Source organism: Leifsonia sp. KNZ12-8B, assembly GCF_056755495.1.
The window spans coordinates 1-41912 of sequence record NZ_JBPGXM010000021.1; the positions used below are offsets into that span (position 1 = coordinate 1).

Annotated in this window: 37 protein-coding genes; 16 read left to right on the forward strand and 21 right to left on the reverse strand. The window is 73.1% G+C overall.

Annotation, left to right across the window (positions count from 1 at the left end):
- The 3 genes from ACR9ZG_RS05360 to ACR9ZG_RS05370 form a co-directional block, all read right to left on the reverse strand.
- Positions 1-1238: acyl-CoA dehydrogenase family protein (locus ACR9ZG_RS05360; RefSeq protein ID WP_481283790.1), on the reverse strand; the 1238-nt coding region annotated here is incomplete at its 3' end.
- 10 nt (positions 1239-1248) lie between these two features.
- Positions 1249-2457, reverse strand: a complete 1209-nt coding sequence (locus tag ACR9ZG_RS05365) for an acyl-CoA dehydrogenase family protein (RefSeq protein ID WP_481283791.1) — start codon at positions 2455-2457, stop codon at positions 1249-1251.
- Complete coding sequence (locus ACR9ZG_RS05370; RefSeq protein ID WP_481283792.1) at positions 2454-3875, reverse strand: LLM class flavin-dependent oxidoreductase; 1422 nt, start codon at positions 3873-3875, stop codon at positions 2454-2456. The genes ACR9ZG_RS05365 and ACR9ZG_RS05370 overlap by 4 nt, the downstream gene beginning before the upstream one ends.
- A gap of 174 nt (positions 3876-4049) precedes the next feature.
- Here ACR9ZG_RS05370 and ACR9ZG_RS05375 point away from each other — a divergent pair, with 174 nt between their 5' ends.
- The 5 genes from ACR9ZG_RS05375 (at position 4050) to ACR9ZG_RS05395 (ending at position 11085) form a co-directional block, all read left to right on the forward strand.
- Positions 4050-5381, forward strand: a complete 1332-nt coding sequence (locus ACR9ZG_RS05375; RefSeq protein ID WP_481283793.1) for an ABC transporter substrate-binding protein — start codon at positions 4050-4052, stop codon at positions 5379-5381.
- 225 nt (positions 5382-5606) lie between these two features.
- Positions 5607-6449: a carbohydrate ABC transporter permease gene (locus tag ACR9ZG_RS05380; RefSeq protein ID WP_481283794.1), complete on the forward strand. Its 843-nt coding sequence runs from the start codon at positions 5607-5609 to the stop codon at positions 6447-6449.
- Positions 6442-7335 (forward strand): carbohydrate ABC transporter permease, encoded by an 894-nt coding sequence (locus tag ACR9ZG_RS05385; RefSeq protein ID WP_481283795.1) that lies wholly within the window; start codon positions 6442-6444, stop codon positions 7333-7335. The genes ACR9ZG_RS05380 and ACR9ZG_RS05385 overlap by 8 nt, the downstream gene beginning before the upstream one ends.
- A 227-nt stretch (positions 7336-7562) precedes the next feature.
- Positions 7563-10487, forward strand: coding sequence for an Ig-like domain repeat protein (locus ACR9ZG_RS05390; RefSeq protein WP_481283796.1), 2925 nt, complete (start codon positions 7563-7565; stop codon positions 10485-10487).
- Positions 10488-10611: 124 nt separating this feature from the next.
- Positions 10612-11085 (forward strand): nucleoside/nucleotide kinase family protein, encoded by a 474-nt coding sequence (locus ACR9ZG_RS05395; RefSeq protein WP_481283797.1) that lies wholly within the window; start codon positions 10612-10614, stop codon positions 11083-11085.
- 56 nt (positions 11086-11141) lie between these two features.
- Here the strand turns inward: ACR9ZG_RS05395 and ACR9ZG_RS05400 are convergent, their stop codons facing one another.
- From ACR9ZG_RS05400 to ACR9ZG_RS05410, 3 genes are all read right to left on the reverse strand, one after another.
- Entirely contained in the window at positions 11142-11654 is a 513-nt protein-coding gene (locus tag ACR9ZG_RS05400) for a DUF805 domain-containing protein (RefSeq protein ID WP_481283798.1), read from the reverse strand.
- A gap of 126 nt (positions 11655-11780) precedes the next feature.
- A complete protein-coding gene (locus ACR9ZG_RS05405) occupies positions 11781-12083 on the reverse strand; it encodes a hypothetical protein (protein ID WP_481283799.1) in 303 nt (100 codons plus the stop codon).
- A 119-nt stretch (positions 12084-12202) separates the two neighbouring features.
- Positions 12203-13081, reverse strand: coding sequence for a LysR family transcriptional regulator (locus ACR9ZG_RS05410; protein WP_481283800.1), 879 nt, complete (start codon positions 13079-13081; stop codon positions 12203-12205).
- A 179-nt stretch (positions 13082-13260) separates the two neighbouring features.
- On the opposite strand from ACR9ZG_RS05410, the gene ACR9ZG_RS05415 reads away from it, so the two are divergent.
- The 6 genes from ACR9ZG_RS05415 (at position 13261) to ACR9ZG_RS05440 (ending at position 21559) form a co-directional block, all read left to right on the forward strand.
- Complete coding sequence (locus tag ACR9ZG_RS05415) at positions 13261-18078, forward strand: ExeM/NucH family extracellular endonuclease (RefSeq protein ID WP_481283801.1); 4818 nt, start codon at positions 13261-13263, stop codon at positions 18076-18078.
- 401 nt (positions 18079-18479) lie between these two features.
- Positions 18480-18890 (forward strand): hypothetical protein, encoded by a 411-nt coding sequence (locus ACR9ZG_RS05420; RefSeq protein ID WP_481283802.1) that lies wholly within the window; start codon positions 18480-18482, stop codon positions 18888-18890.
- A complete protein-coding gene (locus ACR9ZG_RS05425) occupies positions 18884-19102 on the forward strand; it encodes a helix-turn-helix transcriptional regulator (RefSeq protein ID WP_481283803.1) in 219 nt (72 codons plus the stop codon). Before ACR9ZG_RS05420 ends, ACR9ZG_RS05425 begins: the two co-directional genes overlap by 7 nt.
- A 43-nt stretch (positions 19103-19145) precedes the next feature.
- Entirely contained in the window at positions 19146-20102 is a 957-nt protein-coding gene (locus tag ACR9ZG_RS05430) for an NAD(P)-dependent alcohol dehydrogenase (RefSeq protein WP_481283804.1), read from the forward strand.
- 33 nt (positions 20103-20135) lie between these two features.
- Positions 20136-20576, forward strand: coding sequence for a MerR family transcriptional regulator (locus ACR9ZG_RS05435; protein ID WP_481283805.1), 441 nt, complete (start codon positions 20136-20138; stop codon positions 20574-20576).
- Positions 20573-21559: an NAD-dependent epimerase/dehydratase family protein gene (locus tag ACR9ZG_RS05440; RefSeq protein ID WP_481283806.1), complete on the forward strand. Its 987-nt coding sequence runs from the start codon at positions 20573-20575 to the stop codon at positions 21557-21559. The genes ACR9ZG_RS05435 and ACR9ZG_RS05440 overlap by 4 nt, the downstream gene beginning before the upstream one ends.
- A 29-nt stretch (positions 21560-21588) precedes the next feature.
- Here ACR9ZG_RS05440 and ACR9ZG_RS05445 read toward each other — a convergent pair whose 3' ends face one another.
- The 4 genes from ACR9ZG_RS05445 to ACR9ZG_RS05460 are packed head-to-tail and all read right to left on the reverse strand — an operon-like array spanning position 21589 to position 23928.
- Positions 21589-21993, reverse strand: a complete 405-nt coding sequence (locus ACR9ZG_RS05445) for a CHY zinc finger protein (protein WP_481283807.1) — start codon at positions 21991-21993, stop codon at positions 21589-21591.
- Positions 21990-22586 (reverse strand): energy-coupling factor transporter transmembrane component T family protein, encoded by a 597-nt coding sequence (locus ACR9ZG_RS05450; protein ID WP_481283808.1) that lies wholly within the window; start codon positions 22584-22586, stop codon positions 21990-21992. Before ACR9ZG_RS05450 ends, ACR9ZG_RS05445 begins: the two co-directional genes overlap by 4 nt.
- A complete protein-coding gene (locus ACR9ZG_RS05455) occupies positions 22580-23296 on the reverse strand; it encodes an energy-coupling factor ABC transporter ATP-binding protein (RefSeq protein ID WP_481283809.1) in 717 nt (238 codons plus the stop codon). The genes ACR9ZG_RS05450 and ACR9ZG_RS05455 overlap by 7 nt, the downstream gene beginning before the upstream one ends.
- Positions 23293-23928 carry a biotin transporter BioY gene (locus ACR9ZG_RS05460; RefSeq protein ID WP_481283810.1) on the reverse strand — a complete coding sequence of 212 codons (636 nt, stop codon included), beginning with the start codon at positions 23926-23928 and terminating at the stop codon, positions 23293-23295. Before ACR9ZG_RS05460 ends, ACR9ZG_RS05455 begins: the two co-directional genes overlap by 4 nt.
- A gap of 54 nt (positions 23929-23982) precedes the next feature.
- On the opposite strand from ACR9ZG_RS05460, the gene ACR9ZG_RS05465 reads away from it, so the two are divergent.
- The gene (locus ACR9ZG_RS05465; protein WP_481283811.1) at positions 23983-24627 is read left to right on the forward strand and encodes a TetR/AcrR family transcriptional regulator C-terminal domain-containing protein; all 645 of its coding nucleotides are present in this window, start codon (positions 23983-23985) and stop codon (positions 24625-24627) included.
- Here ACR9ZG_RS05465 and ACR9ZG_RS05470 read toward each other — a convergent pair.
- On the reverse strand, positions 24608-24988 hold the full coding sequence (locus ACR9ZG_RS05470) for a DUF3566 domain-containing protein (RefSeq protein WP_481283812.1): 381 nt from the start codon (positions 24986-24988) through the stop codon (positions 24608-24610). The two genes, ACR9ZG_RS05465 and ACR9ZG_RS05470, sit on opposite strands and share 20 nt — an antisense overlap.
- A 57-nt stretch (positions 24989-25045) precedes the next feature.
- The gene (locus ACR9ZG_RS05475; protein ID WP_481283813.1) at positions 25046-25684 is read right to left on the reverse strand and encodes a ScbR family autoregulator-binding transcription factor; all 639 of its coding nucleotides are present in this window, start codon (positions 25682-25684) and stop codon (positions 25046-25048) included.
- 168 nt (positions 25685-25852) lie between these two features.
- Between ACR9ZG_RS05475 and poxB the strand changes: the two genes are divergently transcribed.
- Positions 25853-27586 carry a ubiquinone-dependent pyruvate dehydrogenase gene (gene poxB / locus ACR9ZG_RS05480; protein ID WP_481283814.1) on the forward strand — a complete coding sequence of 578 codons (1734 nt, stop codon included), beginning with the start codon at positions 25853-25855 and terminating at the stop codon, positions 27584-27586.
- A gap of 86 nt (positions 27587-27672) precedes the next feature.
- On the opposite strand, the gene ACR9ZG_RS05485 is transcribed toward poxB, so the two are convergent.
- The 3 genes from ACR9ZG_RS05485 to ACR9ZG_RS05495 form a co-directional block, all read right to left on the reverse strand.
- Positions 27673-29403, reverse strand: coding sequence for an LCP family protein (locus ACR9ZG_RS05485; RefSeq protein WP_481283815.1), 1731 nt, complete (start codon positions 29401-29403; stop codon positions 27673-27675).
- Between the two features lie 86 nt (positions 29404-29489).
- Positions 29490-30002 carry a MarR family winged helix-turn-helix transcriptional regulator gene (locus ACR9ZG_RS05490; protein WP_481283816.1) on the reverse strand — a complete coding sequence of 171 codons (513 nt, stop codon included), beginning with the start codon at positions 30000-30002 and terminating at the stop codon, positions 29490-29492.
- A gap of 128 nt (positions 30003-30130) precedes the next feature.
- Positions 30131-30685 carry a hypothetical protein gene (locus ACR9ZG_RS05495; RefSeq protein ID WP_481283817.1) on the reverse strand — a complete coding sequence of 185 codons (555 nt, stop codon included), beginning with the start codon at positions 30683-30685 and terminating at the stop codon, positions 30131-30133.
- A gap of 91 nt (positions 30686-30776) precedes the next feature.
- Between ACR9ZG_RS05495 and ACR9ZG_RS05500 the strand changes: the two genes are divergently transcribed.
- Positions 30777-31358 carry an NADPH-dependent FMN reductase gene (locus tag ACR9ZG_RS05500; RefSeq protein WP_481283818.1) on the forward strand — a complete coding sequence of 194 codons (582 nt, stop codon included), beginning with the start codon at positions 30777-30779 and terminating at the stop codon, positions 31356-31358.
- A gap of 112 nt (positions 31359-31470) precedes the next feature.
- On the opposite strand, the gene ACR9ZG_RS05505 is transcribed toward ACR9ZG_RS05500, so the two are convergent.
- The 3 genes from ACR9ZG_RS05505 to ACR9ZG_RS05515 form a co-directional block, all read right to left on the reverse strand.
- A complete protein-coding gene (locus ACR9ZG_RS05505) occupies positions 31471-32247 on the reverse strand; it encodes a DNA-formamidopyrimidine glycosylase family protein (protein ID WP_481283819.1) in 777 nt (258 codons plus the stop codon).
- Between the two features lie 3 nt (positions 32248-32250).
- On the reverse strand, positions 32251-37017 hold the full coding sequence (locus tag ACR9ZG_RS05510; protein ID WP_481283820.1) for an Lhr family ATP-dependent helicase: 4767 nt from the start codon (positions 37015-37017) through the stop codon (positions 32251-32253).
- A 102-nt stretch (positions 37018-37119) separates the two neighbouring features.
- Positions 37120-37770, reverse strand: coding sequence for an alpha/beta hydrolase (locus tag ACR9ZG_RS05515; RefSeq protein ID WP_481283821.1), 651 nt, complete (start codon positions 37768-37770; stop codon positions 37120-37122).
- A gap of 113 nt (positions 37771-37883) precedes the next feature.
- On the opposite strand from ACR9ZG_RS05515, the gene ACR9ZG_RS05520 reads away from it, so the two are divergent.
- The gene (locus ACR9ZG_RS05520; protein ID WP_301212951.1) at positions 37884-38468 is read left to right on the forward strand and encodes an NUDIX hydrolase family protein; all 585 of its coding nucleotides are present in this window, start codon (positions 37884-37886) and stop codon (positions 38466-38468) included.
- A gap of 116 nt (positions 38469-38584) precedes the next feature.
- Here ACR9ZG_RS05520 and ACR9ZG_RS05525 read toward each other — a convergent pair whose 3' ends face one another.
- The 3 genes from ACR9ZG_RS05525 to ACR9ZG_RS05535 are packed head-to-tail and all read right to left on the reverse strand — an operon-like array spanning position 38585 to position 40968.
- Complete coding sequence (locus ACR9ZG_RS05525; protein WP_481283822.1) at positions 38585-39172, reverse strand: TetR-like C-terminal domain-containing protein; 588 nt, start codon at positions 39170-39172, stop codon at positions 38585-38587.
- A complete protein-coding gene (locus tag ACR9ZG_RS05530) occupies positions 39165-40040 on the reverse strand; it encodes an alpha/beta fold hydrolase (RefSeq protein ID WP_481283823.1) in 876 nt (291 codons plus the stop codon). The genes ACR9ZG_RS05525 and ACR9ZG_RS05530 overlap by 8 nt, the downstream gene beginning before the upstream one ends.
- Positions 40041-40059: 19 nt before the next feature.
- Complete coding sequence (locus tag ACR9ZG_RS05535; protein ID WP_481283824.1) at positions 40060-40968, reverse strand: SDR family NAD(P)-dependent oxidoreductase; 909 nt, start codon at positions 40966-40968, stop codon at positions 40060-40062.
- 59 nt (positions 40969-41027) lie between these two features.
- On the opposite strand from ACR9ZG_RS05535, the gene ACR9ZG_RS05540 reads away from it, so the two are divergent.
- Entirely contained in the window at positions 41028-41687 is a 660-nt protein-coding gene (locus tag ACR9ZG_RS05540) for a TetR/AcrR family transcriptional regulator (protein WP_481283825.1), read from the forward strand.
- Positions 41688-41912 lie beyond the last annotated feature (225 nt).

Here is a 41912-nt window from a genome sequence, read left to right on the forward strand (position 1 = left end):
TGCCAGATGGGGGTGGGCGGGGTGCCGTTGACGGACCAGTCGCCGACGATGCGGGCCTTGTAGACCCAGGGGTTGTGGGAGGCGACGGTGCGGGCGTTCCGCCAGTGCCGGTCGAGTCCCGCCGCGCGGCTGACGGCGGAGGCGCCCAGCGTGTCGAAGAGGCGGGTCGCCGCGACCGGGACCGCCTGGCTCAGCGCGATCTGCGCCTGCGCCGACGCGATCTCGGCGCGCACGTTCGCCGCCACGTCCTCCGCCGAGTCGCGGTCCGCGGCGGTCGCGGCGGCCGCGTCCAGCGCCTCCGCCACCGACCGCACCAGCGCGCGGGCGGTGAACGCGGTCGCGGAGATCTCCCCGATGACCGCCTGCAGCTGCCCGTCGTCCTTCGCCAGCGGCGCGAGGCCGTGGCTGTACACGCGGGTGCGGGCGCGCAGGGCGGCCCCGGCCTCCCGCTCCACAGCCTGCGCGATGCCCGCCAGCACCGACACCAGCGTCCACTGGTACAGCGCGGTCTGGTACCGGAAGCGGTCCTCGAACCGGTACACGTGCGACGGCTCGACGACCGCGTCGTCGAAGACCGCCGTCCCGGTGCCGGTCAGCTGCTGCCCGAACCCGTCCCAGTCGTCCGACACCGTCACGCCCGGCTGGTCGACGCGCACCAGCACGGTGACGGCGTTGCCGTCCTCGTCGGTCGCGGTCGCGTCCATCCAGTCGGCGTAGAGGCTGCCCGTCGTGTAGAACTTGCGCCCGGTCACGCGCACCCCGTCGGGAGTGCTCCGCACGCGGGTCCCCGAGTCGCCGAGCGCGACCGGCCCGGTCTCGCTCCAGGCGTTGCCGACCACCTCACCGGCGGCGAACCGGGCGAGCCAGGCGTCGCGGTCGGCCGACGAGGGTGCGGCGAGCCGGTCCTCCACGAACGCCAGGTGCCCCCGGAAGATCTGCGGCAGGTTGGAGTCGGCCGCCGCCAGCTCGACGAGCACCTCGCCGAGTTCGGCGAACGTCAGGCCCGAGCCGCCCGCCGCGACGGGGAGGCGCAGGGCCGCGAACCCGGCAGCGGCCAGCTCGCGCACGATCCCGTCCGGCCGCTCGTGCTCGCGCTCCCGACGGGGCGCGTCGGCGGCGATCCGCTCGAGGATCGGGGCGAGCCGCGCGCGGACCTCCGCGAGCCCGCGGGGAGGCGCGACGGCATCGGTCACAGCGGCATCGGTCGCAGCGGTATCGGTCACAGCGGTTCCGGTCACGGCGCCCTCCTCAGGTGTAGAGCGAGATCGGCTGCAGGTCGCCGTTGACGTAGTACGCGCCGACCTCCAGCTTCTTGTAGTCGACGGGGTCGTGGAGGGTGTGCGTGCGCACGTTCCGCCACCACAGGTCGAGTCCGACGGAGGCCTTCGCCGAGCTGGAGCCGGTGACCTCGAACACGCGCGTGGTCACCTCCACCGACACCTCGGTCGAGACGACCTTGAGCCGGGCGATCCGCTGGGCCAGCACGCCGCGGTCCTCCGCCGTGACCTCGGCGCCCTTCGCCACGACGGCGTCGAACTCACGGCCGACCGCGTCGGCGAGTGCCTCCACGGCCTCCACCTTCGACAGCAGCTCGCCGAACACGCGCAGGACGAACGGGTCCTCCGCGTAGCGGTCGACGCCCGAGAGGAACCACGAGTTGTTGCGCGCCAGCGTCAGCTCGCGCGCCTTGGCGAGCGCGCCCTGCGCGATGCCGAGGTAGAGGTTGCCGAACGCGAGCTGGATGCCCGGCGTGATGAGCGTCGAGAACGGCTCGTCGCTCAGCTCGCCCAGGATGTCGTCGGCCGCCACCGCGACGCCCTCGAACGTGACGGAGCCGCTGGCCGAGAGCCGCTGGCCCAGCGCGTCCCAGTCGCCGTGGTAGCGGATGCCCGCGCGGTCGTGGTCGAGCAGCACGAAGACCGGGCGCCCGTCGAGCGGGCCCCCGGAGACGGTCGCGGAGGCGAGCACGACATCGCCGACCGAGGCGCCGGTCGAGAACCGCTTGGTGCCGTCGAGCCGGTAGGAGCCGTCGTCGAGCGCGGTGAGCGTCAGGTCGGGGTCGACCGGGTTGACCGAGTCGCCCCACACCCAGCGCCCGGCGACCGTCCGCCGGTACAGCTCCGGCTGCCGCGCCGGGTCGACGGCGAAGCCGATGTTGCCCGAGTTGATGTAGTGGTACGCCAGCACCTGGGCGACGGAGGCGTCGGCGCGCGACAGCGCGCGGATCACGCGGAACGCGGTCTCCCAGTGCGCTCCTCCACCGCCGAACTCCGCCGGGTCGAGCAGGTTCACGAGCCCGGCCTCGCGCAGCAGCACCAGCTCGCGGTGCGGGTCGAGGTTGGCGCGGTCGCGCTCGAGCGCGTCGACGGCCAGGGTCTCGGCGGCCTCGGCGGCCACTCCCTCCCACCGGCTCAGCTCCTCCGGCGTGGCCTGGCCGGTCCAGAAACTGCGGGTCATGCTGCTCCTTCGGTGACGCGCGCGCGGGCGTCCGCGGCGCTCGGTTGGTCGGTGTACGCGCCGCGGTAGGCGTGCGCGGGATGCCAGCTCGGCACGACAGCGTCGCCCGTGCCGGTGAGGCGGCCGCGGAGGGTGTCGCCCGGCTGCTCGTCGAGGCGGCCGCGGGCGGTCAGCTCGGGCACGACCAGCTCCACGAACTCCTCGAAGCTGCCCGGCGTCACCACGTAGGCGAGGTTGAAGCCGTCCACGCCGCCGACCTCGACCCAGCGCTCGAGCTCGTCCGCGACGGTCGCCGGGCTGCCGACGATCACGGGGCCGATGCCGCCGATGCCGACGTACTCGGCGATGTCGCGGGCGGTCCACTGCCGGGTGGGGTCGGCGATGGTGAAGATGGAGAGCGCCGAGCGGGCGGCGTCCGTGTCGATGTACTCCAGCGGCTCGTCGAGCGGCAGCTGCGAGAGGTCGAGGCCGGACCAGCCGCCGTAGAGCGCCAGAGCGCCCTCGGTCGAGACGTAGGTGCGGTACTCGTCGAGCTTCGCCTGCGCCTCCTCGTCGGTCGGTGCGACGATCACCGTCACCAAGGTGAGGATCTTGACGCTGTCGCGCGGCCGGCCGAGGCGCTCGGCGCGGTCGCGGATGTCGTCGGTGACCTTCCTGGTCAGCTCGGGCTGCAGCCCGTTGATGAAGATCGCCTCGCCGTGCCTGGCGGCGAACTCCCGGCCGCGCGGCGACGCGCCCGCCTGGAAGATCACCGGCGTGCGCTGCGGGCTCGGCTCGCTGAGGTGGATGCCGGGGACGCGGAAGAACGCACCGTCGTGCTCGATCGGGTGCACCTTCGCCGGGTCGGTGAAGACGCCGGTCTCGCGGTCGCGGACCACCGCGCCGTCCTCCCACGACCCCTCCCACAGCTTGTAGGTCACGTCGAGGAACTCCTCGGCGATCCCGTACCGGTCGTCGTGGCCGATCTGCCGGTCGAGGCCGAGGTTGCGCGCGGCGGAGTCGAGGTACGACGTGACGACGTTCCAGCCGATCCGGCCCTTCGTCAGGTGGTCGAGCGTCGAGAACCGGCGGGCGAGGAGGTACGGCTGCTCGTACGTCGTCGCGACCGTCACACCGAACCCGAGCCGCTCGGTGACGGCGGCCATCGCGCTGATCTGCCCGATCGGGTCGTTCAGCGGCACCTGGTCCGCGTCGATGAGCGGGGGAGCGGCGGAGTCGCGGTACACGTCGTAGATGCCGAGCACGTCGGCGAGGAAGAGCGCGTCGAACCCGCCGCGCTCCAGCGTCTGCGCCAGCGACGTCCAGTAGTCCAGGTCGGTGTAGCGGTGCGCCTGGTTGTCGGGGTGGCGCCACAGTCCGGGCGCCTGGTGGGTCACGCAGCTCATGTCGAACGCGTTGAGGATGATCCGGTCGGCCATAGTCGGGCGACTCTAGCGGCGAAGCGGGGAGGGGGGCCAGCGCGTGTGACGCTCCGTTGCGCCAGCGTCGCACAGCGTCACATTCGCTTGCCCACCCGCCCCGGTCGCCCGTACAGTCCCGACCCACACCGCAGCACACCCGAACCCCCGATACCCAGAGAGAGCAGCACCCTCATGACCTCACGACGACGCCTCACCGCGACGGTCGCCGCGCTGGCCGCGACCGCCCTCGCGCTGACCGGCTGCGCGACCGGCTCGGACGCCTCCACCGCCTCCGGCTCCGGCGACAAGAAGTTCGCCGGCCAGACCCTCACGGTCGAGATGATCTCGTCGCACGAGGGCGCGGCGAAGTGGCTGGCCGCCGAGTTCAAGAAGGAGACCGGCGCGACGATCAAGACCGTCATCGTGCCCTACGACGAGATCGGCTCCAAGATCGCGCTCGACCAGCAGTCGGGCGCCAACACGATCGACGCCGCCGCGCCCTGGTACGTCTCGCTCGGCGATCTCGCCGCGGACGGCGCGATCCAGGACCTCTCCTCCTGGATCGAGGACGACAAGGCGCTCGACACCTCCGACTTCATCCCGTCGATCTACGACGCGTACAGCAAGGTCGGCGACAAGCGCTACGGCCTCCCGTTCGACGGCGACACCCACGTGCTCTTCTACAACAAGGAGATCCTGGCGCGGAACGGCATCGCGAACCCCCCGAAGACCTGGGACGAGTACCTCGCCGACGTGAAGACGATCACGGCCAACGAGTCGGCGAACGGCGTCTACGGCGCCGCCGTCTTCGGCCAGAAGTCGCCGCTCATCCTCGGCGCCAGCTACGCCAACCGGCTCGCGGGCTTCGGCGGCGAGTTCCTCGACAAGAGCGGCAAGCCGGCCCTCGACTCCGAGGCCGCCGTGGAGGCGGCGCAGGCCCTCGTCGACGTGAACAAGTACGCGCTCCCCACCCCGGCCGAGACCGACTTCGGCGCGGGCAACAGCGCCTGGTTCGCAGGCAAGGTCGGCTTCATCGAGAACTGGACCGACCTCGGCGTCCGCTCGCAGGACCCGTCGAGCGACTCCACCGTCGCCGACAAGTGGGGCGTCGTCACCCTCCCGGTCGGCGGCTCGAACACCACCCCGCGCGCGTCGCTCGTCGCCGGCTTCACCTGGGTGATCACCGCGAACACCAAGAAGGCCGACCTCGCGAAGGCGTTCATCCAGTTCGCCACCTCGTCCGAGACGAACGCCAAGCTGCTCGTCGCCTCCCCGCCCACCGGCATCGACCCGAACCGCAAGAGCTCGCTCGAGGACGCCACCTACGGCAAGGACTTCCCCGAGATCCAGAAGGTCAACGAGACCACCCTGCAGGGCACCCTCGCCTGGCCGACCGGCGAGCACGCCACGGAGCTGGCGCAGGTGCTGACCGACGGGCTCGCCAAGCTGCTCGCCGGCGAAGGCGGCACCGCGAAGCAGACGATGGACGCCATCCAGAAGAAGTGGGAGAGCATCCTGAAGTGACCGAGGTCTCCCTCGCCGCCGCCGCCCCCCCCCCCGCCCCGCCCACCCCGGCCCGCGCCCGGCGGCCCGGCGGCGCCAGGCAGCGCCCGAGCCATGTAACCCCCCCCCGGCGCCCCCCCCCCCGCCCCGCCCCCCCCCCCCCCCCCCCCCCCCCCCCCCCCCGCCCCCCCCCCCCCCCGGGGCCGCGGCCGGGGGCCCCGGGGCGGCGCCTGGCTGCGCCGGAGCATGGTCACGCCGACCGTGCTCGCCACGGTGGTGCTCGGCGCCTACCCGCTCGTCTTCATCCTGCTGACCGCGTTCTCGGAGTCGTCGCTCGGGCGGCCGTTCCAGGGCTGGGTCGGCGGGGCCAACGTCGCGGAGGTGCTGACCGACGCGGACGTGACGGCCTCCCTCGTGCGCAACACGGTCTACGCGCTCGTCGTGACCGTCGCGAGCGTCACGCTCGGCGTCGTGACCGCGCTCGCCCTGCGCGCGGCGACCAGCAGGGGCTCGCTCGTGCGCACCCTCCTGCTGCTGCCGCTCATCACCCCGCCCGTGATCGTCGGCGTGCTGTGGAAGCTGATCTTCAATCCCTCCGGCGGGCTGCTCAACACCCTGCTGGGGCTGGTGGGATACGCGGGGGAGCCCGTGGCCGTGCTCTCGAACCCCGCGTGGGCGCTCGTCGGCATCGGCGTCGCCGACGTGTGGGAGTGGACGCCCCTGGTCGCCCTGCTGGTGTTCGCCGCCCTGCTCGGCCAGGACCGCGAGGTGGCCGAGGCGGCCGCGCTCGACGGCGCGCACGGCTTCCGCTTCTTCCGCAGCATCACGCTGCCCGCCATCGCCGGGACGGTCGCGGCGGCGTTCCTCATCCGGCTGGTGCTCGCCTTCAAGGTGTTCGACCTCGTGTTCGTGCTGACCTCGGGAGGTCCCGGCACGTCCACGAGCGTGCCCGCCTACCTGATCTATCAGGCCGCGCTGCAGCAGTTCGACCTGGGACGCGCCTCCGCCATCACCCTGCTCCTCGCCGTCGTCGTCACCGTCGTGACGCTGCCGGTCATCCTCATCGCCCGGAGGCTTCACCGTGACTGACCGTCTGCTCGCCGGAGCCGGCGCCGGCACCCGCACCGGTTCCGCCGCCGGCACCCGAGCCGGCTCGCGCGCCGGCTCGCGCCCCCGCCGGCCGGCCGCCGCGATCGTCGTGCTCGCCCTCGTGCTCGCCGGCACGCTCGTCCCGATCGCGTACCTGCTGTCGGTGTCGCTCATGTCGCGGGCCGACGTCGGCGCCGGGCTGCTCGTGCCCGCGCATCCGCAGCCGCAGAACTGGGCGAACGCCGCGTCGGGCGGGCTGCTGCAGGGCATCCTCAACTCGCTGATCGCGGCGCTCGCCGGGGCGGCGATCACGCTGCTCTTCGCCGTTCCGGCCGCCTGGGCGATCACGCGCTACCGGACGGGAGGCCGCACCCTCGCCGCGACCGTGCTGAGCCCGTGGCTGCTGCCGCCGATCGTCGCGGTCATCCCGCTGTTCACGCTGCTGCGGTCCTTCTCGCTCAACAACACGCTGCTCGGCCTGACGCTCGTCTACGGGCTCGCGAACGTCGCGGTCGCGGTGTGGCTGCTCGAAGGCTTCACCCGCCGCATCCCGGTCGAGCTCGACGAGGCGGCGCAGCTGGACGGCGCGGGAGGCTACCGCGTGCTGTTCTCGATCGTCACGCCGCTGCTCGTCCCGGCGCTCGTGGCCATCGGCATCATCGTCGCGGTGCTGAACTACAACGAGTTCCTGCTGGCCGCGTTCCTCACGCAGTCGCCGGACGCTCAGACGCTGCCGGTCGTCCTCACCCTGATGCTGGGGGAGCGGATCACCGACTACGGCAAGCTGGCCGCCGCGTCCGTCATCGGCCTCATCCCGGTCTTCGCCGCCGCCGCGTTCTTCCAGCGCCGCCTGGTCGCGGGCCTGACGGCCGGCTCCTCCCGCTGAGTCGTGACATGATGTCGCGTCTCGGCGCGGAAACCCGCATCGAGGCACGGCTCGACCGCGGTGTCCCCCGAGCGGGGAGGGGATCAGCCGTACCACGCACACGCCGGCTGTCGACGGATCACTAGCGTGATCCCGTCCCGGAGCGCGTGCCCCCGCCGCCGCACCGGGCGCTCCCGACTGCCCGACACCCGGTGCTGCCGCACCGCCCTGCCCGAACCGAGGCTTCTTTGCGCCCGAAATCCGACGTATGCTCAGCCGTCCCCGCCCGCCCGTCGCTCCCGTCGCTCACCCGCCGTGCGCTGCGCCGCACCGTCGCCACCGGCGCCGCCGTGCTCGGCGTGGCCGCCCTCGCGCTGACCGGGGCCACCGCCTCCTTCGCCGACCCGACACCGGCGCAGACGACCTTCGTCAACGAGGGCTTCACCGGCACCACCGCGGGCAGCGGCTACACGCTGCCGAGCGCGGCGCCCGGCTCGTTCGTCACGAACAGCGCGTGCCTCACCGCCCGCACCTCGACCGCCCCGACGGCCGCCGACCCCATCCCGGGCTGCGGAGGCGCGGCCGACAGCGACGGCAACGGCGCCCTCCGCCTCACCTCGGCCACCCTCAACATGACCGGCGGCGTCGGCTCGAAGCAGTCCGTGCCGATCACCAAGGGCATCGACGCCATCTTCGACAGCTACCAGTACAACGGCGTCAGCGACGGCACCGGCACCGCGGACGGCATCGTCTTCTACTTGGCGGCCACCGACCCGTACAACCCGGCCGTGCCGACCCAGATCGGCCAGCTCGGCGGGTCGCTCGGCTACAGCGGCACGAAGACGGCGAGCGGCCTCGCGCACGCCTACCTCGGCCTGGGCCTCGACCGGTACGGCAACTTCAACCACCCGAACTTCGGCGGCAACGGCTGCGCGGCCGACGCGAGCCGCCCGCGCTACGCGAACAACGTCACCGTCCGCGGCCCGGGCGACGGCACGACGGGCTACTGCGTCGTCACCTCGACCGCCGGCGCCGCGCTCAGCGGCTCGCTCAGCGCGACCGGTGTCACCAACCGCTCGCAGGCGAAGGTGCCGGTCGAGATCGTCATCAACCCGACCTCCAGCCCGCTCCAGGCGCAGCGCGCGACCGACGTCACGGTCAACGGCGGCCAGTTCGCGGTCATCTTCACCCCGATCGGTGGCACGCGCCAGACGCTGGTCGGCACCCTCCCGAAGCTGAACCCGGCGGCGAACCAGGCCAATATCCCGAGCTCGTGGATCGACCCGGCCACGCAATACCCGTACAAGCTCACGTACGGCTGGGTCGCCGGCACCGGCGGCGCGTCGGACGTGCACGAGGTCAACTATCTCGAGGCGAAGACGGCGGCCGGCCCGGTCCCCGTGCTCTCCGCGACGGCGGGAGGCGCCACCGAGGTCGCCCACGGCGGGAGCGGCCTCTACACGGTCGCCCCGACCGTGACGAGCGCGGGAGGCACGGAGTCGCAGCTCGTGCGCGCCACGACCACCTTCCCCACCGGTTTCACCCCGTCCGCGGCCACGCCGTCGACCGGCTGGAGCTGCACGGTCAGCGGGCAGGTCGCGACCTGCGATTACGCGGTCGACTCCGCCTCCCCGGTGCAGCCGGGAACGGCGCTCCCCGAGCTGGCGGTCCCGTACACCGTGTCGGGCACCGCTCGCACCGCGACGATCTCGTCGGTCGTCGCCTCGACGGATGCCGAGGCGGTCACGGCCTCCTCCTCCGTCACCGTGCTGAAGCAGCCGGTGAGCCTCACCACGAGCAGCGCGAGTGCGGACCTCGGCGCCACGGCGACCTTCACCGCCACCGTCGCATCGACCGCGACGGACGCGCCCACCGCGCCGACGGGCACCGTCACGTTCACCGACACGACCACCGGCGACGAGCTCTGCACGGCGACGGTCGACCCCTCGGGCGTCGCGACCTGCACGGCGGTGGCGCCCGGGCCGATCGGCACGCACGGCGTGCTGGCCGGGTACAGCGGAGACGCGGACCACCTCGCGATCGCCGGAGCCGACCGCGTGTCGTCGACGTTCGCGGTCACCAAGGTCTCGACGACGGTCGCGCTGGCCATCGCCCCGGCCGAGGTCGCGTACGGCACGCCAGCGACGCTGTCCGCGAGCGGACTGCCGGCCGGCGCGACGGGGACGCTCACCTTCGCCAGCGGTGGCACCACGCTGTGCACGGCCGAGCTCCCGGCCACCGACTGCTCCACGTCCACCTCTCTCGCGGCCGGCACCTACCCGGTGACGGTGGCCTACTCGGGCGACGACACCTACCAGGCGGCCACCTCGGTGGCGGCGACGCTCACGGTCCGTAAGGCGGCGACGCCGATCGGCACCCCGGCGAGCCCCGGCAACGGCGGCAACCCCGGCAACGGAGGCACCCCCGGCAACGGGGGCAACCCGGGCAACGGCGGCGACCCGGAGGTCATCACCGGCACGCACGGCCAGCCGACCGACGTTCCGGTCCCGGCGCTCCCGAAGGACGCCTCCGGAACCGTCTCGCTCGTGACCGACGATGGGAAGGTGCTCTGCACGGCGACCCTCCCGGCGACGACCTGCACCATTCCGGGGGACCTGCCCGGCGGCACGTACACGGTCCGCGCCGTCTACAGCGGCGACGACAACTACGAGGCCGCGACCGGCGACGCGTTCACCGTCGTCGTGGCCGCCCAGGCGACCACGATCGTCGCGCACCAGACGACCGCGAAGAACGGCACCGCGACCCTGCGGGTCAGCGGCCTCCCGGCGGGCGCGACCGGAACGGTCACCTTCCGCGACGCGGACGGCACCGAGCTGTGCACCGTGACGCTGCCCGACGAGTCGTGCACCACGACCGCGCTCGCTGCCGGCGAGCACGTCATCACCGCCTCCTACAGCGGGGATGCGTCGTTCGCCGCCTCCACCTCGCAGGTGACGGTGACCGTGGAGGCCGCCCCGGCTCCTCCGGTCGTCACCCCGACGCCGAGCCCGACGCCGGACGCGCCGACGCCGGCCGCGACCCCGCCGGCCACCGCCTCCGGCCTCGCGCACACCGGCTCGGACGTCGCGACCGGCGGCATCGCCCTGGTGGCCCTGGCGCTGCTCGCCGGCGGCGCCGTGCTGCTGGTGCAGCTCCGCCGCCGCCGCGCGTAGCCCCGGCTTGCGCGCCCCGCGCCCGCGCGCCCCGCGCCCCGCGCCGAGTCGTGACCTCATGTCACGTCTCGGCGCGAGGCGCGACATCATGTCACGAGTCGGCGGGGAGTGGGATACTCACGACATGACCGACACATCCACCGAGCGCGCCGCCTTCTACGACGGCATCGCAGCGGAGTTCCGCCAGCACTACACGCGCGGGCCGCGGTTCGTCGCGGTCACCGGCGTCCCTGCCGCGGACCCGGCGTCGGCGGCCGACGACCTCGCGGCGGCGCTGCGCGCGGCAGGCGACACCGTCGAGCGCGCGAGCGTGACCGCCGGCACCGACCCCGACGCGTTCCGGCAGGAGGTCGTGGTGCCGTTCCGTGCGCGCCAGGGCGTCCTGATCGTCGACGGCCCCGGCCTGCTGGAGCCCGCCTTCCGCGGCTTCTTCAACTTCTCGCTGTGGGTCGAGCACGACCCGGAGCGCAGCCCGGACTGGTCGTTCGTGGCGACCGGCCGCAAGGACCCGCTCGGCGCACCGCGCGAGGTCGCCTCCGTCCTGCTGGACGACGCCGACCCCGCGCGGCCGCGGCGGCTGTTCGCCGACTCCTGCTGAGAGCCGACTCCTGCTGAGAGCCGGCTCCTGCTGAGAGCGGCGGTGCGGCGCGGAGCCTACGCGCGCGGCCGGTCGAAGCGCGCGCCCGCGGGGTTCGACGGGAGCAGCGTGAGGATCAGCACGATGATGCCGCCGACGAGCGGGATGAAGCCGAGGAAGAAGAACGGCCCGGCGAAGTTGCCGTCGTGCAGCCGGCGCCAGACGATCGCCAGGTGCGGCACGATCGTGGCGAGGAGCCACGCCAGCAGCACCAGCCCGACGATCCAGAAGAGCGGGCCGGGCGTGGAACGGCCGTCCGCGTCGATGCTCGCTCCGATCGAGCCGATCCCCAGGGCGAGCACCTCGCCGACGAGGAGGGTGATGACGTAGAACAGCGTCCACCACCAGTACTCGGAGCGGCTCGCCCGACCCGTGAAGTCGGCGTACTTCTGGAAGAACCGCTTGATCGCGGCGCCGAACGAGGCGCCGTAGAGCGGGGCCCACAGCGGCACGGGGCCGGCGGGTGCGTAGCCTCCGGCGCCGGGCGCGGGAGGGGCGGGGTACTGGGCGGACGGGTACTGGTCGGACATGCGGTCAGTCAAGCGCATCCGCGCATCCCGTGCAGTCACTGTGACGCGGCGTGTCCGTCACGGCGCGTCACCGCTGGGCCGGCCTGTTCGCGGCTCCGAGGCGGCTCAGAGCTGCCTAGACGCGACTCAGACCCGGGAGGAGCGCCCGCGCCGCCGCATCAGCCCGCGCATCCGCGTCCACAGCCCGCGCCGCTGCGGCCGCACGTGCACGCACGCGCTCGCCATCGTGGGCGGGTCGGCGGCGAGGTCGTGGAGGTTGTTGCGGCCGGTGCCGTCCCAGTTGGCGAACAGGAAGTCGCCGCCGAGGCCCGACATGGTCGTGATGCGGATGCGGTGCCAGCTGTCGTGACCGGTCACGTACTGGACCGTCCCGCGCTCGATGTCGGCGACGGCGGCGGCCGCGTCGACGGCGCCCTCGGACGTGATCAAGGTGCTGACCGATCCGAGGTGGTCGCGGACGACGAAGTGGACGCGCAGTTCTCTGCTGATGGGAGGCTCCCGGAGGTGGAAGGACGGGAGGACGCCGGTGTCCGAAAGCGCTGACGATTCTACTCCGGCAGCGCGCCGAGCTCCTCCCGGACGAAGCGGGCGAACTGCGCGGAGGCCGCCGACTCCGACCGGGTGCGGTTGCGGGCGATGCCGACGATGCGCGACGCCTCGTCGGCGAGCGGCACCGCGACGATCCCGGGGTCGGCGGGGGTGTCCGGGATGAGCGCGACGCCGACGCCGTCGCGCACCAGCGCGCGCAGAGTGGCGAGCTCGGTCACCTCGATGACGGGGTCCATGACCACGCCGTGCGCGGCGAAGTAGGCGTCGGCGATGTGCCGCAGCCCGGAGCCGGGGCGCAGCGCGACCAGCTCCACCGCGTCGAGGTCGGCGACGGTCACGCTGTCGCGTCCGGCCAGGGGATGCCCGACGGGCGCCCCGAGTGCGAGCCGCTCGGCGGTGAGCGGGTGCCACTCGATGTCGGGATCGCGCGGGTCGGGGCTCAGGAAGGCGATGTCCGCCGACCCCTCGCGCAGCGCGTCGAGCACGGTGTCGGCGGTGCCGCCGCGCAGCACGAAGCGGATGTCCGGGAACAGCGCCCGGTACTCCCGCACCACGCGCGGGATGAGCCAGCCCCCGAACGACGACACGTACGCGATCGAGACGGTCCCCCCGGACGGGTCGCGCAGCGCGTCGATGCGCGCCCGCGCGTTCTCCAGCTCCGCCTCGGCGCGGAGCGCGTGCGCGAGCAGGATCTCCCCGTACTGGTTCAGCTCCAGCCGGCCGCGGCGCCGGTCGAACAGCTCGACGCCGACCTCCGCCTCCAGCTTCGCCAGCGTGCGCGACAGCGTCGACTGCGAGACCCCGAGCGCGTCCGCGGCCAGCGCGATCCGCCCCTCCGCGACCAGGGCGCGGAACTGGGCGATCTCGTCGATGCGCATCCCCCCATCATGGCGCACGGCCGAGCACCCCTCGTGGGGCTGGAAACGCATGTCTGCTCAAATGAGCGGTCTACCCCCGAACGAGTTTTCTGTACGTTCACAGAAGGGTCAGCGGCCCTTTCCCCGCACTTCCTAGGGTGGCGCCCGGATCACCAGCACCTCACCGACCGAGGAGAAGAATGTCAAGCAGACTGGGGAGGCTGTGGCGCGTCGCCACCGCCGCCATCGTCGGGGCCGGCCTCGCCGCCACCCCGATCGTCGCGACGCCCGCGCTCGCGAGCACCGACGGCACCGGTGTCGTCATCAACGAGGCCTACCTGTCCGGCGGCAGCGCCGGCGCGGCCTACACGAACAAGTTCGTCGAGCTCTACAACCCGGGTGCGACGGCCGTCGACCTGACCGGCTGGAGCGTCCAGTACCGCTCCGCGACCGGCACCGGCGCGTCGAACGGCGTGGTCCCGCTCTCCGGCTCCATCGCCGCCAAGGGCTACTACCTCGTGGCCGGAGGCTCCAACGGCGCGAACGGCCAGGCCCTCCCGACCCCGGACGCCGCGGCCACCGGGCTCAACCCGAGCGGCACCACGGGCACGCTGATCCTGGCGAAGAAGGCCGCCGCGCTCACCCTGCCGACCGGCTCGGTGACCGGCAACGCCGACGTGGCCGACCTCCTCGGCTACGGCACCGCCAACACGTTCGAGACGGCGAAGGCGACCGCGCCGACCGCCAACACCGACGTGAAGTCGCTGAACCGCACCTCCTTCACCGACGCCGACGACAACAGCGCCGACTTCACGCTGAGCGCCACCATCACGCCGCAGAACACGGCGTCGACGGGCACGGGCGACCCCGGCACCGACCCGGGCGACGGCACCGACCCCGGTGACGGCGGCGACCCCAGCCCGCCGGCCGGCGCGATCTCGATCGCCGAGCTGCAGGGCACGGGCGACGCCAGCCCGAAGGCGGGCCAGACGGTCACGACCACCGGCGTCGTCACCGCGCAGTACGCGACCGGAGGCTTCAACGGCTTCTACCTGCAGACCCCGGGCACCGGCGGCGCGGTCGACCTCGCGACGCACACCGCGTCCGACGCCGTCTTCGTCTACGGCTCGTCCGCCGCCGCCGCGGTGAAGCCCGGCGACTACGTGCAGGTCACGGGCGCCGTCAGCGAGTACAACGGCCTGACGGAGCTCACCGCGACGAAGGTCGACCAGCTCGACGCGAGCACGGTCACCGCTCCCGCTCCCGCGACGGTCGGCCTCCCCGCCACCGACGCCCAGCGCGAGAGCCTCGAGGGCATGCTGATCGCCCCGCAGGGCGCGTTCACCGTCACCGACACCTACTCGACCAACCAGTACGGAGAGGTCGGCCTCGCCGCGGGCGACAAGCCGCTCATCCAGCCGACCGAGGTCGCGCGTCCCGGCACCCCCGAGTACGCGGCGGCCGTGGCCGACGTGAAGGCGCGCGGCGTCATCCTCGACGACGGCGGCTCGACGAACTTCCTCGGCAGCGCGGCGAACAAGGCCAAGCCGCTGCCGTACGTGTCGCTGCAGAACCCGGTCCGCGTCGGCGCGCCGGTCACGTTCACGAAGCCGGTCGTCCTCGACTACCGCAACGACGCCTGGAAGTTCCAGCCCGTCGCCGAGCTCACCCCGGCGGACGCCGCCGACGTGCAGCCCGTCACCTTCGCGAACACCCGCACCGCGGCCCCGGAGAACGTGGGCGGCGACCTCCGCCTGGCCACCTTCAACGTGCTGAACTACTTCACCACGACCGGCGACCAGCTGAGCGGCTGCACCTACTACACCGACCGCGCTGGTGAGGAGGTCACGGTCAACTCCGGCTGCGACGCCCGCGGCGCGGCCGACGCCGACGACCTCAAGCGCCAGCAGGACAAGATCGTCGCGGCGATCAACGGCCTGAGCGCCGATGTCGTCTCGCTCGAGGAGATCGAGAACTCGGCCCGCTTCGGCAAGGACCGCGACGACGCGCTCTCGAGGCTCGTCACCGCGCTCAACGCCGCCGCAGGCGGCGAGGTCTGGGCGTACGTGAAGTCGCCGTCGAAGCTCCCCGCGACGGAGGACGTCATCCGCACCGCCTTCATCTACAAGAAGGCGAACGCCCAGCCGGTCGGCGACGCGAAGATCCTCGACGACGCCGCGTTCTCGAACGCGCGTCAGCCGCTCGCACAGGCCTTCAAGAAGGTCGGCACGAAGGACGACTCGGCCTTCATCGCGATCGTCAACCACTTCAAGTCGAAGGGCTCCGGCACCGGGGCCGACGCCGACCAGGGCGACGGGCAGGGCGCCTCCAACGCCTCCCGCGTGGCCCAGGCCAAGGCGCTGGTCGCCTTCGCCGACGAGCGGCAGAAGACGCTGGGCACCGACAAGGTGCTCCTGATCGGCGACTTCAATGCCTACCTGAAGGAGGACCCCATCACGGTCCTCACCGACGCCGGCTACGTCGACCAGGTCAGCACGCGCACGAGCAAGCAGACCTACTCGTTCGACGGCACGGTCGGCTCGCTCGACCACGTGCTCGCCTCTCCGGCGGCCGACAAGGCCATCACCGGCGCCGACGTGTGGAACATCAACTCGGGCGAGTCCATCGCGCTGGAGTACAGCCGGTACAACTACAACGTCACGAACTTCTACGCGGCCGACCCGTACCGGTCGAGCGACCACGACCCGATCGTCGTGGGCCTCGGCCTCACGGCGGCCCCGGTGACGCTGAACCTGCTGAACATCAACGACTTCCACGGTCGCATCGACAGCAACACCGTGAAGTTCGCGGGCACGATCGAGAAGCTGCGCGCCGAGGCGGGCGAGGAGAACACCCTCTTCCTCTCGGACGGCGACAACATCGGCGCCTCCCTGTTCGCCTCGGCCACGGCCGGCGACATCCCGACCATCGACGTGCTCAACGCGCTGGGCCTCAAGACGAGCGCCGTGGGCAACCACGAGTTCGACAAGGGCTTCTCCGACCTGACCGGCCGGGTGAAGGACGCGGCCGACTTCAGCTACCTCGGCGCCAACGTCTACCAGAAGGGCACGAAGGACCCGGCGCTGCCCGAGTACGCCGTGTTCACGGTCGACGGCCTGAAGGTCGGCGTCATCGGCGCCGTCACGCAGGAGACCCCGACGCTGGTCTCGCCGGGCGGCATCGCCGACCTCGACTTCGGCGACCCGGTGGAGGCGGTCAACCGCGTCGCCGGCGAGCTCACCGACGGCGACACCGCCAACGGCGAGGCCGACGTCATCGTGGCCGAGTACCACGAGGGCGCGGGGGCCGGGACGCCGGACGGCGCGACCCTCGACCAGGAGGTCGCGGCCGGTGGGGCCTTCGCCGACATCGTGACCAAGACCTCCAACAAGGTCGCGGCCATCTTCACGGGCCACACGCACAAGCAGTACGCGTGGGACGCCCCCGTGCCCGGTGTCGACGGCAAGACCCGCCCGGTGGTCCAGACCGGCAGCTACGGCGAGAACATCGGCCAGGTGCAGCTCACCGTCGACCCCGACACCGACACGGTGACCGCGTACACGGCCCGCAACGTGGCGCGCACGACCGACGCGGACGACGCGCTGGTCGCGGCGTACCCGCGGGTCGCGCAGGTGAAGACGATCGTCGACAAGGCGCTCGCCGACGCGGCGGTCATCGGCAACCAGAAGGTCGGCTCGGTCACCGCGGACATCACGACGGCCTACGCCAACGGCCTGCGCGACGACCGCGCCAGCCAGTCCACCCTCGGCGGCCTCGTCGCGGACTCGCTGCTCGACACCCTCGCGCCGGCGGAGCTCGGCGGCGCCGAGATCGGCGTCGTGAACCCGGGCGGCCTGCGCGCCGAGCTGCTGTACGGCACCGACGGATCGATCACGTACGCCCAGGCGAACGCGGTCCTGCCGTTCGTGAACAACCTGTGGACGACGACCCTCACCGGGGCGCAGTTCAAGCAGGCGCTCGAACAGCAGTGGCAGCGCAACGCCGACGGCACCGTGCCGAGCCGGCCGTTCCTCGCGCTCGGACTCTCGAAGAACGTGAACTACACGTTCGACGAGACCCGTCCGGAGGGCGACCGCATCACGAGCATCCTCGTGAACGGGCAGCCGATCGACCCGGCGAAGACGTACCGGATCGGGTCGTTCTCGTTCCTGCTGCAGGGCGGAGACAACTTCCGCGCCTTCGCCTCCGGCACCGACACCCGCGACTCCGGTCTCATCGACCGGGACGCGTGGATCGGCTACCTGAAGCAGAACAGCCCGGTCTCGCCCGACTTCGCCAAGCGCGGCGTCGGCGTGACCGGCGTCCCGACCGGCACCCTCCAGCGCGGCCAGCAGGTCTCGTTCCAGGTGAAGGGGCTCAACCTGACCTCCCTCGGCAGCCCGGCGAACACCGCGCTGGAGCTGACCTGGCAGGGCAGCTCGGCCTCCCTCGGCACGGCGGCGGTGGACGCGGCGGGCACCGCGACGGTGACCGTCACCGTCCCGGCCGACGCGGCCGGCCCGAGCACCCTGGTGCTGCGGGCCACGCCGACGGGCACGACCGTGCAGGTGCCGCTCACCGTGGCGGCCGCCGAGCCGGGCAACCCGAAGCCGACGAAGGACCCGAAGGCCGCCAAGGAGTCGGCGCTGAAGAAGGCCCTGGAGGGTCTCGTCAGCACCGACAAGGCGACCTACCGCCCCGGCGAGCAGATCCGCGTGACGGTCGGCACGAAGCTGGCCGGCCAGTGGGTCTCGGTCTGGGCATACTCGAAGCCGCAGAACATCGGCGGCGGCTGGGTGCAGGTCCCGGCGGACGGCGTGCTGACGCTGACCCTCCCGAAGGATGTCGGCAACGGCACCCACAAGCTGTCGGTCCAGGACGCCCAGAACGACGTCATCGGCTGGACGACCATCAAGGTCAAGGCCGACAACGGCCACGGCAGCGGCAACGGCAACGGTCTGATCGACTGGATCGTGGACGCGATCGGCAACATCCTGGGCTGGCTCTTCGGGCACTGACCCGGAGCCGACCCCCACGGACGGCCGTCGGAGCGGGACCTCTCCCGCCGGGCGGCCGTTCGGCGTCCGCGCCGCCGCCCCCGCGCCGCCGCCCCCGCGCCTTCCGTCACCGACTTGTCACAACACGCCGTCTCGCCCCTCCGCCAGGCGGCGTGTTGCGCCAACTCGGTGAGGGCGCCCGCTCGCCGAGGCCACTTGTCACGACACGCCGTCTCGCCCCTCCGCTCCCGCGCCTTCCGTCATCGACTTGTCAGGACACGCCGTCCGGCCCCTCCGGGAGGCGGCGTGTTGCGCCAACTCGATGCAGGCTACGGCGGCAGGGCGTGTAAGAAATTCTTGACACGGTGTCAGCGCCGCTTTACACTCGCCATGTACAGAATTTTTGACATGCGAGGTGTGCGGTGTCGTACGACGAGAAGAACTCCTGGGTGTTCCTGGTGACCGCGGTCCTCGGCTACGCCGTCTACCTGATCCTGCTGGCGGCGCTCGGGCCCGGCGCCTACGTCCCGCTGCTGCTGTGGACCGTCGGCGGTGCGATCGTCGTCAACATCCTCGCGAGCATCGTGGTCGCGGCCGGCAACCGCAGGGAGGCCGACAAGCGCGACCAGCGCGACCGCGAGGTGAAGGCGTTCGGCGAGCGGATCGGCCAGGCCTTCGTGGTCATCGGTGCGGGCGCCGCCCTCGTGCTCGCGCTGTTCGAGGCGCCGTGGTTCTGGATCGCGAACGCCGTCTACCTCGCCTTCGTGCTCTCGGCCGTGGTCGGCTCGATCGCCACCCTCGTCGCCTACCGCAAGGGGATGCCCGCGTGGTGAAGCCGACGCGGGTCACGAACTCCATCCGCTCGCTCCGGTTCGGCGCCGGAGAGATGACGCAGGCCGAGCTCGCCGACCGGGTCGGCGTGACCCGGCAGACCATCATCGCCATCGAGCAGGGGCGGTACTCGCCGTCGCTCGAGCTGGCGTTCCAGATCGCGCGGGTCTTCGGGGTACCGCTCGACGACGTGTTCCAGTATCCCGAGCACTGACACCGTCCGAGCGGGCGGATCCGAGAGCCGAGGAGAGGCGATCATGACGACGATGCGAGCGGTGACCCAGGATGTGTACGGCCCGCCGAGCGTGCTCCGCGTGGAGCAGGTGCCGGTTCCGGTGCCCGGCGAGGGCGAGGTGCTGGTGCGGGTGGAGGCGGCGGGCGTCGACGCGGGCACGTGGCACCTCACGACCGGGCGGCCGTACCTGATGCGGGCGATCGGCCTCGGCATGCGCGGCCCGAAGTCGCGCATCCGCGGCATGGCCTTCGCGGGCACGGTCGAGGGCACGGGCGAGCCGGTGCTCGGCTCCGCCGATGGCGCCCTGGCCGAGTACGTCGCGGTGAAGGCCGCTGACCTCGTCGCGCGACCCGACGGTCTCGGCGCGGTGGAGGCGGCGGCGCTCCCGATCTCCGGCGTCACCGCCCTGCAGGCCGTCCGCGCCGCTCGGCTCCGGGCAGGCGACCGGGTGCTGATCCTGGGCGCGGCGGGAGGCGTCGGGCACTACGCCGTGCAGCTGGCCGTCGCCGAGGGCGCCCGGGTGACCGGCGTGTGCAGCGCGGCCAAGGCCGGCCTCGTGCGCGACCTGGGAGCCGAGGAGACGATCGACTACGCCACGACCGACGTGCTCGCCCTGGGCCGGGTCTGGGACGCGATCATCGACACCGCCGGCAACCGTCCGCTGCGGGCGCTCCGTCGCATCCTCTCGCCCACCGGATCCGTGGTGCTGGTCGGCGGGGAGGCCGGCGGCCGGCTCACCGGCGGCATCGAGCGCACGGCCGCGGCGGGGATGCTGAACGCGCTCACCGGCCAGCGTCTCGTCGGCCTGGTGTCGCGCGAGAACGCCGACGACGAGCGTGCGCTCGTAGAACTCTGGCGGGCCGGCTCGATCCGGCCGGTCATCGACACGGTCTACCCGCTGGAGCGCACCGCGGAGGCGATCGAGCACCTCGGCGCCGGTCGCGCCCGCGGCAAGGTGGTCGTCACGATCCCCGCTTGACTTCAAGCGCTTGAGGTCTGTTCTGATGGGGACATGACCACGTTGAGCATCCAGGACGTCGCGCGGCAGAGCGGCTTGAGCGAGCCGACGCTGCGCTACTACGAGGAGGTCGGCCTGCTGGGCCCGATCGCCCGGGACGAGCGCAGCGGCCACCGGCGGTACGGCGAGGGCGACCTCGACGCCGCCCAGGTGCTCGCCTGCCTGCGCGCGATGGGCGTCGGCATCGAGGACATGCGCCGCTACCAGGCGAACCGGAGGCGCGGCCGCGCGGCGGCGGGGGAGCAGCGCGACATCCTGCTCCGCCACGCCGAGCGCGTCGAGGCACAGCTCGCGGTGCTGCACGTGCACCTCGACTACCTGCGCGTGAAGGCCGCCCTCTGGGACGCCCGCGATCGCCAGGACGCCGCCGCCGAAGCCAGGGCGCACGACGAGCTCGACACCATCCTTCCCCGACTCGAGGAGACCTTCCGATGACCACCACCGACACCCCGACCGTCCTCGTCACCGGCGGGACGGGCTATCTCGCCACCCGGCTCCTCGCCGACCTGCTGGCCCGCGGGACCGCGGTCCGCACCACCGTCCGCTCGCTCGATCGGGAGGAGGAGGTCCGTGCCGCCGTCCGCCGGGCCGGCGTCGACGATGCCGGGCTGTCGTTCGCGGCCGCCTCCCTCACCGAGGACGGCGGCTGGGCCGCCGCGCTCGCGGGCATCGAGGAGGTGCACCACACCGCGTCGCCGATGATCCTGACCGCCGCGCCGGACGAGGTCGTCGTCCCCGCACGCGACGGCGCCCTGCGTGTGCTGCGCGCGGCGCGGGACGCGGGCGCCCGCCGCGTCGTGCTCACGTCGTCGTTCGCCGCGGTGGGCTACTCGCCCAAGCCGGTGCGCGACTACGACGAGAGCGACTGGACCGACCCCGCGACGCCCGGCCTCCCCGCCTACCCGCTGTCGAAGGCGGTGGCCGAGCGGGCGGCGTGGGACTTCGTGGAGCGGGAGGGCGGCGGCCTCGAGCTCGTCGCCCTCAACCCCACGTGGATCGCCGGGCCGACCCTGACGGCCTCGGCGCGATCGTCGCTCGCCGTGTTCACCGGGATGCTCGACGGCACCATGACGGCGGTGCCGCGCCAGCGGTTCGGCATCGCGGACGTGCGGGACGTCTCGGCGGCCCATCTCGCCGCGATGTCCGCCCCGCACGCCGCCGGCAAGCGGTATCTCGTGCTCGCCGACGGTCCGACGATGACCTTCCTCGACGTCGCGAACGTGCTGCGCACCGAGCTCGGCGCTCTCGCGGACCGCGTGCCGACGGAGGAGCTGCCCGGCGAGGAGCCCGCGCCCCTGGTCATCCACAACGAGCGGGCACAGCGCGAGCTGGGCCTGCGCCCCCGCCCGGTGGTCCGCACCATCGTGGAGACCGCCGAGAGCCTGCGCGACCTCGGGCTGCTCGCGGTCCGGTCCTGACCCGGCGGCCCACGCGAAGCGCGTGCGGGTCAGACCTCGAAGTACAGGTGGGTGTGGAGGCGGCAGCCGGGATTGAAGGCGGCGCCGCAGGCCGGGCAGCCGTCGACGCCCAGGTACTCGGCGATCGTCAGCTCGGTCCGGCAGACGCCGCACAGCACGGCACGCTCCTCTCGCGCCGACGCCGGCCATCGCGCGGCCGGATGCCCGGTCGTCTCCGCATGGCAGAGGTGGCACGGGTAGTACTCGCCGCAGCAGGCGAAGCGGATCGCCACCACGTCGAGCGGCGACCGGTAGTGGATGCAGCGGGTCTCGTCATCCACGACGGGCCCGTGCACGACCGGGCCGCCGGCGACCGGGCCGCCCGCGACCGGGCCGCCCGCGACCGGCCCGCCCGCGACCGGGCCGCCCGCGACCGGCCCGCCCGCCGCGCTCATCGCACACCCCGGGCGGCCAGCGCGTCGCCCAGCTGGTCGGCGTGCTTCAGCGCGAGCACGAGGTAGGGCACGGCGAAGGTCCGGAGGCTCGCGCGGCCCCCGCGCGCCCGCTGCGCCTCCCGCACCTCGCCCGCGAGCCGCGCCAGCACCGGAACCGTTCCGAGCGTGACCGTCAGCAGCAGCGCTGCCCGCTGCGGGTCGAGGTGGAGGCGCCGCAGCGGACCCAGGCCGCGCTCGACCGCGTCGAGCAGGTCGGTGACCCGCGTCGTCAGCACCAGCAGGCCGGCGAGCACCACCGCCGCCGTCACCCGCGCGGTGTTCGCGACCGCGGCCTCCACCCCGAGGAAGAGCAGCTGGCACCCGAGCGTGACGACGATCAGCCAGCGCACCGCGACGACCTGGCGGCCCAGCTCCCGCAGCCCGAGCCCCGCGACCGGATACGCGACGAGCGCAACGGCCGCCGCGACGCCTGCCGCCCACCATGTGGAGGGGAGCAGGGAGACCGCCAGCACGACCACCAGGATGAGCAGCAGCTTCGGGCCGGCCGGCATCCGGTGGAGGAGGCCGTCGCCCGGCCGGTAGAGGCTCAGCATGCGAGGGCCGCCTCGTAGGCGTCGACGATCCGGGCGGGTTCGCCCACCGCCGCCACCCGGCCGTCGGCGACGAGGACGGCGGTGTCGCAGCGCGCGGCCAGCGCCAGGTCGTGCGTCACGAGCACCAGCCGATGGCCCGCGTCGGCCAGGAGGTGGTCGGCCACCCGTCGTGCGTTGCGCGCGTCGAGGTAGGCGGTCGGCTCGTCGGCGATCACGAGGTCGGGCCGGCGGACGAACGCGCCCGCGAGCGCGAGCAGCTGCTTCTGGCCGCCGGACAGCTCGTGCGCCGACCGCTCGGCCAGCCCGGCCAGCCCGAACCGGTCGAGGGCCTGCGCGACCCGGGCGGCCGATTCGGCCCGGGGGAGGCGCTCGGAGCGCAGCGAGAACGCCACGTCCTCCGCGACCGTCGGCATCACGATCTGCGCATCGGGGTTGCTGAACAGGACCGCGACGCGGCGCCGCAGCTCGGCGGCCTGCCGTACGGGGTCGAGTCCGAGCACCCGCACGCGCCCGCCCGTCGGCGCCACGAGCCCGCCCAGGAGGCGCGCGAGCGTCGACTTGCCCGAGCCGTTCTCCCCGACGACCGCGATCGTGCGCGCGTCGACCGCGAGGCTCGACGGGCGCAGCGCCTCCGTGTCGCCGAGGCGCACGGAGGCGTCGACCAGCTCGATGGCCGCTCCGGGCACCGAGGCCGGGGGCTGCGCCGTCACGCCGCCCGCGTCCTCCACGTGCGGCGGAACGCCCGTGGGTAGGCCCGCACCAGCGTCATGACGATGAGAGTCGCGAGCACCGCTTTCACCAGGTCGCCCGGCACGAACACCAGGCTGGTCAGCGCGGTCTCACCGAGCGGGAGGCGCGTCACGGCCGCCTGCCACGGGATCCCGACCGCGTAGATCACGAGCACGCCGCCGACCAGCATGCCGAGGAACGTCCGCCACCACACCGGCTTGCGGTGTGCGGCGTGCACGATGAGCCCGATGACCAGCGCGCCGGCGATCCAGCCGAGCGCGTAGCCGCCGCTCGGTCCGACGAAGACCGCGATGCCGCCGCGTCCGCCGACCAACAGCGGGAGGCCGACGGCGACGAGCGCGAGCAGCACCGCCATCGACAGCGCGCCGAGCCACGGCCCGAGGATGGCGCCGGCGAGCATCACGCCGAGCGTCTGCGCGGTGATCGGCACCGAGCCGAAGACGCTGAGGCCGCCGGGCAGGCCGAGCACGGCCACGATGGCGGCGAAGACGGCGACGCGGGCGAGGTCCGTCGCGTCGAGGCGGCGAGCGGGCGCGGCCGCGGCGGGAGCGGCCGGCGCGGCGGACGCCGCGGGAGCGGGGGAGTCGGTCATGAGCATCCTTACCTGAACGGTGTTCACCTGAACGGCGTTCACTATAGTGGGGGAATGGCGTCGAACGAAAGCGGCCGCAGGCACACCAGGGACGACGTCGCGCGCACGGCGCTCCGCATCCTCGACGACGACGGCCTCCCCGACCTCACCATGCGCCGCCTCGCCGCGGCCCTCGACGTGCAGCCGAGCGCGCTCTACCACCACTTCCCGAACAAGCAGACGCTGCTCGCCGAGCTCGCGGATCGCATCGTCGCCCGCGCCGCCCGCCCGACGGACGGTCTCGCGTGGAGCGACGCCGTCCGGGCCGAGGCCGCCGGCCTCCGCGACGCGCTGCTCGCCTACCGCGATGGCGCGGAGGTCGTGTCGAGCACCTTCGCGCTGGGCCTCGGCGCCGCCGCCCCGCTCGACCGCTTCACCGCGGCGGTCGCTGCGGGCGGCTACGACGCCGAGACGGCCCGGCGCGCGGCGACGGCCCTCCTGCACTTCGTGCTGGGCCACGTCTCGCACGAGCAGCAGCGCCTGCAGTACGACAGCCTCGGCGTGCTGGCCGACGGAGCAGCCACGGCGATCGACGCCGACCCGGCGGCCGCGTTCGCGTTCGGCATCGACCTGCTGGTCGGCGGCCTGCAGAGCCTCGGCCGCGAGGGCCTCAGCAGCGAGGACCGCCGCGGCGGCGAGGTCAGTCGCTCCCGAACGTGACCTTCCACCCGCCCACGACGTGCGTGGCGAGGTTGAACAGCGCGGCGGCGATCGCGCCGAGCGCCGAGACGACGATCAGCTCCAGCACGGCCACCACGAGCGTGAAGGTCATCACGTTCGGGAAGGTCAGGTCGGCCACGAGCGCCGCGCCCTGGTCGCCCGCGATGCCCTCGAGGAGGTCGCGGGCGGTCTGCACGAGTCCGAGCCGCTCGAGCGCGGTCCACAGCAGCAGCATCAGCACGACGGTGATCGCGGCGACGATCAGGCTCACGAGGAACGACATCTTCAGCGCCGACCAGAAGTCGATGTACACCAGGCGCATCACGGCGCGCCGCGTCTGCTTCTTCGTGCGTGCCGCCACGAGACCCTCCCCGGTACTGCTGCCGCCGGTGCTCGACGGTCCCCTCGGGGGCTCAGTCTAGCGGGAGACGCCCGCGGTCTCCGGCAGGCCGCGCAGCGCCTCCTCGCGACCCGCCGCGACGATCCCCGGCAGCACGAACACCCACAGCTCGCGCACCCGTTGCAGCAGGTCGGCGTGGTGGGTGAGCGTCTCCGAGACGAGCTGGACGCCGGTGAACGCCGGCGACAGGAAGCGCGCGAACATGTCGGGGTCGACGTCGGGACGGAGGTCGCCCTCCGCGATCCCGCGGCGGGTCAGCTCCGCGAGCGTGCGCATCCAGTCGCGGTAGGGGTCGGCCACCGGCCGCTCGAACGTCGACACGTCCGTCGTGAGCCGGATGCCCGCCTGGACCACCGGGTCGGCCTGCAGCTGCTCGGCCAGCCCGAAGCACAGCAGCACCATCGTCTCGAGCGCCGGCCGCTCCTCCTCGAGCGTCGCCGCGACGGCCACCATCGTGCGGCGGTGCTGCTCCTCGATCACCGCGCGGGCGAGGTCGTCCTTCGAGGTGAAGTGGAAGTACAGCGCGCCCTTCGTCATCCCCGACTCGGCCGCGATCTCGGCCACCGACGCCGATCCGTAGCCGCGGCGGCGGAACACCTCCGCCGCCCCCGCGACGATCGCCTCCCGCGTGACCAGGGCGCGGGCTTGCTTGACCATGTGACTCCCGGGGGCGTGAAGGGGCGGAGGGGACGGTCACACGTTAACCCACCGTTCCTCGGGGCGCGGTGAACGTTCGTCCAGGAAGCGGACGTGGCGTCCCATCCCGGCGTAGCGTTGCCATCAGCACGCCTGAACGAGCAGAACCGCACCGAGAGGAGCACGCCCATGCCCACCGTCGCCGACACCATCGTCGAGATCCTTCACGATGCGGGGGTGAACCGCGTCTACGGGATCCCCGGCGACTCTCTCAACGGCTTCACCGACGCGCTGCGCCGCTCGGGGGACGTCGCCTGGGAGCAGGTGCGGCACGAGGAGGCGGCGGCGTTCGCGGCCTCCGCGGAGGCGGCCCTCACGGGCGGCCTGGCGGTGTGCGCCGGCAGCTGCGGGCCGGGCAACACGCACCTCATCAACGGCCTCTACGATGCGAACCGCAGCCGCGTCCCCGTGCTCGCCATCGCTGCGCAGATCCCGCAAGCCGAGATCGGGACCGGCTACTTCCAGGAGACGCACCCGCAGGAGCTGTTCCGCGAGGCGTCGGTGTACACCGAGCTCATCAGCCGGCCGGAGCAGCTGCCGCGCATCCTCGAGATCGCGATGCGCACGGCGGTCGAGAAGCGCGGCGTCGCCGTGATCGTCGTCCCGGGCGAGATCTTCCTCGCCGACGCGGCCGGCCGCCGCAAGTCCGCCCCGATCGTCGAGGCGCCCCGCGTCACGCGCCCGTCCGACGGCGAGCTGCGGGCCGCCGCCGACATCCTCAACGCCGCGCGCAAGGTGACGATCCTCGCGGGGGCCGGCGTCGAGGGCGCGCACTCCGAGCTGATCTCGATCGCGAAGGCGCTGCAGGCGCCGATCGTGCACGCCATGCGCGGCAAGGAGTTCGTCGAGTACGACAACCCGTACGACGTCGGCATGACCGGGCTGCTCGGGTTCTCCTCCGGCTACCGGGCGATGGAGGCGTGCGACGCGCTGCTCATGCTCGGCACCGACTTCCCGTACCCGCAGTTCTACCCGTCGAAGGCGAAGATCGTCCAGGTCGACATCCGCGGCGAGGTGCTCGGCCGCCGCACACCGCTCGACCTCGGCCTCGTCGGCAGCGTCAAGGACACGGTGCAGGCGCTGCTGCCGCTGCTGACAGCCCGCACAGACACCAAGCACCTCGACGCCTCCACCGCCCACTACGCCAAGGCACGCAAGAGCCTCGACGAGCTGGCGGTCAACGACCGCAACCGGCAGCCCATCCACCCCCAGTACGTGGCCAGGCTGGTCAGCGAGCTGGCGAGCGAGGACGCGGTCTTCATCCCCGACGTCGGCTCGCCCGTGGTGTGGGCGGCCCGCTACCTGAAGATGAACGGCCGGCGGCGCCTGATCGGCTCGTTCACGCACGGCTCCATGGCGAACGCGCTGCCCCAGGCCATCGGCGCCCAGACCGCCTTCCCCGGCCGCCAGGTCGTGGCGCTCGCCGGAGACGGCGGCCTCGCGATGCTGCTGGGCGAGCTGCTGACCCTCCGCCAGAACCGGCTGCCGGTGAAGATCGTGCTCTTCAACAACTCCTCGCTGAACTTCGTCGAGGTGGAGATGAAGGCCGCGGGCTTCGTGAACTACGGCACGGGCCTCGAGAACCCGGACTTCGCGCAGGTCGCGCAGGCCATCGGCCTCCACGGCCGCCGGGTGGAGGAGCCGGACGACCTCGAGGACGCCCTGCGCGAGGCGTTCGCGCACGACGGCCCCGCGCTCGTCGACGTGGTGACCGCGCGGCAGGAGCTGAGCATCCCGCCGGCGATCACCGCCAAGCAGGTCAGCGGCTTCACGCTCTACGCGCTGCGCACGATCATGTCGGGCCGCGGCGACGAGCTCATCGACCTCGCCGACACGAACGTCTTCCGCCGCCTCTTCGACTGACCCCCGCCGCTAGCCGCCGAGCACAGGAAAAATGTCGCGGATCCGCCCGGAGAGCGACATATTTCCTGTACTCGGCGGCTGGCGTATCAGTTGATGCAGACCTGGTCGGAGTACGACTGGGCCGGGGAGGTCGGGGTCGCGGCAGGAGCCGGAGCGGGCGCCGACCCTGCGTCGGCCGACGGGGCCGCCGGCATGAGGCCGTCCTCGCCGAGCACCAGCGTCACGCCGCTGACCGAGGACGTCTCCTGCACGCCCGCGCCGGGCACGAACGCCGCGACCGCCTTGGCCTGCGCCTCCTGACCCTTCGGGTACTGGATGGTCGTGGTCGCCGTCGTGTCGGCGTCGCCCGGGGTGCCGGTCTGGAACCCGGCGGCGGCGAGCGTCTGGGTCCCGGTCGTCGCCGAGCCGTCCGCCCCGCCGCCGTTGAGCACGGTCACGGTCGTGTCGGCGGGCTTCGCCGCGGTCGCCTTCTCGTAGTCGCTCGGCGTTCCCATCAGGCTCTGGATGAACGCCGGCATCGCGGCGGTGTCGACCTCCACCACCGAGATCTCGTCGCCGTCCACGTCGATGGTCGGCGTGCCGGAGATCGGGATGGTCGCCGACTGGATCTTCCCGCCCGTGAGCCCCTGCATCTGCGCCGCCAGCTGCAGGAAGTTGAGCCCGGGGTCGGTCTCCAGCGAGCCGCTCACCGCGTCCAGCACCTTCGTCAGCTTGGCCGGGTTGAGCAGCGTGCCCGCGGAGAGGAACTTGTGCGCCTCCACGGACAGGAAGTACTGCTGCCGCACCACCCGGTCCAGGTCGCCGCGCGGGAGGCCGTGCCGCTGCCGCACGAACGACAGCGCCTGCTGCGCGTTCAGCGTCGAGACCCCGGCCGGGAAGTTCGCGCCCGAGTACGGGTCGTCGACGGCCTCGTTGAGGCACACCTGCACCGGGCCGAGCGCGTCGGCGATCGTGTAGAAGCCGAGCAGCGAGATCCGGACGTAGTGGTCGATCGAGAGCCCGGTGAGGTTCTGCACCGTGTCGATGAGGAGCTTGGCCCCCGCGGTCGGGTCGCTCGCCCCGCCGCCGAGCGAGAAGGCCGAGTTGAGCTTGTTCATCCCGTGGCCCGGCACCTCCACCCAGGAGTCGCGGGGGAGGGAGATGAGCGTCGCCGACTTCCCGTCCGCCGGGAGGTGCAGGATCATCATCGTGTCGGTGTTGGTGCTGCCGCCGTCGTCGGTCGTGCTCAGCTGGGCGAGCTGCTCGGGGGTCGCGTTGTCCGGGCGGTGGTCGTCGCCGACCAGCAGGATGTTCTGGTCCTGCCCGTCGACGTCGTTCCCCTTCTTGCTGATCACGTCGACGTGGCTCACGCCGCCGACGAAGCGGAAGTAGCTGTACGCCGCGTACCCGCCGACGACCACGAGCACCACGGCCAGCGCGGCGGCCGTCCACGCGACGATGCGCTTGGTCCGCCGCCGCCGGGGGCGCTTGCCGCCGGGAGGCGGGGTGCGGTCGTCGCCGCCTCCGTCGCCGCCGCGTCCGTCGCCGCCGCGGCCGCCGCCCCGGCCGCCGCCGTCACCGGAACCGGAGCCCGAACCCGAGCCGAGCCCCAGGTCGTCGAACGGCGAGCCGGCCGAGCCGTGCCCTGCTGCTCCGCTCCCCGCGGCGGCTGCCCCGGCGCCCGCGCCGGACGGCACCCGCGTCGCGGGTCGGGTCGCGCGCACGGGACGGCGCGGGTCGGCGTCTGGCACCCGTCCGAACACCGCGGTCGCGGGGTCGACGGAGTCGTCGCGGCCGGCGTTCGGGCCGGAGGCGGCGGGATCAGTCGGGCGTCTCACACGGAAACGCTAGAGGGAGCATCCTGCGAACGCCCTGGTTTCCGAGCGCGTTCCCGACGAATCACCAGCAATTCCCGGCGCCGCTCTCAGTCGGCGGCGTCGGTCGGCGCGGTCGACGACCCCTCCTCGCGCCTCATCGCCTCCGTCATGCGGGTGGAGATGGCGAGCAGCTCGTCCTGCTGCTCCGGGCTGAGGGCGTCGTAGAGGATGCGGCGGATGGTCGCGGTGTGCTCAGGGAGCACCCGCACGACGACACGTCGCCCGTCGCCGGTGAGGTGGATCCAGCTGGCCCGGCGGTCCTCCGCGCAATCCTGCCGCTCGACGAAGCCGCGCGCCTCCATCCGCGTCACCTGGTGCGAGATGCGGCTCTTCTCCCACCCGGTCGCCGCGACGAGGTCGCGCACGCGCAGACGCCGCCCGGGGGAGCGGATGAGCGCCATCAGCACCTCCAGCTCCGAGATCGAGATGCCGGCGTCGCGCTGCAGCTGCTGGTCGAGGGCGCGGTCGAACCCGCGGCGCATGAGATAGAACTCATGGAAGAGCCGCAGCTCGTCGTCGCTGAGCTTGCGCGGGTCGGGCCGGGTGCGCGCGGTGGCCATGCCGCCATCCTCGCACGCGCCCACCGGGAGCCCGTGGTGGACGGGCCGCGCCGACGCCACGCGCCGCGGTGACCACCGGCCCGACGGACGTGCGACGCGGTGGATGAGCGACTCGGTGAACGCGCGACTCAGTGGACCAGCGACTCCACGAACACGACCAGCACACCGAGCGCGACGATCACCGCGAGCACGATCAGCTGCTTCCAGCCGGGCAGTCCCGTGCGCGACACGGCGATGCGCGCCACCACCGCCAGCGAGGCGATGAGCGACACGATCGCCGCGATCATGGCGGGGCGCATCCCGATCACGTCCGTCGCGGCCAGCACCAGCGCGATCACCGGAACGACCAGCACACCGAGGGCGCGGGAGGCGACGGCCACCATGTGCCGGAACTCCCGCGCCGAGGGCAGCGTGCTGTGCGCGATCATGTGCGACACCAGGTCGGAGGCGAGGCCGGCGAGCAGCACGCCGACGACCGAGACGATCAGGGTCCAGAGCACCGACGACGGGTCGAGCTCGTCCCCGTGCCCGTTCAACGCCATCAGGATCGCGAGGGCCGTGAACGTGACGTAGATGCGCTCGCGCAGGCGGTCGCCGGCCTGGCGGCGCTCCTCCTCGGTCGCGTCGGCGGGCAGGAAGCGGTCGTCGCGGCGGTCGGCTCCGCGGTCGGGCTGGGCGGACATGCGACGAGCTTAGCGACGTGGGAATGCGAGACGGCCCGGCCGCGTTCAGCACACGTTGACACGTCAACTTCATCCGACACGAAAGGCTGACATGACCAGGATCGCCATCATCATCGGCAGCACCCGCCCCGGACGCAACGGCGAGGCCGTCGCCCGCTGGGTGTACGAGCACGCCGCGAAGCGCTCGGACGCCGAGTACGAGCTCGTCGACCTCAAGGACTGGGATCTCCCGCACCTCGACGAGGCGATGCCCGCCGCGATGGGCCAGTACGCCGGCGAGCACACCAAGGCCTGGGCGGCCAAGATCGACGAGTTCGACGGTTACATCTTCGTCACGCCGGAGTACAACCACAGCACCTCGGGCGCGCTCAAGAACGCGATCGACTACGTCGGCGCCGAGTGGTTCAACAAGGCCGCCGGCTTCGTCAGCTACGGCGTCTTCGGCGGCGCCCGCGCGGTCGAGCACCTGCGTCTCGTGCTGTCGCAGCTGCAGGTCGCGACGGTCAGCGCGCACGTCGGCCTGAGCCTCGCCCACGACTTCGAGAACTGGGCGCTGAAGCCGACCGCCCAGCAGGAGGCCGCCCTCACCCCGCTGTTCGACCAGGTCGAGTCCTGGTCGCGCGCCCTCGAGACCGTCCGCGCCGAGTCCGACTCGGAGTCCGCCGCCGCGTAAAGCGTCCGCCACGCCGCCGAGGGGCGTCGTTCTGCCGCTATTCCGCGTGGATTCCGGCACAACGGCGCCCCTCGCGCGTCTCGCGGCGGCGCTACGGCGCGGCTCGGCGGCGCTACGTCTGGCAGACGGGGCAGAAGTAGGTGACGCGCTCCTCCAGCTCGGTCCGGCCGAGCTCCGAGCGCTGGATGGGCGTGCCGCACCTCCGGCACGGCTGCCCCTTGCGCCCGTACACCCAGCTCGTCCTCCCGCGCCGCGTGTCGCCGGTGGTGACGCGCACCGGACGGTTGCGGTTCGCGACGATCATCCGGTGCCCGAGCGCGACCGCCGCCGGGATGTCCGCGTCGCGCACCGGCCGGGTCGGCAGCATCCCGCGCAGGAAGCACAGCTCGTTGACGTACTCGTTGCCGAGCCCGGCGAGGTTGCGCTGGTCGAGCAGGGCGACGGCGACCGGCACGTCGGGATGCGCCTCCACCCGGCGCACGGCCTCCTCCGCATCCCAGTCGGGGCCGAGGAGGTCGGGGCCCAGGTAGCCGACCGCCTCCTCCTCGCGGTCCCGCGGCAGCACCTCCAGGATGCCGAGCAGGAACCCGACCGCGTCGGTGTCGGCCGTCCGTAGCACCGCGCGGGCCTGGTGCGCGGGGTGCCGCCAGCGCCCGCCCGGCGGGTACAGCTCCCACGAGCCCTCCATCTTGAGGTGGCTGTGGATGGTGTGGTCGCCGACCCGCATCAGCAGGTGCTTGCCGCGGCTCACGACCTCGTCGACGCGGTCGCCGGAGAGGTCGACGGTCGCGTAGGCGGGCACGCGGAAGTCCGTCGCGGTCAGGATGCGACCGGCGAGCGCGTCGTTCAGCCTCCGCGCCGCCCGGTAGACGGTGTCCCCCTCCGGCATCCGTCAGCCCCGCAGCCGCAGTCCGCGCGGCGTCGCTGTGAAGCCCGCCTCGGTCAGCGCGTCGCCGAGCGCGGTGCCGAGCACGAAACCGCCGTTGACGGTCTCGATCGCGAGCTTGTCGACCCGGCGCGACGTCACGAGCGCGGCGAGGGCGCGGGAGGCTGCGCGCATCGCCGCGACGGCCTCCTGGGCCTCCGGTCCCTCGGCGGACGGGTCGACGAAGCACAGCAGGCTCTTGCCGCCGCGCTCGACGTAGAGGGTCAGCTCGCCGTCGACCAGCACGACCAGCGCACCGGCCTTGCGGCCGGGCCGGTGACCGGTTCCGCCCTCCGTCCCGCCCGCCGGCGTGGGCACGGCCGGCCAGGGGAGGGCGGCGCCGTACGGGTTCGCCGGGTCGGTCGCCGCGAGCGCGACGGCCTCGAACGACCGCTCCTGGGTGTGATCGCGCGTGAACGAGCGCAGCCGGTCGACGGTCGCGCCGGCCGCGAACTGGGCGGCGCCGAGCGTCTCCACGAAGTAGCCGCGGCGAGCGCGGCCGGTCTCCTCGAAGCCGCTCAGCACCTTGTAGGCGAGTGCGAAACCGCCGGGCGTCCCCTCGTTCATCACGGAGCCGCGGGTCACGACGCCGTACCGGTCGAGCAGCGTCTCCGCCTGCCCGTGCGCCCGGACCGTGGAGTCGAGGTCGCGCTCGGGCAGCAGCGACCATCGGCCGGCCACGGTCGGCGGCCCCATCCTCGTGACCATCGCCGAGCGGGTCGCCGCACGGCCGCGGTACATGCGCGACCGCGTCGGCTGCCGGGGCCGCTTGTGCGCAGCGGTGCCACCGGCGGTGAGCACGCGCAGCGGCGCCAGCGTGTCGTTGGTCACGAGTCCGGACCAGGCGAGATCCCAGAGCGCGGTCTCGAGGGCGGAGTCGTCCACCGCGGAGCCGCGCTCCATGCCGACCGCGTCGGACAGCTGCCGGAAGAAGTAGCCGCCGCCGCGCGACAGCGCCGCCAGCACGCCGCGCTGCAGCTCGTCGGGGTCGTGCTCCTGGGGCGGGGCGAGCGTGAGCGGTGCGCTGTCGGAGAGGTGGAGGCTGACCCAGCCGTCGTTGCCGGGCAGCGAGCCGTCGCCCGCCCAGATGACCTCGCCGGTCGCCGTCAGCTCGTCGAGCATCGCCGGGCTGTAGTCGGCCACGCGGCTCGGCAGCACGAGCGACTCCCAGGCGGAGGCGGGGATGCGGGCGCCGGCCAGCTGCTCGATCACCGAGGCGACGGCATCCACCCCGCGCAGCGTGGAGCCGACGTGCTGCCAGTCGGGCAGGAACCGCGCGAACGCGGCGGTCTCGACCGGCTCGACCTCGTGCCGGAGCGCGGCCAGCGACATCCGCCGGAGGCGTCGCAGCACCTCCGCGTCGCTCCACTCGGAGCCGTGGGCGTGCGGCCGGAACTCGCCCTCGACGACCCGGCCGTCGTGCGCGAGACGCCGCAGCGCGTCGTGGACGATCGCCGGCCCGAGCGCGAACCGCGCCGCGATGTCGGCGACCTCGAACGGACCGTGCGTGCGCGCGAATCTGCTGACGAGGTCGCCGAGCGGATCGTCGACCGGCTCGATGAACGCGACCGGAACGCCGATCGGCAGCGGCACCCCGAGCGCATCGCGCAGCCGCGCCGCGTCTTCGATCGCCGCGAACCGCTCGACCCCGGCGATCGTCACCGCGAGAGCGCGCCGCGAATCGACCAGGGTGCCCAGGTGCGCGCGGGCGGTGGCGGCGTCCGCGGCGGGAGGCGCGAGCTCGGCGTCGGCGGTCCCGGCGTCGGCGCTCTCGGCGTGGGCGCTCTCGGCGTCCGCGTTCCCAGCGTCGCGGTCCGGCGCACCGACCACCGCGGCCGCCCCCTCGGCCTGCAACCGCTCGGCGACCTCCTCCACCGACAGCGGGCCGAGCAGCCGGAGCAGGTCGGCGACCCCCTCCACTCCGCGGACCCGCCGGTCGGGGTCGAGGCGCTGCAGCTGCCGCTCCACCCGCTCGATGACCTGCGGGTCGAGCAGCTCGCGCAGCTCGGCGCGGCCGAGCAGCTCCGCGAGCAGACCGGCGTCGAGCGACAGGGCGGCGGCCCGGCGCTCCGCCAGCGGGCTGTCGCCCTCGTACATGAACGCGGCGACATATCCGAACAGCAGCGAGCGGGCGAAGGGCGAGGCCGACTCCGTGCTCGCCTCCACCAGCCGGATGCGCCGCTGCTCGATCTGCTTGGCGATGTCGTCGAGCGCCGGGAGGTCGTAGACGTCCTGGAGGCATTCGCGGATCGTCTCGAGGATGATCGGGAAGCTCGGGTACTTGCGCGCCACGTCGAGCAGTTGCGAGGCCTTCTGCCGCTGCTGCCACAGCGGTGACCGCTTGCCCGGGTTGTACTTGGGCAGCAGCAGCGCGCGGGCCGCGCACTCGCGGAAGCGGGAGGCGAACAGCGCCGAGCCGCCGACCTCGGTCGTGACCAGCTCGTCGAGCTCCTGCGGCTCGAACACGAAGAGCTCGCCGCCGGGAGGCTGCGCCTCGGTGTCGGGGATCCGGACGATGATCCCGTCGTCGGCCGCCATCGCCCCCGCGTCGATGCCGTACCGCTCGCGCACGCGCGCCTGCACGGCCAGCGCCCACGGCGAGTGCACCTGCATGCCGAACGGGGAATGCAGTACGACGCGCCAGTCGCCCAGCTCGTCGCGGAAGCGCTCGACGACGAGCGTGCGGTCGTCCGGCACGTGCCCGGTCGCGGCCTTCTGCTCGCCGAGGAAGGCGAGCAGGTTGCTCGTCGCCCACGCGTCGAGCCCGGCCTCCACGCAGCGCAGCTCGGCGTCGGCGGGGGAGGCCGCGCTCACCTCGCGCATGAACGCGCCGACCGCGCGCCCGAGCTCGGCGGGCCGTCCGAGTCCGTCGCCCTTCCAGAACGGCAGGCGCCCCGGCTCGCCGAACGCCGGCGTGACGAGCACGCGATCGTGCGTGATCTCCTGGATGCGCCAGCTGGTCGACCCGAGCGCGAACACGTCGCCGACCCGCGACTCGTACACCATCTCCTCGTCGAGCTCGCCGACGCGGCTGGCCTTCTCGCCGACCATGTAGACGCCGAACATCCCGCGGTCGGGGATGGTGCCGCCGCTGGTGACGGCGAGCCGCTGCGCGCCCGGCCGGCCGGTGAGGGTGCCGGTGTCGCGATCCCAGACGATGCGCGGCCGCAGCTCGGCGAACTCGTCCGACGGGTACCGGCCGGCCAGGAGGTCGAGGGTGGCGTCGTACGCGCTGCGCGGGAGTGTCGCGAAGGGAGCGCTGCGCCGCACGGTGTCGAACCAGTCGTCGGCGTCGATCGGCTCCAGCGCGGTCGCGGCGACCGTCTGCTGGGCGAGGATGTCGAGCGGGTTGGTCGGCACCCGCAGCGTCTCGATGAGCCCGGCGGTCATCCGCTCGGTGGCCACGGCCGAGTGGATGAGGTCGGCGCGGTGCTTGGGGAACAGCACCCCGCGCGACACCTCGCCGACCTGGTGACCGGCGCGGCCCACCCGCTGCAGGCCGCTCGCCACCGAGGGCGGAGCCTCCACCTGCACCACCAGGTCGACGGCGCCCATGTCGATGCCGAGCTCGAGGCTGGAGGTCGCGACCACGCACCGCAGCCGCCCGGACTTGAGGTCGTCCTCGATGAGCGCCCGCTGCTCCTTGCTCACCGAGCCGTGGTGGGCGCGCGCGAGCACGAGGGTGTCCGGGTCGGCCACCGCCTGCGAGCCCCGCGTCTGCCCCGCGCCGCCCATCAGCTCGGCGGGCGCGCGGCGCGGCTGCGCCCCCGCCTCGGCCGCCGGCTCGGAGACGTCGCCGCCGAGCAGCCGCTCCTCGTAGATCTCGTTGAGCCGTGCCGTGAGCCGCTCGGCGAGGCGACGCGAGTTCGCGAACACGATGGAGGAGCGGTGCTCCAGCACCCGGTCGACGATCGCCTCCTCGACGTGCGGCCAGATCGACCCGGCCTGCGGGCCGGACCCGTCGTCGTTGTCGCTCGCGAACGTCGACGTGCCGAGCTCGCTCATGTCCTCGACCGGGACGACCACGCGCAGGTCGAAGCGCTTGCCGGCGGGAGGCGCGACGACCTCCACCGGCGAACGCCCGCCCAGGAACCGCGCCACCTCCTCGGGCGGCCGCACGGTCGCCGAGAGACCGATGCGTTGGGCGGGCTTGGCGAGGAGGCTGTCGAGCCGCTCCAGCGACAGCGCCAGGTGCGCGCCGCGCTTGGTCGAGGCGACGGCGTGCACCTCGTCGACGATCACCGTCTCGACCTGGGTCAGCGTCTCGCGGGCCTGCGACGTCAGCATCAGGAACAGCGACTCGGGCGTCGTGATCAGGATGTCCGGCGGATTCGTGACCAGGGCGCGGCGATCGGACGACGGCGTGTCTCCGGAGCGCACGCCGACGCTCACGTGCGGCGGCTCGGAGCCGAGCCGCTTCGCCGTCTGCGTCACCCCGACCAGCGGCGCGCGGAGGTTGCGCTCGACGTCGACGCCGAGCGCCTTCAGCGGCGAGATGTAGAGGACGCGCGTGCCGGGAGGCGCCGCCGGATCACGCGGCTGCGCCGCCAGCCGGTCGATGGCCCAGAGGAAGGAGGCCAGCGTCTTGCCCGACCCGGTCGGGGCGATGACCAGCGCGTGCTTGCCGTGCGAGATCGCCTCCCACGCACCCTCCTGTGCAGGAGTGGGCGCGGCGAAGGCCCCGCGGAACCATTCGCTGGTCGCGGGGGAGAAGCGGTCGAGCACATCGCCCATCCCTCCATCCTGCCCCCGACCACCGACACTGTCAGGTGCCTGTCAGGGGCATCCCAGCCGGTCGACGGCGGGGCTCTCGTAGGCCGCGGGATGCGGGAGCGCTCAGCGCGGCAGGTTGTCGCGGATGAAGGCGCTGATGTCGCCGAGCTCCAGCGGCGAGATGCCGTGCCCCAGCCCCTCGTAGATCCGCGCGTCGAGCGCGCTGTGCTGCGGCAGCCAGTCGCTGGTGCGGTCGAGGGAGGTCGCGGGGATGGAGTCGTCGAGCGTGCCGCGCCCCCAGAAGACCGGCGGACGGCGCTCGGCGAGCTCGGCGTCGCCCTGCTGGGACCCCTGCACGACGAAGCCGGAGAGCTGGACGGCGTAGTCGAAGCGCTCCGGCGCGAGACGCAGCAGCTGCAGCGCGAGGGCCCCGCCCTGGGAGAAGCCGAGGAGTCCCGTCGGCACGGCCGGCTGGTCGTCCAGCCACTCCAGCACCGCCCGCGCCGCGGCGTCGGCGTTGCCGGCGAGCGGGTCGGCAACGACGTTCGTGAACCGCGAGAACCAGGCGAAGCCGGGGCCTTCGGGAATGGGAGCGCGGAGCGAGGCGATGACCGGCTCCAGGGGGAGGTACGCCGCGATCCCGAACAGATCGGCCTCGTCGGAGCCGTAGCCGTGCAGCAGCACGAGCAGCGGCCGCCCTTCGCGGTCGCGCTCGCCCGCCGACCAGAGGACGGCGTCGCGGTCGAGGTGGAGGTCGGGAGCGGGGAACGGCACCCTCCATTGTGCTCATCCTCGGTGTTATCTCCACAGCCCCCGATCGTGTGGCCCCCATCCACAGATCGGGCTGTCCCCTGGCCGTCGCCCGTCGGGTGCCTAAGATCGGTGGCATGAGCGTGCGCACCCCCGACCCCGATCCGACCCCGGACCCGTTGCCCGGCGACGGCCCCCAGCCCGGGCCGGCGTGGCTCAGCGACCTGGAGCTGGAGCAGATCAGGCGGCGGCTCCCGCTGCTCTACGTGGAGGCCGTGCCGGTGCGCGTGGACGGGCTCGGCCAGGTCACCGAGGTCGGCGTGCTGCTGCGCGCGAACGCCGTCGGCGAGATCACCCGCACCCTGGTCTCCGGCCGGGTCATGTACGGCGAGACGCTGCGCGAGGCGCTGTTCCGTCACCTCGAGAAGGACCTCGGCCCGATGGCGTTCCCGCTGCTGCCGGCGAGCCCCGTCCCGTTCCAGGTCGCCGAGTACTTCCCCCTGCCCGGCGTCTCTCCCTTCACGGACGAGCGGCAGCACGCGGTGTCGCTGGCCTACGTCGTGCCGGTCACCGGCACCTGCGAGCCCCGGCAGGACGCGCTCGAACTCACCTGGGTGACCCCGGAGGAGGCCGTCTCGCCCACGATGTGCGACGAGCTCGAAGGCGGCCGCGGCGCCCTGGTGAAGGCCGCGATGGCGTCGGTCGGCCGCATCCTGGCGTAGCCCGAGACCTGGTTCACGAACGGAGGCATCCCCTCCCCATCCACCCGGAATCTCCTCCGTCCTCCGCGACACGCCGGCGCGGAGGCCCCGCCCTCCTCCGTTCCTGACGGTGCCTCTCAGGCCGCCGCCGACGTCGCGACCCCGGCGACGACGGTGTCCACGAGGAGGTCGAAGCTGCGGTCCAGATCGTCGGGGAGCCCGAAGCCGCCGCTCAGCTCCAGGACGACGAAGCCGTGCACGGCGCTGCGGAAGACGCGGATCGCGTCCACGCTCCGGTCCTCCGGCAGCCCGAACCCGCGCAGCGCGGCGCGCAGCACCGCCAGCGTCTCCTCCGCCCGCGCGGCCAGTTCGCGATCGGCCGGGTCGGCGAGGTCCGCCGCGACCTGCGTCGCCGCGTACCGCCCGGGATGCTCGGTCGCGTAGCGGCGGAGGGCGGTGGCGGCGGCACGGACGGCGTCCGGCCCCGAGCGGCCGATGGTCGCGGCCGCGAGCACGCGCGTCAGCTCGGCGACAGCCTCCACCGCCAGCCGCCGGCGCAGGTCGTCGAGCGACGCGACGTGCTTGTACAGACTCGGCACCGCCACGCCCGCCCGCCCCGCGACGGCGGCGAGGGTAAGGCGGTCGAAGGCGGTCACGCCTCCCTCGTCGAGCACGTCCAGCGCGAGCGCGGTCACCGCCGCCGCGGTCAGCCCGGCCCTAGGCACCCGCGCCTCCCCGACCCTCGGCGCCTCCCCAACCCTCGCCGCGGAGCCGGGCCAGGAACGCGAGGGTCTCCGGCAGCACCAGCTCGGGCCGCTGCGCGTGGGGGTAGTGACCGGCCTCGGGGACCCGGACCACCTCCGCGCCCACCGACTCCAGCCAGTCGGCCTCCGCGGCCGGGTCGCGGAAGTCCGGGTCGAGGTCGCCGACGAAGGCGAGCATCGGCGCCGTCACCTCCGGCAGGCGCGGCTCCACCACCGCGTGCGTCAGCTGGAGGGTGAGACGGCGGAACGCGCGCAGCCTCCCCGGCTCGTGGAGGCTCGCGCGGATGGCCGCGACATGCTCGCCGAGCCACGGCGCCGTGCGTCCGCGGTTGAGCACCGAGCGATAGTAGGCGGCCCAGGCCCGTGCGCCCCACGGCGCGCGGAACAGCACCCGGTACGCGCCGTGCATCGCGGCGACGGTCGCGCGCCCCATGGCCGGCTCGCGCAGCAGCGGTCCGAACAGCACGAGCCCGCTCACGAGGTCCGGGCGCTCCGCCGCCGCCCATGCGGCGGCCGCCGCGCCCATCGAGTTGCCGAGCACGACGGCCGGGCCGCCGAGCTCCTCGATCAGCGCGAGGAGGTCGCCTCCGGTCGCGATGTCGCCGAACGTGCGGAAGCCGGTGTCGGACTCGCCGTGCGCGCGCAGGTCCGTGACGGCGACGCGGAAGCCGGCGTCGACCAGCGGGCCGACGAGCTCCCGGTAGGAGGAGCGGAGGTCGCCCATCCCGGGGACGGCCACGACGAGCGGGCCGGAGCCCTCCACGGTGTACGAGACGCGTCCCTCAGGGCGCTGCAGGAAGCGGACCTGCTGAGCGATGGAAGTATTCATAGCCGTAAAGCTAATAGCATTAGCTAACGGTGTCAACCTTCTCTGCCGACTCGCGCTCGTCTGCCGACGCGCGCTCGCCCGGGAGTGCGACCGGGTACGGCTCGACCGCATCGGCCGAGATGCTGACCTCACGCCAGCGGGTCGCCTCCGCGAGCTGCCGCTCGGAGTACGCGATCGCCAACTCGGCCGCGGTGCGCCCGAGGAGCAGGTGGGTCGGGAGGTCGTCGCCGTGTGCGACGCGCACCAGGATGTCCGCCGCCCGTACCGGGTCGCCGGCGGCGACGCCGCTCTCGCGCATCCGGCTCATCCGGCCGATCGTCTCCTCGTAGCCGGCCGGGATGTCGTCGATCGTCATGGACGACCCCGCCCAGTCGGTCGCGAACCCACTCGGCTCGACCACGAGGACCCGGATCCCGAACGGCGCCGTCTCGGCCGCCAGCACCCGGCTGAAGCCGTCGACCGCGAACTTCGCCGCCTGGTACGACGCGATGCCGCCCGACCCGCCGACGCGCCCCCCGACCGACGAGAACTGGATGATGAGCCCGTCGCCCTGCTCGCGAAGCAGGGGGATGGCCGCGCGCGAGACGTTGTAGACGCCCCAGAAGTTCGTCTCGAACTGCGTGCGGAAGTCCTCCGGCGATCCGGTCTCGATCGGGGCGACGTTCGCATATCCGGCGTTGTTCACGACCACGTCGATGCGCTGCCAGCGTGCGCGGGCGGCTTGGAGGGCGTCGGCCGCGGCATCGGCGTCGGTGACGTCGAGGGGGAGCGGGAGGATCCGGTCGCCGAACCGCTCGACCAGGTCGGCGAGCTGCTCGGGTCGTCGTGCGGTGGCGGCGACGCGGTCGCCGCGGGTGAGGGCGGCCTCCGTGAGAGCGCGGCCGAAGCCGCGGGAGGAGCCGGTGATGAACCACGTCAGAGTTGTCATGACGGTTAGTACAACACTGTTTCGTTAATAATGCAACCGCGTTGCGCTAACCTGGTTCCGTGGAGACGGGATTCGAGCGAGCGAGGTCCGCAGAGGCCAAGCGCGAGCGGGAGCAGTCGATCCTGCGCGCCGCGCGCCTGGAGGCGGAACGCCGCGGGACGCGGGAGGTGACCCTCACCGACATCGCCGAGGCCGTCGGCATGCACAAGTCCGGGCTCCTGCGCTACTTCGAGACGCGCGAGCAGATCTTCCTGCGGCTCACGGCGGAGGAGTGGGCGGCGTGGCGCGGCGAGCTCCTGCCCGCCCTGGCCGGCATCGCGGACGCGCCGCCGGCCTCCCCGGCGGCGGTGGCGGGCATCCTGAGCCGGACGCTGGTCGCCCGACCGCTGTTCTGCGACCTGCTGGCGCACACCCCGCTGAACCTGGAGCGCAACGTGTCGGTCGAGACCGTCCGCGCGTTCAAGCTGGAGGTGCACGGGCACGTGGATGCCATCGCGGCCGAGCTCCGCCGCCTCCGCCCCGGCATGACCGAGCTGCAGTCCATCGACGTGATCGCGACGGCGACGAGCATGGCCGGCGCGCAGTGGCAGATGGCGACCCCCGGACCTGAGCTGGAGGCGCTCTACCGCAGCGATCCGCGCCTTCAACACGCGATCGTGCTGGTCGAGCCGCGGCTCACCCGCGTGCTCACGGCGCTGCTGGCCGGGTTCGGGGGCTGACGGCGGGAGGTCGGCGCTGCGGGTGCGAAGGGAGGTCGCCGGACGGCTTCGCCGGCGTGCCGACCCGACGGCGGAGGTCGCCCGACGGCTTCGCCGGCGTGCCGGCGGAGAACGGAGGTCGCCCGGCAGTTTGGTCGGCGTGCCGGTGCAGAACGGAGGTCGTCGCACAGCTGCACCGGCGTGCCGACGGAAAAGGGAGGCGCTCCCGGCCGTGTGGGCCGGGAG

Coding starts and splice junctions, on each gene's coding strand:
- ACR9ZG_RS05365 (WP_481283791.1), bottom strand. CDS start 2,457: ATGACCCGCAGTTTCTGGACCGGCCAGGCCACGCCGGAGGAGCTGAGC.
- ACR9ZG_RS05370 (WP_481283792.1), bottom strand. CDS start 3,875: ATGGCCGACCGGATCATCCTCAACGCGTTCGACATGAGCTGCGTGACC.
- ACR9ZG_RS05375 (WP_481283793.1), top strand. CDS start 4,050: ATGACCTCACGACGACGCCTCACCGCGACGGTCGCCGCGCTGGCCGCG.
- ACR9ZG_RS05380 (WP_481283794.1), top strand. CDS start 5,607: ATGGTCACGCCGACCGTGCTCGCCACGGTGGTGCTCGGCGCCTACCCG.
- ACR9ZG_RS05395 (WP_481283797.1), top strand. CDS start 10,612: ATGACCGACACATCCACCGAGCGCGCCGCCTTCTACGACGGCATCGCA.
- ACR9ZG_RS05400 (WP_481283798.1), bottom strand. CDS start 11,654: ATGTCCGACCAGTACCCGTCCGCCCAGTACCCCGCCCCTCCCGCGCCC.
- ACR9ZG_RS05410 (WP_481283800.1), bottom strand. CDS start 13,081: ATGCGCATCGACGAGATCGCCCAGTTCCGCGCCCTGGTCGCGGAGGGG.
- ACR9ZG_RS05415 (WP_481283801.1), top strand. CDS start 13,261: ATGTCAAGCAGACTGGGGAGGCTGTGGCGCGTCGCCACCGCCGCCATC.
- ACR9ZG_RS05430 (WP_481283804.1), top strand. CDS start 19,146: ATGACGACGATGCGAGCGGTGACCCAGGATGTGTACGGCCCGCCGAGC.
- ACR9ZG_RS05435 (WP_481283805.1), top strand. CDS start 20,136: ATGACCACGTTGAGCATCCAGGACGTCGCGCGGCAGAGCGGCTTGAGC.
- ACR9ZG_RS05440 (WP_481283806.1), top strand. CDS start 20,573: ATGACCACCACCGACACCCCGACCGTCCTCGTCACCGGCGGGACGGGC.
- ACR9ZG_RS05445 (WP_481283807.1), bottom strand. CDS start 21,993: ATGAGCGCGGCGGGCGGGCCGGTCGCGGGCGGCCCGGTCGCGGGCGGG.
- ACR9ZG_RS05450 (WP_481283808.1), bottom strand. CDS start 22,586: ATGCTGAGCCTCTACCGGCCGGGCGACGGCCTCCTCCACCGGATGCCG.
- ACR9ZG_RS05460 (WP_481283810.1), bottom strand. CDS start 23,928: ATGACCGACTCCCCCGCTCCCGCGGCGTCCGCCGCGCCGGCCGCTCCC.
- ACR9ZG_RS05465 (WP_481283811.1), top strand. CDS start 23,983: ATGGCGTCGAACGAAAGCGGCCGCAGGCACACCAGGGACGACGTCGCG.
- ACR9ZG_RS05475 (WP_481283813.1), bottom strand. CDS start 25,684: ATGGTCAAGCAAGCCCGCGCCCTGGTCACGCGGGAGGCGATCGTCGCG.
- poxB (WP_481283814.1), top strand. CDS start 25,853: ATGCCCACCGTCGCCGACACCATCGTCGAGATCCTTCACGATGCGGGG.
- ACR9ZG_RS05490 (WP_481283816.1), bottom strand. CDS start 30,002: ATGGCCACCGCGCGCACCCGGCCCGACCCGCGCAAGCTCAGCGACGAC.
- ACR9ZG_RS05495 (WP_481283817.1), bottom strand. CDS start 30,685: ATGTCCGCCCAGCCCGACCGCGGAGCCGACCGCCGCGACGACCGCTTC.
- ACR9ZG_RS05500 (WP_481283818.1), top strand. CDS start 30,777: ATGACCAGGATCGCCATCATCATCGGCAGCACCCGCCCCGGACGCAAC.
- ACR9ZG_RS05505 (WP_481283819.1), bottom strand. CDS start 32,247: ATGCCGGAGGGGGACACCGTCTACCGGGCGGCGCGGAGGCTGAACGAC.
- ACR9ZG_RS05510 (WP_481283820.1), bottom strand. CDS start 37,017: ATGGGCGATGTGCTCGACCGCTTCTCCCCCGCGACCAGCGAATGGTTC.
- ACR9ZG_RS05520 (WP_301212951.1), top strand. CDS start 37,884: ATGAGCGTGCGCACCCCCGACCCCGATCCGACCCCGGACCCGTTGCCC.
- ACR9ZG_RS05530 (WP_481283823.1), bottom strand. CDS start 40,040: ATGAATACTTCCATCGCTCAGCAGGTCCGCTTCCTGCAGCGCCCTGAG.
- ACR9ZG_RS05535 (WP_481283824.1), bottom strand. CDS start 40,968: ATGACAACTCTGACGTGGTTCATCACCGGCTCCTCCCGCGGCTTCGGC.